General features: G+C 70.9%; 51 protein-coding genes (1 of these 51 running past the window's edge). 21 read left to right on the top strand and 30 right to left on the bottom strand.

Going from position 1 to position 57671, the window contains the following annotated elements; all coding sequences use genetic code 11:
• Positions 1-384: 384 nt before the first annotated feature.
• Positions 385-1911, top strand: coding sequence for a cysteine--tRNA ligase (gene cysS / locus C469_RS07360; RefSeq protein WP_008005239.1), 1527 nt, complete (start codon positions 385-387; stop codon positions 1909-1911).
• 22 nt (positions 1912-1933) lie between these two features.
• Here cysS and C469_RS07365 read toward each other — a convergent pair whose 3' ends face one another.
• The 3 genes from C469_RS07365 to C469_RS07375 all read right to left on the bottom strand — a co-directional run bounded on the left by C469_RS07365 (position 1934) and on the right by C469_RS07375 (position 3624).
• Positions 1934-2146: a hypothetical protein gene (locus C469_RS07365; RefSeq protein ID WP_008005240.1), complete on the bottom strand. Its 213-nt coding sequence runs from the start codon at positions 2144-2146 to the stop codon at positions 1934-1936.
• 73 nt (positions 2147-2219) lie between these two features.
• Positions 2220-3026 carry a prephenate dehydratase gene (gene pheA, locus C469_RS07370; RefSeq protein WP_008005241.1) on the bottom strand — a complete coding sequence of 269 codons (807 nt, stop codon included), beginning with the start codon at positions 3024-3026 and terminating at the stop codon, positions 2220-2222.
• A gap of 55 nt (positions 3027-3081) precedes the next feature.
• On the bottom strand, positions 3082-3624 hold the full coding sequence (locus C469_RS07375) for a DUF7523 family protein (protein ID WP_008005244.1): 543 nt from the start codon (positions 3622-3624) through the stop codon (positions 3082-3084).
• A gap of 127 nt (positions 3625-3751) precedes the next feature.
• Here C469_RS07375 and C469_RS07380 point away from each other — a divergent pair, with 127 nt between their 5' ends.
• From C469_RS07380 to C469_RS07395, 4 genes are all read left to right on the top strand, one after another.
• Entirely contained in the window at positions 3752-4621 is an 870-nt protein-coding gene (locus C469_RS07380) for a CbiX/SirB N-terminal domain-containing protein (RefSeq protein ID WP_008005245.1), read from the top strand.
• Between the two features lie 2 nt (positions 4622-4623).
• Positions 4624-5829: a DR2241 family protein gene (locus C469_RS07385; protein ID WP_008005247.1), complete on the top strand. Its 1206-nt coding sequence runs from the start codon at positions 4624-4626 to the stop codon at positions 5827-5829.
• Between the two features lie 784 nt (positions 5830-6613).
• The gene (locus C469_RS07390) at positions 6614-9211 is read left to right on the top strand and encodes a DNA topoisomerase I (RefSeq protein WP_008005249.1); all 2598 of its coding nucleotides are present in this window, start codon (positions 6614-6616) and stop codon (positions 9209-9211) included.
• Between the two features lie 84 nt (positions 9212-9295).
• The gene (locus C469_RS07395) at positions 9296-10714 is read left to right on the top strand and encodes a sensor histidine kinase (protein ID WP_049911124.1); all 1419 of its coding nucleotides are present in this window, start codon (positions 9296-9298) and stop codon (positions 10712-10714) included.
• Between the two features lie 31 nt (positions 10715-10745).
• Here C469_RS07395 and C469_RS07400 read toward each other — a convergent pair whose 3' ends face one another.
• From C469_RS07400 to C469_RS07440, 9 genes are all read right to left on the bottom strand, one after another.
• Entirely contained in the window at positions 10746-11108 is a 363-nt protein-coding gene (locus C469_RS07400; protein ID WP_049911126.1) for a DUF192 domain-containing protein, read from the bottom strand.
• 81 nt (positions 11109-11189) lie between these two features.
• Entirely contained in the window at positions 11190-11444 is a 255-nt protein-coding gene (locus C469_RS07405) for a glutathione S-transferase N-terminal domain-containing protein (protein ID WP_008005254.1), read from the bottom strand.
• 105 nt (positions 11445-11549) lie between these two features.
• Complete coding sequence (locus C469_RS07410; protein WP_008005256.1) at positions 11550-12929, bottom strand: NCS2 family permease; 1380 nt, start codon at positions 12927-12929, stop codon at positions 11550-11552.
• Positions 12930-13076: 147 nt separating this feature from the next.
• Positions 13077-13790, bottom strand: a complete 714-nt coding sequence (locus C469_RS07415) for a phosphoribosyltransferase family protein (protein ID WP_008005257.1) — start codon at positions 13788-13790, stop codon at positions 13077-13079.
• Positions 13791-13954: 164 nt separating this feature from the next.
• Positions 13955-14305, bottom strand: coding sequence for a DUF7268 family protein (locus tag C469_RS07420; protein ID WP_008005259.1), 351 nt, complete (start codon positions 14303-14305; stop codon positions 13955-13957).
• Positions 14306-14308: 3 nt separating this feature from the next.
• Positions 14309-15238: an ABC transporter permease gene (locus C469_RS07425; protein ID WP_008005261.1), complete on the bottom strand. Its 930-nt coding sequence runs from the start codon at positions 15236-15238 to the stop codon at positions 14309-14311.
• Positions 15235-16254: an ABC transporter permease gene (locus tag C469_RS07430; RefSeq protein ID WP_008005263.1), complete on the bottom strand. Its 1020-nt coding sequence runs from the start codon at positions 16252-16254 to the stop codon at positions 15235-15237. Before C469_RS07430 ends, C469_RS07425 begins: the two co-directional genes overlap by 4 nt.
• Before the next feature lie 24 nt (positions 16255-16278).
• Positions 16279-18006 (bottom strand): ABC transporter substrate-binding protein, encoded by a 1728-nt coding sequence (locus C469_RS07435; protein ID WP_049911127.1) that lies wholly within the window; start codon positions 18004-18006, stop codon positions 16279-16281.
• A 172-nt stretch (positions 18007-18178) separates the two neighbouring features.
• Entirely contained in the window at positions 18179-20890 is a 2712-nt protein-coding gene (locus C469_RS07440) for an ABC transporter ATP-binding protein (protein WP_082230118.1), read from the bottom strand.
• Between the two features lie 106 nt (positions 20891-20996).
• Between C469_RS07440 and C469_RS07445 the strand changes: the two genes are divergently transcribed.
• Positions 20997-21497, top strand: coding sequence for a DUF7529 family protein (locus tag C469_RS07445; protein ID WP_008005270.1), 501 nt, complete (start codon positions 20997-20999; stop codon positions 21495-21497).
• Between the two features lie 17 nt (positions 21498-21514).
• Here the strand turns inward: C469_RS07445 and C469_RS07450 are convergent, their stop codons facing one another.
• Together C469_RS07450 and npdG are read right to left on the bottom strand one after the other, a co-directional pair.
• Complete coding sequence (locus C469_RS07450; RefSeq protein WP_008005272.1) at positions 21515-22357, bottom strand: polyprenyl synthetase family protein; 843 nt, start codon at positions 22355-22357, stop codon at positions 21515-21517.
• Between the two features lie 58 nt (positions 22358-22415).
• Positions 22416-23084, bottom strand: coding sequence for an NADPH-dependent F420 reductase (gene npdG, locus C469_RS07455; RefSeq protein ID WP_008005274.1), 669 nt, complete (start codon positions 23082-23084; stop codon positions 22416-22418).
• A gap of 99 nt (positions 23085-23183) precedes the next feature.
• Between npdG and C469_RS17165 the strand changes: the two genes are divergently transcribed.
• A complete protein-coding gene (locus tag C469_RS17165; protein WP_169330829.1) occupies positions 23184-23354 on the top strand; it encodes a hypothetical protein in 171 nt (56 codons plus the stop codon).
• Between the two features lie 31 nt (positions 23355-23385).
• Here the strand turns inward: C469_RS17165 and C469_RS07460 are convergent, their stop codons facing one another.
• From C469_RS07460 to C469_RS07510, 11 genes are all read right to left on the bottom strand, one after another.
• Positions 23386-25140: a globin-coupled sensor protein gene (locus C469_RS07460; RefSeq protein ID WP_008005276.1), complete on the bottom strand. Its 1755-nt coding sequence runs from the start codon at positions 25138-25140 to the stop codon at positions 23386-23388.
• A gap of 108 nt (positions 25141-25248) precedes the next feature.
• Positions 25249-25728, bottom strand: coding sequence for a thioredoxin family protein (locus tag C469_RS07465; protein WP_008005278.1), 480 nt, complete (start codon positions 25726-25728; stop codon positions 25249-25251).
• 88 nt (positions 25729-25816) lie between these two features.
• Positions 25817-27421: a cobyric acid synthase gene (locus C469_RS07470; protein WP_008005279.1), complete on the bottom strand. Its 1605-nt coding sequence runs from the start codon at positions 27419-27421 to the stop codon at positions 25817-25819.
• Between the two features lie 4 nt (positions 27422-27425).
• A complete protein-coding gene (locus C469_RS07475) occupies positions 27426-28187 on the bottom strand; it encodes a cob(I)yrinic acid a,c-diamide adenosyltransferase (RefSeq protein WP_008005282.1) in 762 nt (253 codons plus the stop codon).
• Positions 28184-28921, bottom strand: a complete 738-nt coding sequence (locus C469_RS07480) for an adenosylcobinamide amidohydrolase (protein ID WP_008005284.1) — start codon at positions 28919-28921, stop codon at positions 28184-28186. The genes C469_RS07475 and C469_RS07480 overlap by 4 nt, the downstream gene beginning before the upstream one ends.
• On the bottom strand, positions 28914-30002 hold the full coding sequence (locus tag C469_RS07485; protein WP_008005287.1) for an aminotransferase class I/II-fold pyridoxal phosphate-dependent enzyme: 1089 nt from the start codon (positions 30000-30002) through the stop codon (positions 28914-28916). Before C469_RS07485 ends, C469_RS07480 begins: the two co-directional genes overlap by 8 nt.
• Entirely contained in the window at positions 29999-30628 is a 630-nt protein-coding gene (locus tag C469_RS07490) for a GTP--adenosylcobinamide-phosphate guanylyltransferase (RefSeq protein ID WP_008005289.1), read from the bottom strand. Before C469_RS07490 ends, C469_RS07485 begins: the two co-directional genes overlap by 4 nt.
• Positions 30628-31416 (bottom strand): adenosylcobinamide-GDP ribazoletransferase, encoded by a 789-nt coding sequence (gene cobS, locus C469_RS07495; protein WP_049911149.1) that lies wholly within the window; start codon positions 31414-31416, stop codon positions 30628-30630. Before cobS ends, C469_RS07490 begins: the two co-directional genes overlap by 1 nt.
• Positions 31407-32483 carry a CobD/CbiB family cobalamin biosynthesis protein gene (locus tag C469_RS07500; protein ID WP_049911128.1) on the bottom strand — a complete coding sequence of 359 codons (1077 nt, stop codon included), beginning with the start codon at positions 32481-32483 and terminating at the stop codon, positions 31407-31409. The genes cobS and C469_RS07500 overlap by 10 nt, the downstream gene beginning before the upstream one ends.
• 5 nt (positions 32484-32488) lie before the next feature.
• Positions 32489-33799, bottom strand: a complete 1311-nt coding sequence (locus C469_RS07505) for a cobyrinic acid a,c-diamide synthase (RefSeq protein ID WP_008005296.1) — start codon at positions 33797-33799, stop codon at positions 32489-32491.
• A complete protein-coding gene (locus C469_RS07510; protein WP_008005299.1) occupies positions 33796-34854 on the bottom strand; it encodes a nicotinate-nucleotide--dimethylbenzimidazole phosphoribosyltransferase in 1059 nt (352 codons plus the stop codon). Before C469_RS07510 ends, C469_RS07505 begins: the two co-directional genes overlap by 4 nt.
• Positions 34855-35301: 447 nt before the next feature.
• On the opposite strand from C469_RS07510, the gene C469_RS07515 reads away from it, so the two are divergent.
• Positions 35302-36093: an SDR family NAD(P)-dependent oxidoreductase gene (locus C469_RS07515; RefSeq protein ID WP_008005300.1), complete on the top strand. Its 792-nt coding sequence runs from the start codon at positions 35302-35304 to the stop codon at positions 36091-36093.
• 38 nt (positions 36094-36131) lie between these two features.
• Here C469_RS07515 and C469_RS07520 read toward each other — a convergent pair whose 3' ends face one another.
• Entirely contained in the window at positions 36132-38108 is a 1977-nt protein-coding gene (locus C469_RS07520) for a type II secretion system F family protein (RefSeq protein WP_008005302.1), read from the bottom strand.
• On the bottom strand, positions 38105-40429 hold the full coding sequence (locus C469_RS07525) for a type II/IV secretion system ATPase subunit (RefSeq protein ID WP_008005304.1): 2325 nt from the start codon (positions 40427-40429) through the stop codon (positions 38105-38107). The genes C469_RS07520 and C469_RS07525 overlap by 4 nt, the downstream gene beginning before the upstream one ends.
• A gap of 262 nt (positions 40430-40691) precedes the next feature.
• Between C469_RS07525 and C469_RS07530 the strand changes: the two genes are divergently transcribed.
• The 5 genes from C469_RS07530 (at position 40692) to C469_RS07545 (ending at position 44590) form a co-directional block, all read left to right on the top strand.
• Positions 40692-41678: a bile acid:sodium symporter family protein gene (locus C469_RS07530; RefSeq protein ID WP_049911129.1), complete on the top strand. Its 987-nt coding sequence runs from the start codon at positions 40692-40694 to the stop codon at positions 41676-41678.
• 51 nt (positions 41679-41729) lie between these two features.
• Positions 41730-42770 carry a zinc-dependent alcohol dehydrogenase family protein gene (locus C469_RS07535; RefSeq protein WP_008005308.1) on the top strand — a complete coding sequence of 347 codons (1041 nt, stop codon included), beginning with the start codon at positions 41730-41732 and terminating at the stop codon, positions 42768-42770.
• Positions 42771-42848: 78 nt separating this feature from the next.
• A complete protein-coding gene (locus C469_RS17170; RefSeq protein ID WP_169330830.1) occupies positions 42849-43022 on the top strand; it encodes a hypothetical protein in 174 nt (57 codons plus the stop codon).
• A 271-nt stretch (positions 43023-43293) separates the two neighbouring features.
• Positions 43294-43554, top strand: coding sequence for a hypothetical protein (locus C469_RS07540; protein WP_008005310.1), 261 nt, complete (start codon positions 43294-43296; stop codon positions 43552-43554).
• Between the two features lie 124 nt (positions 43555-43678).
• Positions 43679-44590 (top strand): HpcH/HpaI aldolase/citrate lyase family protein, encoded by a 912-nt coding sequence (locus C469_RS07545; protein WP_049911131.1) that lies wholly within the window; start codon positions 43679-43681, stop codon positions 44588-44590.
• Between the two features lie 737 nt (positions 44591-45327).
• Here C469_RS07545 and C469_RS07550 read toward each other — a convergent pair.
• Positions 45328-45696, bottom strand: a complete 369-nt coding sequence (locus tag C469_RS07550; protein ID WP_008005314.1) for a VOC family protein — start codon at positions 45694-45696, stop codon at positions 45328-45330.
• A 113-nt stretch (positions 45697-45809) separates the two neighbouring features.
• On the opposite strand from C469_RS07550, the gene C469_RS07555 reads away from it, so the two are divergent.
• Complete coding sequence (locus tag C469_RS07555; RefSeq protein ID WP_049911133.1) at positions 45810-48911, top strand: FAD-binding and (Fe-S)-binding domain-containing protein; 3102 nt, start codon at positions 45810-45812, stop codon at positions 48909-48911.
• A gap of 114 nt (positions 48912-49025) precedes the next feature.
• Here the strand turns inward: C469_RS07555 and C469_RS07560 are convergent, their stop codons facing one another.
• Positions 49026-50768: an L-lactate permease gene (locus tag C469_RS07560; RefSeq protein WP_008005318.1), complete on the bottom strand. Its 1743-nt coding sequence runs from the start codon at positions 50766-50768 to the stop codon at positions 49026-49028.
• Positions 50769-51078: 310 nt separating this feature from the next.
• Between C469_RS07560 and C469_RS07565 the strand changes: the two genes are divergently transcribed.
• Positions 51079-52179, top strand: a complete 1101-nt coding sequence (locus tag C469_RS07565) for an ABC transporter ATP-binding protein (protein ID WP_008005320.1) — start codon at positions 51079-51081, stop codon at positions 52177-52179.
• On the top strand, positions 52176-53027 hold the full coding sequence (locus C469_RS07570) for an ABC transporter permease (RefSeq protein ID WP_008005322.1): 852 nt from the start codon (positions 52176-52178) through the stop codon (positions 53025-53027). The genes C469_RS07565 and C469_RS07570 overlap by 4 nt, the downstream gene beginning before the upstream one ends.
• A 9-nt stretch (positions 53028-53036) precedes the next feature.
• Here C469_RS07570 and C469_RS07575 read toward each other — a convergent pair whose 3' ends face one another.
• Positions 53037-53486, bottom strand: coding sequence for an acyl-CoA thioesterase (locus C469_RS07575; RefSeq protein WP_008005324.1), 450 nt, complete (start codon positions 53484-53486; stop codon positions 53037-53039).
• Between the two features lie 165 nt (positions 53487-53651).
• Between C469_RS07575 and C469_RS07580 the strand changes: the two genes are divergently transcribed.
• The 5 genes from C469_RS07580 to C469_RS07595 form a co-directional block, all read left to right on the top strand.
• Entirely contained in the window at positions 53652-53834 is a 183-nt protein-coding gene (locus C469_RS07580) for an HVO_0416 family zinc finger protein (protein WP_049911135.1), read from the top strand.
• Positions 53835-53921: 87 nt separating this feature from the next.
• Positions 53922-54080 carry a DUF7563 family protein gene (locus C469_RS17175; RefSeq protein WP_008002314.1) on the top strand — a complete coding sequence of 53 codons (159 nt, stop codon included), beginning with the start codon at positions 53922-53924 and terminating at the stop codon, positions 54078-54080.
• Between the two features lie 129 nt (positions 54081-54209).
• Positions 54210-56054 carry a UvrD-helicase domain-containing protein gene (locus C469_RS07585; protein ID WP_008005336.1) on the top strand — a complete coding sequence of 615 codons (1845 nt, stop codon included), beginning with the start codon at positions 54210-54212 and terminating at the stop codon, positions 56052-56054.
• Positions 56051-57391, top strand: a complete 1341-nt coding sequence (locus C469_RS07590; RefSeq protein ID WP_008005337.1) for a M24 family metallopeptidase — start codon at positions 56051-56053, stop codon at positions 57389-57391. Before C469_RS07585 ends, C469_RS07590 begins: the two co-directional genes overlap by 4 nt.
• A 72-nt stretch (positions 57392-57463) precedes the next feature.
• Positions 57464-57671, top strand: partial view of a BGTF surface domain-containing protein gene (locus tag C469_RS07595; RefSeq protein WP_008005338.1) — the start only. It continues 809 nt past the right edge of the window; only the first 208 of its 1017 coding nucleotides appear in the window; it begins with the start codon at positions 57464-57466; its stop codon lies beyond the right edge, outside the window.

Genomic DNA, 57671 nt, shown 5'->3' on the forward strand with positions numbered 1-57671 from the left:
CGGTGCTGTGCGGTCGGGGTGGGACTCAAAGGGGCAGTCGCCGGCGCTACGCGCCGGCTGCCAGAGGCGCGAAGCGCCTCGCTGCCGCGCGGGCGCCGTAGGCGACGCAAGAAGCACTGGAACGAGGGAGCGAACGCAGTGAGCGACCGAGTGAAGCGCGCAGCGAGCGTACGGCGCCCGCGCGGCTGGGGCTTTGGCGGTGTTCACCGCTGATTCGCTGTCAGCTACGTATAAGCGAGCGGCTGGGGATTTGACGGTATTTGCCACTTATCCACGGTCGATGTCGGCTATGAACGCGTAAGCAGGCGAGTCGCCAGAATACAGGTCTTCGTCGTCTCGCCCGATCCGACGATTTAAAACGCTCACCTCGGCAACCACTCGGTAATGAGTCTCGTCGTTACCGACACCCTGGCAGACGAGCGCGTCGAGTTCACGGCCGACGGCGACGTCACGCTGTACGTCTGCGGCCTGACGGTGTCGGACGACCCCCACCTCGGACACGCCCGCCTGTGGTTCCACGCTGACGTGCTCCACCGGTGGCTGGAGCACGTCGGCTACGACGTGCGCCACGTCGAGAACGTCACCGACGTCAACGAGAAGATCACGGCCCGGATCGGCGAGCGCGACGAGTGGGCCGAAGAGCGCGACGTGGCCGAGTCGTTCACCGCGACCACCTTCGACGCGATGCGCGGGCTGAACCTCCTGCGCGCGGAGGTGTACCCCCGCGTCACCGAGCACGTCCCGGAGATCCGCGACCTCGTCGCCACCCTCGTCGAGAAGGGGTACGCCTACGAGTCGAACGGCTCGGTCTACTTCGACGTGACGAGCTTCGACGACTACGGGAAGCTCTCGAACCAGGACGTGGCGGAACTCGAAGCGCAGGGCGAGCCGGACGAGCGCTCGGAGAAGCGCAACCCGTCGGACTTCGCGCTGTGGAAGGCCGACGGCGTGAGCGAGGCCGCCGCGCGCGAGCACGCGAAACACGACCACGGCACCGAGACGCCGAGCGGCGAGACGTGGGAGTCGCCGTGGGGCGAGGGCCGCCCCGGGTGGCACGTCGAGTGCTCGGCGATGTCGACGACGCACCTCGGCGACACCCTCGACATCCACATGGGCGGACGCGATCTGGTCTTCCCGCACCACGAGAACGAGATCGCGCAGTCGGAGGCGGCCACCGGCGAGACGTTCGCGCGCCACTGGCTCCACGTCGGCCTGCTGGCGATGGAGGGCGAGAAGATGTCATCCTCGATCGGGAACTTCTGGACCGTGCCGGACGCCTTAGAGGAACTCGGCGTCAACGCCATCCGGACCTTCTACGCCGGGGCCGCCTACCGCTCCGAGCAGGCGCTCACCGAGGAGACGATCGCCGAGGCCGAGGAGCGCTGGGAGCGCCTCTCGCGCACCTACGACCGCGCGGTCGCGGCGCTCGACTCGACCGCGGCCCGCGCGAAGGCGGAAGACGAGGAGCTCCGCGAGGCCGTCGAAACCGCCCGAGACGACTTCGCGACCGCGATGAACGACGACCTGAACCTCCGGGAGGCGACCGCGGCGCTGTTGGACCTCACCGACGCCGTGAACCGCCACGTTGACGCGGTCGAGGACGGGGCGGGAGACGACGCCGGCGCGGGAGACGAAGCCGACGACGAGACCGCCTACGACTACCGCGCCCTCCGCGAGGCGGTCGAGGCGTTCGACGACCTCGCCGGCGGCGTGCTCGGCCTCCAGTTCGAGTCGACGACCGACGGCGACGTGGACCTGGCCGGCGAGCTGGTCGAACTCGTGTTGGACGTGCGCGAGGCCGAGCGCGAGGCCGGCAACTACGAGCGCGCCGACGAGCTTCGGGACGCGCTTCGCGACGTGGGCGTCGAGATCGAGGACGGGCCGGACGGCGCGACGTACCGGTTCGAGTAGCGCGCGGACAGCGGGCGCGGTGTCACTCGTTTCGCTCGTTTTCCAACTCCCCCTCCAGTTCGTTCACCCGCTGTTCGAGTTCGGCCACGCGCTGGCTGTCGTCTGGTTTGTCGTCCCAGAAGAACGCACCGACGAACAGGCCGACGATAAGTCCGAAGAGCGCTCCGGGCGGTCCGAACAGGGCACCGATCAACAGGCCGACCAAGCCGCTGACGACGAAGGAGGCACCGCTCATGTTCCCACGTTACCGAAGCTAATTGATAAATTCTGTCTCGTGTCGAATCCCGTCGGCCGCGTCAGGAGCGGCGTTACTCCAACACGTGCTCGGTGTCGTACGACCCGAGCACTTTGACCCAGCCGTTGTCGGCGATCGCCTCGATATCCTCGACCGCCTTCGCCATGTGGTCCTCGTAGAGGCCGGCGTCGACGTCGAAGTGGAACAGGTAGTCGCCGAGGCGCTCGCCGCTCGGGCGCGACTCGATCCGCGAGAGGTTGAGGTTGCGGTCGGCGAACGCCTCTAAGAGTTCCAAGAGGAGCCCGGGGTAGTTCGCGTTCGGGTAGACGATCAGGGTCGTCTTCCCGCCGGCGTCCGAGCGCGCGGACTCGGGCGCGACGACGAGGAAGCGGGTCGCGTTCGAGGTGCGGTCCTGGATGTCCTCGGCGAGGATCTCGAGGTCGTCGCCGGCGTTGTCCGGGTGGCCGATCCCGGCGACGCGACCGTCCTCGCGGGCGCGTTCGACCCCGCGGGCGGTGGAGGCGACCGCTTCGAGCCCCGCGTTCGGGTAGTTGGCCTCCAGCCAGTTGCGACACTGCGCGAGCGCCTGCGAGTGGCTGGCGACGACCTCGAACTCGGGCCCCTGCGCGAGGAGGGCGTGCCGGATCGGGGTGACGACCTCGCGGGTGACCGCCACGTCGTGGTCGGCCAGGGCGTCGAGGCTCTCGGTGACGGAGCCTTCGATGCTGTTCTCGATGGGGACGACCCCCCGCTCGAACTCGCCGGCCGCGACGGCGTCGACGATGCCGGTGACCGACTCTCGGAACGACACCTCGGCGGCGACGGCCCGCGCCGCACGGTGCGAGTACGTGCCGGCGGGACCGAGCGTGACGGCGTTCATCGCCCCTACCTATCAGACGGCGTTAGAAAAGCGTGCGGGTAGCGGGAGCGGCCCGTCACTCGCCGTCGGTCGGCACCGCCGCCAGCGCCGCCTCGGCGACCCGGACCGCGGTCGCGCCGTCGCGCCGCCCCACGACGACGACGAGCGTCTCCCCGGCGACGCCGGCCGCCTCGACCACGACGTCGGCGACCGCGAGCCGGCGGAGGACCGCCGCCAGCGCCGCGGCGTCGACCGCGCCGGTCGCGAGGATCGCGGTGTCGCGCCCCGCCGGCGTGACCGCCGCGCCCCCGACGCGGAGGAGAGGGTCGGCGTCGGATCCGTCGACGTCTCCACCGTCGTCGTCGACGACTCCTACCCCGCTCCGCATCGACACGCTGGCCGCGCGCTCGGCGGTTCCGTAGTCGGGGAGCTCCTCGCGGAACCGGCGGAGCGCGGTCGCGATCGCGTCGGTGTCGGCGTCGCCGTTACCGTCGCCGAGGTCGGCCTCGTCGGCCAGCCACGCGGCGGCGGCGCTGTGGTTGAGGACGCCGGCGCGGAGCGCGTCGAGGACGAACGGGCGGGCGCGGGCCGCTTCGCGGGTGTCGGCTGCCAGCGACATGGCCGGACCTGCGGCGCGGGGCGCCATGGCGATTTCGGTCGGCGGTCGGTGCGGGAGCGACGCGGTCGGCTTCCCGCGAACTCGCACGTGCCGAAGCCCCTATGAGCGACGCGCCCCCAGAACGGGTATGCAGTCGCTCGTCATCGTCGCACACGGCTCACACCTCAATCCGGGGTCGAGCGCGCCGACGTACGACCACGCCGACACCGTCCGCGCGACCGGCGCCTTCGACGAGGTGAAGACCGGCTTCTGGAAGGAGGAACCGCACTTCCGCGAGGTGCTCCGCACCGTCGAAGGCGACGAGATCTACGTCGTCCCGCTGTTCGTCTCCGAGGGCTACTTCACCGAGCAGGTGATCCCCCGCGAACTCCGACTGGAGGGGTGGGACGTGTCGGAGTGGGACTCCGACGGCCTCTCGGCCGATCAGGCGACGCTCGTCGCCGAGGACATCGACCGCGAGGTCCACTACTGCGGCCCGGTGGGGACCCACCGCGCGATGACCGACGTGATCGTCCGGCGCGCGGAGTCGGTCACCGACGACCCCGACGTGGGCGACGGCTTCGGCCTCGCCGTCGTCGGCCACGGCACCGAGCGCAACGAGAATTCGGCGAAGGCGATCGAGTACCACGCGGACCGGATCGCCGAGCGCGACCGCTTCGACGAGGTGAAGGCGCTGTACATGGACGAGGACCCCGAGGTCGACGACCTCCCGGAGTTCTTCGAGAGCGACGACGTCGTCTTGGTCCCCCTCTTCATCGCCGACGGCTACCACACCCAGGAGGACATCCCGGAGGACGTGGGGCTCTGCGAGGACCACACCGAGGGGTACGACGTGCCAACCGAGGTCGACGGTACCCGGATCTGGTACGCCGGGGCGGTCGGCACCGAGCCCCTGATGGCCGACGTGCTCTTGGAACGCGCGGCCGACGCCGGCGCCGACCTCGGGGGCGCGCTCGACGACGTGCGCGAGACGACCCGCGTCGCCACGGGGGACTGACCGTGGCCGAACCCGCCGCGGATTCGACGGACTCGGCCACCAACCCGGAGGTCCCCGACATCGACCTCCCGAGCGACGCCTTCGACGCGGTGCTCGACGCGCTCGCCGACCGCGACCCCGGTGATCCCCTCCGGTTCGAAGGGTTCAGCGTCGCGCAGGACGCCGAGGGGGGCGACGAGGACGCGACGGGCGCGTACCGCCTCGACCCCGTCGACGGTGACCCCCGGACCGCCCTGAGCGAGCGCGAGCTCCACGAGGCGCTGTCCGAGCGCGCCGCCGCCGTCACCGACTGGTACGCCTTCGAGCGCGTCGTCGGCGAGTTCGGCCCGCGTCGCGCGTTCCTGCGCTGGCTGGAGGACGCCGACGGCGCGACGGTGGCGACCCGGTACGCCGCGCTCGCGGAGGGGATCGAGCGCGCGTGGGGGGAACTGCGGATTACGGCCACGGTCACCGACCGCGGCGAGCGCCGGTACGACGTGCGCCACGCCGACGACGCCGGCGTTCCGGTCGACAATCTCGACAGGTACGACGACCCGCTCGACGCCCGCGATCTGGTGACGCTCGACGGGAAGGGGCGGTACCGCCCACTCAAGACCGCGCCGTCGCTGGCGGGCGGGTGGGCCTTCCCCGACCTCGGTCCGCGGGACGCGTACGAGGCCGTTGAGACGATCTACCCCGCGACGGTCGCCAACTGGCACCGCGAGCGCGAGGGCGAGCTCGACGTGACCCACTGGCGCGAGACGATGGAGCGCCAGTCCGGCATCTACGGCGTCGTGAAGACGTGGGACCGCGGCGAGGGTCACGAGCACGTCAACTGGGTCGCGGAGGCGTGCTGTGACGACTCGCAGTGTCTGAAGCGTCGGGAGTGGGGGTACGACGAGGAGACCGACCTCGACGTCGACGGCGGCGACGGCGTCTTCCCCTGCCGAGAGCCCTGCTCGGTCGTCGTCTCGGCCGCGCGCAAGTGGACCCGACTGGAGAGCGAGCAGCCGCGGACCTACGAGTTCGATCTGACCCCGAGCGAGAAAGAGCAGGTCGAAGACATCATCGACGCGGTCGCCGACGGCCGGATCGACGAGATCCGCGAGGCCGACACGAAGGAGGGAGCGAACCGCTACCGGACCCGATTCCTGCGCGCCAAGCTGTTCGACGGCGAGGGGAACCTCGGCGGGGTGCCGACCGAGCCGGACGAGGAAGACGAGGAGTAGCGCGGGCTACGACGAGACCTTTCGTACCGCGTCCCGTCGAATCACGCCGTATTCTGCGAGTTCTGCTTATAAAGAACAGTGATCGGGAGCGACAACTGTTTATAAATGAATGCGGTGGCGCGCCTCCGAGCGGCCGCCTCTCGCGGCCGCGAGGAGCCCGCGAGGGAGTCGGTGCGGCGCTTATAAGCGCCGCGCCGACGAGGCTGGGGAGGCGTGAGGTGCGGTCCCGTGAGCGACCGAAGGGAGCGACCGGGAGCACGGAAGTCGCAGCGCCGAGCGGTGCGAGACCGTCGGTCTCGCGGGCAGCCGGGCGAAGCCCGGCGACGAAGCGAGGCGACCGTCTTCCGGCGGTGCTGCGCGGTGCGGGGTGGGACTCAAAGGGGCAGTCGCGATTCCCGCGAGCAACGCGAGCGGGAAGACGGGAGACAACGTCTCCCGGAAGGACGANCGGTGCGGGGTGGGACTCAAAGGGGCAGTCGCGATTCCCGCGAGCAACGCGAGCGGGAAGACGGGAGACAACGTCTCCCGGAAGGACGACGCAGGTGACGTAAGCACCGCAGCGAGCAACGCGAGCGAGGAGCGCAGCGAACGTGCGCCGTCCTCGCGACTGGGGCTTTGGAGGTGTTCTCCGTCGATCCGCAGTCAATCACTTATAAACAAACCCACGCGACGACACGCGATCGCTCACTCGAACCAGAGACAACACACGCGTACAGCCGCGCAGGCGGGCGATCAAAAGCGTATCGCGAAACCTTTAGACGGGAGAGCGGCCTATCTCGGAGCAATGAGTCGCGGCCCCGAACTGATAATCACGGAGAAGGACAACGCTGCGCGTCGCATCGCCGACATCCTGAGCGGCGAGTCCGCGACGACGGAGCGGCAGAACGACGTGAACGTGTACAAGTGGGGCGGCAAGCGCTGTATCGGCCTCTCCGGGCACGTCGTCGGGGTCGACTTCCCCGCCGAGTACAACGACTGGCGCGACGTCGAGCCGGTCGAGCTCATCGATGCCCCCGTCACCAAGGAGCCGACCCAGGAGGGAATCGTCGCGGCCCTCCGCAAACTGGCCCGTAACGCCTCGCGAGTCGTCATCGCGACGGACTACGACCGCGAGGGCGAGCTGATCGGCAAGGAGGCGTACGAGCTGGTGCGCGAGGTGAACGAGGACGCCCCCATCGACCGCGTCCGCTTCTCCTCGATCACCGACAACGAGGTGAACGAGGCGTTCGCGAACCCCGACGAGCTCGACTTCGACCTGGCGGCCGCCGGGGAGGCGCGACAGGTGATCGACCTCACGTGGGGCGCGGCGCTCACCCGCTTTCTCTCGCTGTCGGCCCGGCAGCTCGGCGACGACTTCATCTCCGTCGGCCGGGTGCAGGGGCCGACGCTCAAGCTGATCGTCGACCGCGAGCGCGAGATCCAGGCGTTCGACCCCGAGGCCTACTGGGAGCTGTACGGGAACCTGACGAAGTCCGGCGGCGACCCCTTCGAGGCGCGCTACTTCTATTTAAACGACGATGGCAACGAGGCCGAGCGCGTGTGGGACGGCGACGTCGCCGAGGTCCTGACCGAGGCGCTCGCGGCGGCCGGCGAGGCCGTCGTCGACGACGTGCGCCGCCGCACCCGCACCGACGAGCCGCCGACCCCCTTCAACACCACGGCGTTCATCCGGGCCGCCGGCTCGCTCGGCTACTCCGCCCAGCGCGCGATGTCGCTCGCGGAGGACCTGTACACCGCCGGCTACGTCACCTATCCGCGGACGGACAACACGGTCTACCCCGAAGACCTGGACCCGCGCGAGCTGATCGAGGAGCTCTCTGCCGCCTCGACGTTCGGGAAAGACGCGAAGAGCCTGCTGGACGCGGACCGCGAGATCGAACCCACCGAGGGCGACGAGGAGACGACCGACCACCCGCCGATCCACCCGACCGGCGAGCTCCCCTCGGCGTCGGACCTCTCGGAGGACGAGTGGGAGGTGTACGAGCTGATCGTCCGGCGCTTCCTCGCGACCTGCGCCGAGCCCGCGACGTGGGAGCGGCTCCGCGTCGTCGCGCTCGCGAACGGCGAGGCGACCGCGATCGCCGAGCGCGCGGACGGGCTCGCCGCCCTCCGGAACCCGGACGAGGCCAGCGGCCCGGGCGACCTCGTCGCCGACGGTGGACTCCGGCTGAAGGCGAACGGGAAGCGCCTGTTGGAGGCCGGCTACCACGACGTCTACCCCTACCGCTCCAGCGACGAGCGGATCGTCCCGGACGTGGCGGTGGGGGAGACGCTCGCGCTCACCGACCGGCGGACGGACGCGAAGGAGACCCAGCCGCCCCGCCGGTACGGGCAGTCCCGGCTCATCGAGGAGATGGAGAAGCGCGGCGTCGGCACGAAGGCGACCCGCCACCGCACCTTAGAGAAGCTGTACGACCGCAACTACATCGAGAGCGACCCGCCGCGGCCGACCCGGCTCGCGGAGGCGGTCGTCGAGGCGGCCGAGGAGTTCGCCCAGCACGTCGTCAGCGAGGAGATGACCGCCCAGCTCGAGCGCGACATGCAGGCGATCGCCGCCGGCGAGAAGGGGTACGACGAGGTGACCGAGGCGTCCCGCGAGCTGCTCGACCGCGTGTTCGACGACCTCACCGAGTCGCGCGAGGCGGTCGGCGACCACCTCCAGAAGTCGCTGAAGGCGGACAAGACGCTCGGTCCATGTCCCGAGTGCGGCGAGGACCTCCTCGTCCGGAAGTCCCGGCAGGGGTCGTACTTCGTCGGCTGCGACGGCTACCCCGACTGCGAGCACACCCTGCCGCTCCCCTCGACGGGCAAACCGCTCATCCTCGACGAGACCTGCGAGGACCACGACCTCCGGCACGTGAAGATGCTCGCGGGCCGGAAGACGTTCGTCCACGGCTGCCCGCAGTGCAAGGCCGACGAGGCCGACGAGCAGGAGGACGAGGTTATCGGAGCGTGTCCCGAGTGTGGCGAAGAGCACGGGGGAGAATTGGCCATCAAGCGGCTCCGCTCCGGCTCCCGGCTCGTCGGCTGCACGCGCTACCCCGACTGCGACTACTCGCTGCCGCTCCCCCGCCGCGGCGAGATCGAGGTCACCGACGAGAGCTGCGAGGAGCACGACCTCCCGCACCTCCGCGTCCACTCCGGCGACGAGCCGTGGGAGCTCGGCTGTCCCATCTGCAACTACCGGGAGTTCACGGCGCGGCAGGAGGGCTCCGAGCTCCAGACCGTCGAGGGGATCGGCGAGAAGACCGCCGAGAAACTGCAGGACGCGGGCGTCGACGGCGTCGACGACCTCAAGTCGGTCGACCCCGACGACCTGGCCGCCGACGTGGACGGCGTGGGCGCGGACACGGTCCGCGACTGGCAGGCGAAGGCGGATTGAGTTCCCGACCGCCGAGGATAGCCGCCGCGGTCGGGGAACTCCCCTCGACGTTTATACGTGCAGAGGGCGTCAGGCGAGGTATGAATGGATCGTGACGGCGAGTCGACACCCCGTGTCGTGCGGTCGTTCGTCGAGGCGGTTCCGACTCCGGCGTTAGCCTGCGATCCCGAGTCTCACGCGATCCGGGCGGCGAACGCGCCGGCGGCCGCGCTGCTCGGGCAAGACCGCGGGACGCTGACGCTGATGGGGCTCGCCGACCTCGGCGAGACCGACGAGACCGTCGACGGCGAGCCGATCGGCACAGCGGTCGACGAGGCGGTCGACGGGGACGAGGTCACCGAGTTCGAGTGGGAGACCGGCGGAAAGCGGGGACGCCGCCGCCTCTCGCTGTCGCTCCGGGCGACGACGATGGCCGGCGAGCGGTGGCTGATCGTCGGGCTGACCGACGTGACCGATCGCGTCACCGCCGAGGAGGACCTCCGGTCGCAGCTGCGCGTCGTCGACGCGGTCGCCTCGACCGTGCCGGCCGCGCTGTTCCAGTGTGGCGCGGACGGGACGCTCGCGCGCTGGAACGACCGGCTCGCCGCCGAGGCCGGCCGGGGGAGCGAGGCGTTGTCCGGAACCGATCTGACGGCGCTGTTCGACGACGAGAGCCGCGACGCCGTCGCCGAAGCGCTCCGGCGGGTGTACCGCGAGCGCGAGCCGGCCGACTGCGAGGCGACGCTTCTGACGCGGTCCGGCGAGCGCGTTCCGTACCGGCTCGCGCTCGGGCCGATCATCGACGGTGACCGGGTGGTCGGCGCGATCGGCGTCGGCGAGGACCGCACGGAGGCGTCGCTCCGCGAAGAGCGGCTCGCCGTCCTGACGCGGGTGCTCCGGCACAACTTCCGGAACGACCTCAACGTGGTGACCGGGTTCACGGAGCGGGCCATCGAGACCGTCGACGACCCGGAGCTGGCGAGCGAGCTCGAACGCGTGGTCGACACCGCCGAGCGCCTGCTCCGCGTCGGCGAGACCTCTCGGCGGGTCGAGCGGCTACTCGCCGACCGACCGACTCCGGGGCGCCTCGATCTCGCCGACGCGGTCGACGAGGCGCTCGTCTCGCTCCCGTCGGAGCTCCGCGAGGGCGCCGACATCGAGGTCGACGTGCCCGAGGGGATCACGGTGTCGGCGATCGGCTACCTCGCCGAGGCGATCGCGGAGCTCGTCGACAACGCGGTCCGCCACAGCGAGGCCGAACGCCCGCGGGTCGAGATCTCGGCGGCCGAGCTCCCGAGCGAGTCGTGGGCGTCGCTCGTCGTCGCCGACGACGGACCGGGGATCCCCCCGGCCGAGCGGTCGGTGCTAACCGGGGAGGAGACGCCGCTGGAGCACGCGAGCGGGCTCGGCCTCTGGTACGTCAACTGGATCGTCAGCGCCGGCGGCGGGTCGTTCGACATCGGCTCCGCGTCGGCGGGCGGCACGCGGATCGAGATCGAGCTTCGGACGCCGAACGACGGGTGAGTCGGGCTGTCGGGCGGTGTCGGTCCAGGCGTCACTCGACGAGGCGAACCTCGTCGCCGACGGCGACCTCGTCGGCCGCGCCGGCGGGGAGTTCGACGACCGTGTCCGCGCGACCGCGACCCAGCCCGACGAACGGGGCGAGCCGCTTCGCCTTCCGGACCTCGCCGTCGACGAGCCACAGCGCGTCGATCGCGAAGGGAACGAACAGCATGTGGAGCCACTGCGTGTCCGGGGCGTCGAAAGGGAACACGAGCGCGTAGCCGTCGGGGATCGACCGCCGGAACATCAGCCCGCGGCCCTGTTCGAACGTCGAGCGCGCCACGTCGACGTCGCTCGCGAGGGACACCGGCGGCTGGTCGCTATCGGATGACGCGCTTCGGTGGACGAGTCGCACGCCGGCACGTGGCGGGCGTCGGATAAATAGCCCCGCGATCGGTCGGCGGCGCCGCGTCGGAAGCGGTTCCGGGCGAACCGCCTAGCTCGCGTTGCCGTACGTCTCTTCGAGGTACTCGACGATGTCGTCGCTCTCGGGCATCGCGTCGATTCCGTGTTCCTCGTCGACGAGGACGGGGACGCCGGTCTGCCCGGAAATCTCCTCCACCTCGGTGCGCTCGGAGTGCGAGCGCGGCACCATCACCGACTCGTACTCCAAGTCGAGGTCGGCGAGCTTGGTCTTCACTTTCGCGCAGTACGGGCAGCCTTCCAGTTCGTAGAGCGTCAGGTTCGTCATCGCTACCACGTAGGGCGTAGACGCGTAAAGAAGTACGGTGGGCGGTGCGCGCGGCGCGCACGGGCGGCGTCGACACTTAAAAACGGACCGCGCCGTCGACGCCCCTCACAGGATGACGCCGCGCGTCTGCAGCACGTAGTAGACCACGAGCAGCGCCGCGATGACGTACTGTCCGAGCGCGACCTCGTCGTACTCGCCGACGGCGACTTTGATCAGCGGGTAGGCGATGATACCGGCGGCGAGCCCGTCGGCGATCGAGTAGGCGAACGGCATCACGGTGACGGTGAGGCCGGCGGAGACGGCCCACGCGGGGTCGTTCCAGTCGACCTCGACGAGTCCCTGCAGCATCATCACGCCGACGACGATCAGCGCGATGAAGGAGGCGTACGCCGGGATGGCGGCGACGACGGGGATCACCACGAGCGACGCGAGGAACAGCAGCGCGACGGCCAACGCCGTCAGGCCGGTTCGGCCGCCCTCCTCGACGCCCGTCGACGACTCGATGTACGTCGTCACCGTGGAGGTGCCGAGCACCGCGCCGGCGGTCGTCCCCACCGCGTCCGCCATCAGCGGCTTGTCCATGTCGGGGAGGTCGCCGTCGTCGTCGAGGAAGTCACCGAACTGCGAGACGCCGATGAGCGTCCCGGCGGTATCGAAGAAGTCGACGAAGAAGAACGTGAACACGACCAAGACGAACGTGAGGGGGTCGATCTGTCCTAACCCGTCGACGAACGCGCCCGCGAGCGGCGAGATGTCGTACTGCGCGCTCGGGAGCGTCTCCGGCGTGATCGCGCCGCGCCCGAAGACGCCGGCGAGGGTGAGCCCCCAGCCGACGGCGGCGGTCGTCAGGATGCCGATCACGATCGAGCCCGTGATCCCGCGCGCCCAGAGACCGAAGGTGAACGCGAGCCCGAGCAGCCCTAAGATCGCCCACGGGTTCCCGAAGATCCCGCCGAGCGTCACGAGCGTCGCGTCGTCGGGGACGACGATCTGGAGCTCCTGAAAGCCGATGAACAGCAGAAAGAGACCGATACCGGCGCCGACCGAGCGCTTCACCGGCTCGGGGAACAGCCGGATGACGTACTCGCGCGCGCCGACCACGGTGAGCAGCATGAACAGGACCCCTTCGACGAACACCGCGGCGAGGGCCGTCTGCCACGGGACGCCGAGCCCGAGGACGACCGTGTACGCGAAGAAGGCGTTGAGCCCGAGGCCGGGCGCCAGCCCGAACGGGCGGTTCGCGTACAGCGCCATCACGGCCGTCGCGATCGCCGCCGAGAGGATCGTCGCGATGGCGATCATCTGGAACACCTCGCCCTGTCCGTACCCCTCGATCTGGATCGCCTCCGAGAGGATGGCAGGGTTCACCACGATGATGTACGACATCGCGAGGAAGGTGGTGAGCCCCGCGATCAGCTCCGTACGGACGTCGGAGTCGTGCCCCTCTACGTCGAACCGCGCAGCGAGCGTGTCTGTAAGCCCCATTGAACGGGTGAGTCTTCCCCGGGATCGAGTGATAAGCTTTGCTGAACGCTAGCGGGAGGTATGCAAGAACGTGGATATAAAAGCGGTTTAAAACGTTAGAGGGCCAAGAGAAATGCGCAAACGTGCCTACACGGAGCTCGGTCGCGCCTACTCGAAGGTCGTCAGCGCGCCCACGGGGGCGTCGGTGATCTCGCGCGCGCGCTCCATCCCCTCGTCGCCGACGGCGATAAGGGTGAAGACGCCGGTGACGTCGGCGTCGGCCTGCAGCGCGATGTCTAAGAGGAGCTCTTGGGTCTCGCCCGACCGAATCAGGTCGTCGACGACGAGGACCGTGTCGCCGGCGTCCACCGCGCTCGCGGGGAGGTAGTAGGTGAGTTCGATCCCGGAGGCGAGCCGCTGGCGCGACTCGATGAACTCCTCGACGGCGGTCTCCTTCGACTTCTTGGCGTACGCGAGCCGCGCGTCGAAGAAGGACGCCATCGCCGCGCCGAGGGTGATCCCGTCCGTGGCCGCGGTGAGCACCACGTCCGGCGACTCGAACTCGAACGTCTCCGCGGCGACGGGCGCGACCAGGTCGAGAAACGACTGGTCGAAGACGACCCCCGAGTTGTCGACGTACCCCTCGTCGTCGAACTCGACGCGAGCGAGCAGCTCGTCGGCGAGGGCGTCGCGGCCGACCGCCTCGACGACCTCGCTCGCGCGGTCGGTGCCGGGGAGCACGTGACCGTTGACGTACCGATTTAAGTCGCCCGCGGGCAGCCCCGTCACGTCCGACAGCTCCTCGTAGGTTCGCGTCTCCTTCAGCATCCGCAACACGGCGACCGCCTGCAGCTGGAGGGCCGCCTTCTCTGCTCGGTTCATGTAGATGATCGTGATCGCACAAGTATGAATACGTCGAAGTCGACGGACGAGTCGATCGCCACGAACGTGGTATTCAAACTCGACACACGCGGTGTGACCGGTCACGCCGCCGGATCGCCGCCTCGCCGGCCCTGGCGTCGAGGCCCGTCGGAGAACGGCCCGAATCAGCCGACCGCGGTTCCGACGACCGGCGCGACGAGCATCATGCCGGCGCCGAACCCGCCGATCCGCGCCATCGCGCGCCGAGACCGACGCTCGGTCCAGCCGGAGTCCGCGTCGAGGTGCTCTTGTGCGGCCTCGATCGCGCGGCCGGACGCGACGGACCCGGCCCATCCGAGGAGGGCGAGACCGAACCAGAGACCGCCGAACGCGAACGCCGTTTCAGCGGCGGCCAGCGGACCGAACCCGCCGAGCGCGACCAACCCGGCGACGAGGACCGGCGTCGCGACGGAGCCGACGACGGCACCGCCGGCGACGAGCCGCCCGCGTTCACGGACGGCCGGCGGCAGCGACATCGATCAGTCGACCGCTTCCCGCATCCGAGGGTCGAGCGCGTCGCGCATCCCGTCGCCGAGCAGGTTGAACCCGAGGACGGTCAGCGCGAGGAACAGGCCGGGGAAGAACGACCACCACCAGACGCCGGTGAGCAGCCCCTGACTCACGCCGTTCGAGAGCATGAGCCCCCACGAGGGCGTGCCGGCCGAGGCGCCGAACCCGAGGAACGACAGCGCGGCCAGGTCGATGATCGCCAGCCCGAAGTTCAGCGTCGACTGGACGGTGATCGGCGCGAGGCAGTTCGGCAGCACGTGCCTGACGAGCACCCGCGGGTCCGTGGCGCCGAGCGCGACGGTCGCGTCGATGTACTCGTTCTCCAGCACGGTGAGCGCGGCCCCGCGGACGACGCGGGCGAACCGGGGCGTGTAGACGAGCGTCAGGGCCGCGACCGCCCGCCAGAGCCCGAGCTCGTCCGGGAAGATGGAGACGAGCGCGAGCGCCAGGAGGAGCGAGGGGAACGCCAGCAGCACGTCCATCGTCCGCATGATCACGTTGTCGGTGATGTCGCCGTAGTAGGCGGCGATGATACCGAGGCCGACCCCGAGCACCGTCGACGCGCCGACGGTCACCGTGCCGAACAGCATCGCGTACCACGCGCCGTAGGCGACGCGGGGGACGAGGGCGCGCGCCTGCCCGTCGGTTCCGAACGGGTACTCCAGGCTCGGCGCGGCGCGGTTCGGGTTCGTCCCGAGCTGCGACCGGGAGATGACGTCCAGATCGAGCGTCAGGCGGGCGTACACCGCGATCACGAGCATCGCGACGATGATCGCGAGCCCGGCCAGCGCGAGTCGGTTCGACAGCAGCTGTGAGAGGAACGGCGAGGCGCGGACGCGGTCGACGAGCCCGCGGCTCGCCGTCCCGCCCTCGTCGTCGGTGAGTGTTTCGGTGCTCATTGTTGGATCCTCGGATCGAGGTAGGAGTAGGTGATGTCGACGACGAGGTTCACGAGCGTGAACAGGAACGCGAACGTCAGGACGGTCCCCTGAACGATCGGGTAGTCGCCGACCTCGATCGCCTCGACGAGCAGCGTCCCGATCCCGCCGATCGCGAACACGGTCTCGGTCAGCACCGCGCCGCCGAGCAGCCCGCCGAACTGGATCCCGATGATCGTGACGACGGGGATCAGCGCGTTACGGAACCCGTGTTTCAACACGGTGATCTTCGCGCCTTGCCCCTTCGCGCGGGCGGTGCGCATGTAGTCCTGTCTGACGACCTCGAGCATCGACGAGCGCATCATCCGCGAGATGAGCGCCATCGAGTAGACGCCGATGACGAGCGACGGCAGGAGCATGTGCCTGACCGCCGACTTGAACATGTCCCACTCGCCGGCGAGCAGGGTGTCGATCGTCACCATCCCGGTGACGCGAATCGGGGAGACGCTGAACGTCGACGAGATCCGCCCGCTGGTCGGGAGCACCCCGAGCACCTGCGCGAACAGCAGGATCAGCAGCGGTCCGCTCCAGAAAATCGGGACGCTGATCCCGGCGAGCGCGCCGACGCGCGTGGTGTGGTCGGTGAGCGTGTCCTGTTTCACCGCGCTCAACACGCCGAGCGGGATGCCGAACAGGATACCGAACAGCTGCCCGTACAGCGCCAGTTCGAGCGTGACGGGGAGCGTGTTCGCCATGATCTCCCGAACGGTCGTGTTCCGGTTGATGACGTACGACTCCCCGAAGTCGAACCGCACGACGTTACCGAGGAAGTCGACGTACTGGACCCAGATCGGGTCGTTGAGCCCGAGGTCGGCGCGGATGCGCTCGACGAACTCCTGGCTCGCGCGCTCCCCGGCGATCGTGAGCGCCGGGTCGCCCGGCGAGAGGTGGAGGATGGAGAAGACAAGCGTCGCCACTCCGATCAACACCGGGACGAGCAACAGCAGCCGCTTGAGTACAAATCGCTTTGGGAACATCGAAGGTGAGACTGAAGTGACCGACTACTCCAGCGAGACCAGGTTCAGGAACGGACCGCCGATAGCGGCGATCTGGAACCCGTTGACGCGGTCGGCGACGCCCCGAAGCTCTTCCGCGTAGTCCAGGTACACCCACGGGGCCTCATCGTGGGCAACCTGCATCGCCTCGTTGTACAGGCTCGCGCGCTCGCTCTCGTCGGTCGTCTGTTGACCCTGCTCGACGAGGTCCATGTACTCCTGGTTCGCCCACGCCGAGCGGTTACTGGTGTTGTACCCCTCGGCGTCGAAGCTCACCCAGTCCTGGTCCTCGGTGAGCTCGCCCTCGTCGACCTGCGGGTGAAGCAGTACGTACGCGAAGTTGTCCGGGTCGGCGTTGTCGGTGTACCAGCCGAGGAAACACGCGTCGTGGCGGCCCTGGGCCGTGTACTCGAGGAACGGCGAGAACGACTGCTGGTTGATCTCGACCTCGATCCCGATCTCGCCGAGGTTGGACGCGACCGTCTCGGCCGTCTGGATCGGCGAGGGATTGTACCCGCGGGGGTTCTGGAACGTCGCCAGCTCGAAGGAGAACCCGTCGCCGTAGCCGGCCTCCTCGAGGAGGCTCTGCGCCTCCTCGGGATCGTACGGGTACGGGTCGATGTCGTCGTTGTGCCCCATCACGTTCGGCGGCAGCGGCTGGCTGGCCTGCGTCGCGAAACCGGAGTAGAGCTGGTTGACGATCGCCTCGGTGTTGATCGCGTGGCTGACGGCCTGCCGGACGCGGCGGTCCTGGAACTCCTCGACCGCCGCGATGTTGAACGCCATGTAGCCGATGTTGATCCCCTCGGTACGGACGAGCTCGGCGCCGTCCGCGCCGTCGACCTGCTGGGAGGACTGCGCGCCGATGCCGTCGATGATGTCGAGCTCCCCGCTCGCGAGCGACTGCGCACGGGTGGAGTTCTCGCCGACCGTGACGAAGACGGCCTCGTCGACCTCCGGGCCGTCGCCCCAGTAGTCGTCGTACGCGATGAGACGGATCTGCTCGTTAGAGTCGTCGAGGGTGTCGAGCTCGAACGGCCCGGTCCCGACCGCGTTCTCCGAGAGGTCGGTGCCGTACTCCTCGATCGCGGCCTCGGAGTGGACGGAGGCTGCGAACATCGCCAGGTTGCGCAGGAACGGCGCGTACGTTTGCGTGAGCTGGATCGTCAGCTCGTAGTCCCCATCGACCTGGATCTCGTCGATCCAGTTGCCGAGCGTGAAGGGACCGTACGCGGAGACGTAGTCGTCGCCAGCGTAGTGCTCGTACTCCGAGTCGACGAAGCGGCGGTACGTCGCCACGAAGTCCTGTGCGGTGAACTCCTCGCCGTTGTGGAAGGTGACGCCCTCCTTCAGCGTGAGCGACGCCGTCTCGCCCTCGATCGAGTAGTCGGAGGCGAGCCCGTCGGTGAGCGTCGACTCGCCCGGCTCGAAGTTGATGAGCGTGTCGTAGATCTGCTCGGTGACCTTCGCGACCTCACCGCTCGTGCTGTTCTGGAAGTCCAGCGTCGACGAGTGGCTCCCCCGGCCGTACCGGAGGAGGCTGGTGTCGTCGTCGCCGTCGGAGCCGTCCGACCCGTCGGAGCCGTCCGACCCATCGGAACCGTCCGACCCGTCAGAGCCGTCCGACCCGTCGCCGCCATCGTCGGAACAGCCGGCGAGACCGACCGTCACTGCGGCGCCACCGGCGGCACCGAGGAACCTTCTCCGTGAAACGTTCGTGTCGCGGGATGACATGGATCGAATCTGAACAGTGGCCAGTATAAACCTACCGAACGAACCGGCGGAAATGTTCCGATTCGAATGGTTTCGAGCGGTGTGGTTTCGATCCGCACCCGACGCGCGCCGTCCGCCTCCTGGGTGCGTCGTCGCCGCCGTAGTCAGTCGAGAGAGTGGGTCACCGCCGTAGTCAGTCGAGCAGGTGACACGCGGCCGGGTGGTCGCCCTCGGGAAGCGCGGGCTCCTCGCGCTCGCAGACGCTCGCGAACGTCTCCTCCAGGACGGCGGCCGCCTCCTCCCACTCGCCGGCGATCACCAGCTCGATCGACCGATCGACGACCTCGCCGGCGCGCCCGTCCGGGTACCGATCGAACTGGGCGTCGCGGACCGCCTCGACCGCGTCGGACGGAGCCGCGTCTCCCCCGGACGGGCCGGCGGACGCGGTGCCGCCGTCGGCCGCGACCTGTCCGGCCGATTCGCCGGTCCCGTCGAGTATCGTCTCGACGTCGACCGCCTCCCGCTCGACGCGCTGCCGGTAGTCCATCACCTCGCGGTACGTCTCCTGTTCGATGTCGAGGTCGTCCGGCGGGATCACCGACGGACAGCGGGTCCGGAAGTGACACCCCGACGGCGGGTCGATCGGCGACGGCACGTCGCCTTCGAGGATGACCCGGTCGTCCGTGTCCGCGGTCGGGTCCGGCTCGGGGATCGCGGAGAGCAGCGCCTTGGTGTAGGGGTGTTGCGGGTCCGCGAACAGCTCGTCGGTGGTCGCGACCTCGACGATTTCCCCGAGGTACATGACGGCGACGCGGTCGGAGATGTGCCGCACCACCGACAGGTCGTGCGCGATGAACAGGTACGTCAGGTCGAACCGGTCCTGCAGGTCCTCCATCAGGTTGAGGATCTGCGCCTGCACGCTCACGTCGAGCGCGGAGACCGGCTCGTCGGCGACGATGAACTCCGGGTCGACCGCGAGTGCCCGCGCGATACCGACGCGCTGGCGCTGACCGCCGGACATCTCGTGCGGGTACCGGTCGTACTGGCCCGCTTCGAGCCCGACCGCCTCCAGCAGCTGGCGGACGCGACGCCGCCGACGGAGTCGATCGGTGTCGCCCGCCGAGACTGTCACCGAGACCCGGTCCACGTCGCCGGCGTCGGTGCGCTCGACGGTCCCCTCGACGCCGAGGTGTTCGCGCACGTCGACGTCGACCTCGCCGTCCGCGACCGTCACGTCGACGTGGGCGGTCGCCACGCCGCTCCCGGTGCCGACGACGGCGTCGATCTCGTCGTCGACGGTCACCTCGACCCGGTCGCGGGCGATCCCCGACACGGTCACCTCGACCTCGGCCGCCACGTCCGGGTCGCTCTCCGGGAGGTCGTGGATCGACAGCGGTTCCCGGACCGTCTGACCGATCGTCTGCCGCGGGTCGAGCGAGGAGAGCGGGTCCTGGAAGATCATCTGGAGGTTCTTCCGCTGCTCCCGCAGCGCCGACCCGTCGAGCCCGGTGAGGTCGGTCCCGGCGAACACCACCCGGCCGTCCGTCGGCTCGGTGAGGTGCAACAGCGCCCGCCCGGCGGTCGACTTCCCGCAGCCGGACTCCCCGACGAGCCCGAGCGTCTCACCGCGGTTGATCGTGAAGTCGATCCCGTCGACCGCCTTCACGCTCCGGTCGTCGGCACCGAGGAGCCGGTCGAGCGCGCCGTCGGTCTGGTCGTAGTACTTCCGGAGCCCGTCGATCTCGACGAGCGGCTCGCCGATCGACCGGTCGCGTCCGGGGGCGACTTCGTCGTCGCCGTACTCGTTCTTGTCGAACGACTCCATGACGCATTTCGATCGGTGGTCGACCTCCTCGGCGCCATGCTGGAGGTACGGGATCTCGCCGCTCGTGCACTCCTCGGTCGCCCACGGGCACCGCGGCGCGAAGTGGCACCCGGTCGGCATGTCGATGAGGTCGGGGACGTTCCCCTCGATCGGCGTGAGGCGCTCCTTCTCCTCGGTCGGGAGCGACTCGAGGAGGGTGTACGTGTACGGGTGCGACGGGTTCCCGAAGATCTCCTCGACGGGGCCCTCCTCGACGATCTCGCCGGCGTACATCACGGCGACGCGGTCGCAGGTCTCGGCCACGACGCCGAGGTCGTGGGTGATCATCAGCACCGACATCCCCAGGTCGGCCTGCAGGTCGTCGATCAGGTCGAGGATCTGCGCCTGAATGGTCACGTCCAGCGCGGTCGTCGGCTCGTCGGCGACGAGGAGGCCCGGCTGACAGGCCAACGCGATCGCGATGAGCACGCGCTGGCGCATCCCGCCGGAGAACTCGTGCGGGTACTCGTCGATCCGCGCCCCGGGCTCGGGGATGCCGACCTCCTCGAGCACCTCGATGGTCTCCTCGCGGACCGCCTCGTCCACGTCGCCGCTGATCTTCGGGAGAATCTCGCGCACGGCGTTGAACCACGAGTCCCGGCGGCGCCCGCCGTACTGGTGGAGCCTGAGGCTCTCGGCGACCTGCTCGCCGACCGTCACCGAGGGGTTCAGCGACGTCATCGGGTCTTGGAAGATCATGCTCACCTCTCGGCCGCGGACGAACCGGAGCGCCTCCTCGGGGGCGGCGGTGAGGTCGATCGTGTCGCCGTCGACGAACTCCGCGGTGTCGTACCGGTCGCGGAGCTCGTCGGCGACCCGGGCCTCTGTCAGCTCGACGGTCCCACCGACGATCTCGCCGGGGTCGTCGACGAGACCCATCGTCGACAGCGCCGTGACGCTTTTCCCGGATCCCGATTCGCCGACGAGACCGACGGTCTCGCCTTCGCGGATCTCGAGGTCGATCCCGTCGACAGCCTTCACCTGTCCCCGTTCCGTCGAGAACTGGGTCCGGAGATTCGAGAGCGAAAGTAGAGGAGGCATGTGGCGAGTTTCCGACCCTCTATGGATATACTTTTGCCTTCAGTCGTCCGTCGGTGACAGCGGACAGGAGGGAACCTTTACCCGCCGTCGGCCGCCTACGCCGTGTATGGACGTGGAAGAGCACCCGCTCGCGGACGACGACGACACGTGGACCACGGTCATCGAGGAGTGCCGTGCGACCGCCGAGGAGTACCGGGACCGCGGATGGACGGCGTTCGCGCCGGTCCCCGGCGACGTGGTGCCGGTCCCCGCGCCGGGCGACTCGGTCGACGAGAAGGTCGGGCTCGACGTGCTGCTGTCGGGCGAGGAGTTCGACCGGCTCACGGAGCTGGTCGAGGTGGACGAGTTCGACGAGTTCGAGGCGTTCCGCGCCCACGAGAACGGGATCGTCTACCTCACGCTGGTGTTCCGGGCGACGGCGAGCGAGACCGCGCTCTGCCTCCCGCTGTACTACCGGGTCGCCGAGGCCGACCGTATGCTCGGTCGCGTCCGGGCCGGCGACGCGATGACGACCTACGTCCACGCGCTCTCCGGAGACGAGCGGGTCGAGTTCGACCACGAGGACCCGACCCCGCTGTTCCCGCCGCAGGACACCGGAGACGCCTAGGCGGAGCGCTCGCTTTTTTATCGCTCTCTGACGACGACGAACTCCGCGAGGTCCCGGAGGTACTCGATCGCCTCCGTCTCCGGCGGGTCGGCGTCGTCGAGCGCGGCCAGCGCGAGCTCGGACTGCTCGCGGGCGCGCTCGTCGATCTCCTCGGGCGAGAGCGACGTGACCTGCAGGACCGAAGGGCGGTCCATCTCGGCGTCCTGCCCGGTCGGCTTCCCGAGGTCGTCGGCGTCGGCGGTCGCGTCGAGCACGTCGTCGCGCATCTGGAAGGCGACGCCGACGCGCTCGGCGTACTCGCCGAACGAGTCGACCGCCTCGGGCTCGGCGCCGCCGGCGATAGCTCCCAGCTCGGCGGCCGCCCGAAACAGCGCGCCGGTCTTCCGGCGGGCGAGCTCCATGTACTCGGCCTCGGTCGTGGGGCGGGCCGCCAGCTCGGTGGCCTCGCCCTCCCCGAGTTCGACGAGCGCCTCGGCGACGGTCCGCATCGCGCGGGGGTCGGCGGAGAAGAGCGCGAACGCCTCGCCCAACAGTCCGTCGCTAGCGACGATCGCCGGGCCGTAGCCGTACTCGGCCCACGCCGACGGCGTGCCGCGTCGCACCTCGGAGCGGTCGATGATGTCGTCGATCACGAGCGACGCGTTGTGGACGAACTCGATCCCGGCCGCGAAGTCGACGGCCGCGTCGGGGTCGCCGCCGAACGCCTCGCAGGCGAGGATCGTCACGGCGGGGCGGACTCGCTTGCCGCCGGCGAGGACGACGTGGCCGACCTCCTCGGACAGCTCGTCGGGCTCGACCTCGTCGATGACGGCCTCCAGCCGGTCCTCGACCAGCGCGACCCGGCGCTCCAGGTACTCCATCTATCGCCCGGAGGGGCCGGTCGCGCAAAGGCCTAACGGAACGGTCGCCGGCCTCGCTTCACTTAAATTCGATCCCGAGGTCGTTGAGCCCGCCGTTGTTCTGGGCGACGTTTATCAGAAGCGGCGTGAGCGCCTCTATCTCCGGCGCGTTGGCGACGCCGCCGGCGTCGAGCGCGCGCAGCCCCTCGATCCCCTCGGCGAGGTCCGCGACCGTCCGCTTGGCGTCCTCGTCGTCGCCGATCACGAGCGTGTCGACCCCGAGGTCGGCGTCGAGGTTCGCGAGCCGCGCGGCCGCGAGGTTGTGGAACGCCCCGACGACGTCGACGCCCTCGGGCGCGGCGTCCGCGACGATCCGCGTCACCGAGCCCGCGCCGGGCTTGTGGTAGTGGAACCCCTCGTCGTCGCGTTTCATCCCCGTGGCCGGCGAGACGAGCACGTCGCCGGGGTCGAGCGCGTCGGCGATCGCCTCGACGGTGTCGCCGACGTGATACGGCGGGACCGCGAGCACGACGACCCGGGCCGCGGCGGCGGCGGCCTCGTTCTCGGTCCCGGCCACCGCGGCGTCGAGGCCGCGGCTGTCGAGCTCGGTGGTGTACTCCTCGGCCTTGTTCTCCGCCTTCTCCGCGTCGCGCGAGCCGATCGTAATCTCGTGACGGGTGTCGGAAGCGAGCCGAAGCGCGAGCCCCTGTCCGATGTCTCCCGTGCCGCCGAGTATCGCGATTTTCATACGATCAGTCGCACCGCTCGCGTCTTAGGGGTTGCGCGACCGGCGGTCCTCGCCACCGTTCGGATCGGGGTTCAAGTGCGTCGACCGCCTACCTGGGTCATGACCGACACACCGGGGCTCGCGCTCCGCTATGTCGCCTGCGACGCCTGCGAGACGGTGTTCGCGCTCCCGGACGACCCCGCGGAGCCGGACGCGTGCGGACGGTGCGGCGCCCGGCCGCTTCGCGAACTCACCGGGATCCGAGGGCCGGACGCGTACTTCGCCCCGTAGCCGGCCCGCTGATCGGCTCAGACCGGACGACTCACAGCAGATCGTCCATCTCCAGCGCTCCGTCCGCGATCGCCCTGAGCTCCTCGTCGGAGAGCCGATCGATCACGAATTCCGGCATTCCCTCCGGGAGCCCCGCCGGAACCGACCGACTCGCGTCGGTCCCGCTCGTGCCTCTTCCGGCGTTCGTCTCCCTCGCGACGCGCCCGCCGTCCGTGCGAGACGCGCCGGCCGATCCGGCGTCGCCCGGGTCGCTCGCGGCCAGCCGGCGCACGGTCCGCTCCACCGCTTCCACCGCCTCGGACTGCCGCTCGCTCTCGGCCGCCAGCTCCTGCATCTCGTCAGTGATGCGGTTCGACTGCCGGACCACCTCGTCGATCGTGGCGGCGATCTCCTCGGCGGCGGCGGCCTGTTCGTCGGTCACGTCTGAGACCTCGTCGATGCCGTCCGCCGTCTCCGTCACGGCCTCGGCGATGGCGGTGAGGCTCTCCGTCGCGTCGCCGACGCGCTCGCTCCCTTCGTCGACCCGCTCGGTCGTCTCAGCGAGGCTCTCGACGGTGTCTTCGGTGTCGGTCCGGATCCCGTCGACCATCGACTCGATGTCGCTCGCGTGGCGCTGCGACTCCTCCGCGAGCGACTTGATCTCGTCGGCGACGACGCCGAACCCGGCGCCGGCGTCGCCCGCTCGCGCCGCCTCGATAGAGGCGTTCAGGGCGAGCAGGTTCGTCTGGTCGGCGATCCCGTTGATCGCGTCGACGAACTCGTCGATCTCCTCGACGCGCTGTTGGAGCGCCTCCACGTCGTCGGCCACCTCGTCGACGGCGACGCCGATGTCGTCCATGGCCGCAGCGGCGTCGTCGGCCGCCTCCCGCCCGTCGTCGGCCATCGCCTCCGCCCGGGCGCTCGTGCGCTCGACCTCGTCGGCGGTCGACGCCACCTCCTCGACGGTCGCCGAGAGGTTCGACACCTCCGAGGAGATCTCGGCGACCCGCTGCGACTGGTCATCGGTCGCCTCACCGACCGACGCGGCGCTGTCGGCGACGTCCGCCGCCGACTCCCGGAGGTCGCCGATCGGCTCCCGGACCTCGTCTTCCACCTCCGCCATCAGGCGCTTGTTCCGCTCGATCTCCTCGGAGAGCTTCTCGCTGTACGAGTGGATGTAGGTGTCCGTGACGACCTGCATGTCGAGGTTGACGATCCGAAGGACGGAGAGGAGGTCCTCGACGGCGTCGTCAACCTCCGCCTCGATCGCCGCCTCGGTCTCGGCGCCGACCGACTCGTCGGTCTCGTCGTCGGCCAGCCGGTCCGTGAGCGAGTCGACGAGTCGGTCGCCGATGAGCGGGAGGATGAGGTCGTAGTACACGCCGTACTGGCCGATGTAGTGTTTCATCGGCATCTCCAGCATGTCGTGGATCTTCCCGATCCGCGCCCGGTCCTCGAAGTACTCCGGCCCGTACGCGCCCTCCGCGAGGGTCACGAGGTACGCCGACTGCGTCCGCTTGAGCTGTTCGAGCCTCTTGTCGGACCGCCCGATCACGTCGACCGTCTGCTCGTGGCCGGTGAGGTTCTCGTAGAAGTCCTCCGCGATCCGGTCGGCGTTCTCCGCGAACGCCTCCTCGTACCGGCTCAGCCGTCGCTCGTCCTCCTCGTCGAACCCGACGAACTCCTTTCGCCACCGGATCTCTTCGGCGTCGAGGCCGATCTCCTCGACCAGCGATTCAACGTCGAGCGCGTCGTTCAGTCCGCCCTGCCCGAAGTCGTCGCGACCGTACTTACCAGACATCGCCATGTGGCGGCCTCTTCCTCGGGGTCATATAAGGGCTGAGACCCGTCTCTCACAGGTGATAGCGGACTACGCGCCGGTCGAGCGCCCCGTCGATCGAGACCGACCGCTCCGTCAGGCCGCGCGTTCGATCGCCGAGGCCAGCGTCGCGCGGTCCTGCGCGCCCGTGAACCGGTCGACCGGCTCGCTGTCGGCGTACACGAGGAGCGTGGGAATGCTCCGCGCGCCGAGCCGTTGGGCGATCTCCCGGTTGGCGTCGACGTCGACCTTCGCCACGGCGGCGTCGGTGTCGCTCGCGAGCGCCTCGATCGTCGGCTCCATCATCTGACAGGGGCCGCACCAGTCGGCGTAGCAGTCGACCAGCACCACGTCGTGCTCGTCGACGACGCGCCGGAACTCCTCGGGCCCGGCGACCTCGATCGGCTCGTCCGGGGTCGCTTCCGACTCCTCACCCGACTGCTCGTCCGGGTCGCCGCCAATCTCCCCGTCGCGTTCCAGTTCCTCCTGAAGCTCGCGGAGTTTGCGCTCGCGGATGCGCTCGCGCTCGCTTTTCGCCGATTCGCTTCCGTCGGTCGCGTCTGCGGCATCGCTCATACACCAGTATTGGGCATTGGAAACAATATACCTTCCGGCAGCAGTACGGGGCGTCCGGATCCCGATCCGGACCGTCGTGGAACTCCGCTCACCCCAGGTCGTCGAGTCCGACGACCGCGAGATCGACGTGGTCGGCAACGAGGTCGGCGGCGCGATCGTAAGGGGATCTCCCGTCGTCCGCGCCCTCAACAGAGCGCGGCCGTCCCGCGGGCCGCGACGCGTCGGCCGCCGCGAAGACGGTCGCCGCGAAGGCGTCGCGGACCGCCTCGTTCTCGAAGAGGCCGTGGAGGTAGGTCCCCAGGGCGCGGTCGGTCGCCGCGCTCTCCGGACCCAGCGGCCGGGCGGTCTCCCCGGTCGGCGACGACCGACCCATGTGGATCTCGTAGCCGGCCGCGGTCCCGGTCGCCCCCGCCAGCGGGCCGACGCCCTCGACGCGCCGCGTCACGCGCTCGACGCGCTTGTCCGGCGAGAAGTGGGTCTCGACCGGGAGCACCCCGACGCCCTCGACGGTCGACTGCGAGCCGGTGCCCTCGATCTCGGCGCCGGTGATCCGTTCGCCGAGGATCTGGTAGCCGCCGCAGATCCCGACGATCGGGCCCTCGAAGCGCCGGATCGCCTCGTCGAGGCCCGCCTCGCGCAGCGCGAGCAGGTCGTCGACCGTGTTCTTCGAGCCGGGGAGGACGACCGCGTCGGCGTCGGCGAGGGGGTCGTCGAGAGACGAATCGAGCGGGACGTACGCCACCCGAACGCCCGGCTCGCGCGCTAGCGGCTCGAGATCGGTGAAGTTCGAGATCCGCGGGAGCCGGGGGACCGCGATCCGGACCGCCGACTCCTCGGGAACCCCGTCGTCCGCGCCGAGGGTGGCCGCTCCGCCGACCCCCTCGCCGCCCCCGTCCCCGGCGTCTCCCGTGTCCGGCAGCGAGAGGCTGTCCTCCGCCGGGAGGCCGGGGTCGTCGTGGGGAACGACGCCGACGACCGGAACCCCGGTCCGCTCCTCGATCTCCGCGATACCGGGCTCCAAGAGGGAGGGGTCGCCGCGGAACTTGGTGATGACCGCGCCGGCGACGCGTTCGCGCACGTCGTCGGGGAGGAGTTCGAGGGTGCCGTAGAGGCTCGCGAACGCGCCGCCGCGCTCGATATCGACCGCGATCAGGATCGCGGCGTCGGCGAATCGGGCGCACTCCACGTTCGCGAGGTCGCGGTCGTGGAGGTTGATCTCGGCGATGCTCCCCGCGCCCTCGGCCACGACCACGTCGTGATCGGCCGCCAGCCGGCGGTGCGCCGCGACCGCCGCGTCTCGCGCCGCCTCCCAGTGGTCCGCGTAGTACTCGCCGGCCGCGAAGTGGTCGACCGCCTCGCCGTCGATCACCAGCTGGCTCTCGCCGTCGCCGCGGGGCTTGAGCAGGACGGGGTTCATGTCGGTCGTCGCCGGGACTCCGGCGGCCCGCGCCTGCACGTGCTGGGAGACGCCGATCTCGCCCCACTCGCCGTCGGGCGCGAGCGCGACGCGGGCGTTGTTGCTCATGTTCTGCGCCTTGAACGGCGCGACCGAGACGCCCCGGCGGGCGAGGAGCCGACAGAGCCCGGCCGCGAGCGTGCTCTTCCCCGCGTGGCTCGCCGTGCCGGCGATCAGGACGGTGTCCGCCGTCTCCCCGATGTCCGCCGTCTCCCCGGTGTCCCCCGTCTCGCTCACGGGCTCAGTACTCCGTCCCCCGCCGGGCGCGGTGACCCGCGTCGAACGGGTGGGCCTCCTTCCGGACGTTCGTGATCAGGTCGGCCACGCCGTCGAGGTAGTCGGGCTCGGCGTGGCTCCCCGTGAGGACGAGTTCGAGGTCGTCGGGCTTCGAGTCCGCGAGCGCGACGACGTCGTCGGGGTCGACGAGCCCGCGGTCGGCCGCGTACAACACCTCGTCCAAGATCAGCATGTGAACGCCCTCGTCGGCCTCGCCGTCGAGCGGGAGCGGGGCGGTCAGGTCCGCGTCGGCCGCGCCCTCGACGAGCGCCTCCGCGCGCTCGAACGCCGCGCTCGCCTTCGCCTCGTGGTCGTCGTCCGCGGAGCCGTCGAGGAGCCCGTGCCAGCCGTAGTGGCCGGCGTTCTCGTAAGTGAACCCCGGTATGGCCGCGATGGCGTTGTACTCCCCCCTGACGCCCTCGACGCTGTCGGCGCCGCCCTTCATGAACTGGAGCATGTGGACGCGGTAGCCGTGGCCCGCGGCCCGGAACCCCATCCCCATCGCGGCCGTCGTCTTCCCCTTGCCGTCGCCCCACCACGCCTGCACGAGCCCGAACTCCTCGGGCGCGGCGGGTTCGATCGGCTCCGGTTCGGGGGCCGTCCCGCCGCCGGGGGTCCGCGCGACGGGGTTCTCGTCGCTCCCGGTCGATTCGCCGTCGTTTGATTCGCCGTCGTTTGATTCGCCGTCTGTCGCTTCGTCGGTTTCGTCGAGTTCGTCGTGTGTCATGGTTTAAACACCTCTGTCCGTTCGTCGGCCACGACGCCGTGCTCGGCGTCGGCCGCCGGACCGGGAACGTCGCCGTCCGGGTACCGCGACCGCAGGCTGGCGCGGACCGCGTCCCGGACGCAGGCGCGGGCCGCCGCGCCGACCGGGGTGGCGCTGCCGGAGAACGCCGCCGGCTCCCCGGTCGGGTCGTCGCCGACGACGACCGCGTCGCTCGTCGTCCCCGGGACGCCCGCCGTCGCCAGCAGCGTCGCCGCCTTGGCCTCGGCCGCGACCGCGACGAGGTTCGCCGACGCGCCGGCCGCGAGCCGCCGCGTCGTCCCGACGATCAGGTTGACCGTACCGGGTCGCCGGGGCGATTTCTCGGCGTCGCCGTCGACGCTCCCGTCCGACCCGCTCGCCGGGTCCATCGGGAGCATCGCCGGGTTCGAGAGCCCGACCGTCGCGTACGCCACGACCGGCCCGAAGCGCGCGCCTCTGGCGTGCTCCATTGCGACGCCGGTGAACAGCGTCGGCGGGTCGCCGTCGCCTCCCGCGTCGCTTTCGCTTATAAACCCCGCCCGCGCCAGCCGCTCGTCGCGGTACGCGCCGAGGTCGGTCCGGTCGAACGCCTTCGGCACCGAGACGTTGTAGGCGGCGTCGCCCCGCGATCGGCCCCCGTCCCAGCCGGTCGAGAGCCAGCGCGTCTCCGGCCGGCGCAGGCGGAGCACGCCCTCGCGCACGGTCGCGTCAAACATCCGCGTCCCCCGCGTCGGTCGCCTCCGCGTCAGTCGGCTCCGTGTCGGCCCCCGCGCCGTCCCCGACGCCCAGCGCCGCCAGCAGGCGGTCGTTCTCGTCGGGGCGGCGCACCGCCACCCTGACGTGCGAGTCGAGCCCGCGGAAGGTGGTCGCGTCCCGGACCGCGACGCCGCGGTCGCGGGCGTCCGCGACGACCCGCTCGGCGGAGCGCCCGCTCCCCTCCTCCCCCACGTCGAGCAGCAGGAACGGCGCCTCGGAGGGGGTCACGTCGTACCGCTCCGCGAGCGCCGCGGCCAGCCGCGACCGCTCCGAACGAACGCGCTCGCGGGTGTCATTTATAAACCACTCCTGCCGCATGCAGTGCGCGCCGGTCGCGAGCGCCGGGACGCTCACGTTCCACGGTCGCCGGGCGCGCTCCAGCGCCGCGCCGAACTCGCCCGTGGCGACCGCGAACCCCGTCCGGATCCCGGGGAGCCCGAACAGCTTCGTCAGCGACCGGGCGACGACGACGCCCTCGACCCCAGCGAGCGAGGGGCGGTCGGTGAACCCGCGGAACGCCTCGTCGACGAGCAGGGGCGTGTCGGCTGCGCGACACCGCGCCGCGAACCCCTCCAACGCCTCGCGCTCGTAGTCGGTCCCCGTGGGGTTGTTCGGGGCGCAGACGACCGCGAGCGCGTGGCTCGCCGGGTCGGCGTCGAGGACCGCGTCGGCCGCGACGAAGGCCGGCTCGCCCCCCTGGAGGCGAACTTCCCGAGCGTACTCGCCGAAGCTCGGCGCCGGGAGCAGGGCGGTGTCGCCCGGGTCGACCGCGAGCGCGACCGTCGCCCGAATGGCGGCGAGTCCCCCCGGCGTCGGCACGACCGAATCCGGGTCGCAGTCGACGTAGTCGGCGGCGGCCTCGCGGAACGCCGCGGGCGGTTCGGCCGGGTACGACCGCGCGGCCGCGAACGCCTCGCGGTACGTCGCCTCGACGCCCGGCGGGACCTCGGGGTTGGTGTTCGCCGAGAAGTCCAGCAGGTCGGGGTCGTCGCTGCTGCCGTGCGGTTCGCGGTCGAGGCCGAGCGCGGTGTCGAGGTTCATCGGTCTGTGTGGTGGCGGCCGGAGTCGCGTTCCAGCAGTCGCTCTGCGATACGCACGTCCGACGGGTAGTTGACGTTGACGGCGACTCGGGCGTCGTCGGTGAGGTGGACGGCGCCGCCGTCGTCCCGTTCGCTTTCGCCGCTCCTGCCGACGACGTTGATCCCGGCCGGGACGACCTCGCGACCGTCGATCTCCGTCGTCGCGTCGGCGCTGACGCCCAGTTCCCGCTTGCGGGCCGCCGGCACGCAGACGGTGAGCGAGTCGCCGGCGGCGGCGCGAGCCGCGTCGAGGACCGCGTCCACCGCCGCGCCGTTTAAAAGCGGGAGGTCGGCGGCGGCGGTCAGGAGCGGCCCGCCGTCCGCGTCGGCCGCGTCCATCGCGTACCGCAGGTCGGCGACGTAGCCGTTTCCGGGCGCGTCGACGACCGACAGCGACGGGCGCTCGCTCGCCCGTTCAGCGAGGCGCTCCCGCGTCCGCGTCGCGTGCGGGGAGACGACCGCGTGGGTCGCCTCGACCCGGCTCTCGGCGAGCGCGTCCAGCACGCGGTCGACCATCGGCCGCCCCGCGACCTCGCGGAGCGGCTTCTCCGTCTCGCCGCCGAGGCGGGTGCCGCGGCCGCCGCACATCAGAAGCGCGTCCACGCGATCACCCCCGCGTGCAGCGCGGCGACCCGCGCGATCTCCGTCGTCGCGCCGAGCGCGTCGCCGGAGACGCCGCCGAGTCGCCGACGGACCCACCGGCGGACCAGCGCCGCCGTCGCCAGCGCGGCGAGGAGCGCCGCGAGGCCCGGCAGGAGCCGCGGCCACGCGAGCAGGGCGGCGGGCGCCGCCAGCGCGAGGACCGGGAGCGCCGCCCGAGGCGACGACTCGCCGGTGAGCGCGGAGCCGAGCCCCTCGTGGGGCGCGTCGCCGACGCAGACCAGCGTCGCGGTCGCGGTCTTCGCGCCGACCTCCGCGGCGACGACGACCCCGAGCGCGGCGACGGGGACTCCCACATCCCCCGTGCCCGCCCCGACCTCGACCAGCCCGAGCGCGGCGGTCGCCAGCCCGAACACGACCAGGGCGAGCGCGACCGTCCCGCCGACGCCGAGTTCGGAGTCTTTCAGCACGCGTCGGCGCTCCTCGCGGTCGCCGTGGACGACAGCCGCGTCGCCGAGGTCGGCCACGCCGTCGAGGTGACCGATCCCGGTGACGGCGTAGACGGCGAGGACGAACGCGAGCGCGACCGTGGGGGCGGGGACCGACGCGGGGGGCGCGGCGAGCAGCAGCGGGGCCGCGACGAGCGCGCCGACGGGGTACCCGACGACGGGGAACGTCCACGGCGACCGCGCGAACGCCCCCCACGCGGCCTCGTCGCGACCGACCGGGATCCGGGTGAGGAAGCCGAGCGCCCCCCGGAGCGCGGTCAGAGCCATCCGACCACCCCCGCGGTCGCCGGGAGCCGTCCCGCCGCGAGCGGCCACGTCGCCGTCACCCATCCGACCGCCGCCAGCCACCCCGCCGCGAGGGCGACCGCGACCCCGGCGGCGACGCCGACGAGCCGGACCGCCCGCTCCGCGTCGACGACGCCCGGCGGGCCCGCGTCCGGGTTGAGGACGTAGTGACCGGGCTTCTCCAGTCGCGCGTCGAGCGCGGCCGCGGCGGTCGCCATCGGCCACCCGGAGTTCGGCGATTCCGGCACCCTAGCCCACGAGGCGGCTCGGCGGAGCGCGTCGAGGGACCCGGCCGCGACCGCGAGACAGCCCGCGGTCGCGCGGGCCGGGAGGAACATCGCCGCGTCGTCGAGCCGGGCGCTCGCCCACCCGACCGGCTTCGAGCGGTAGCCGAGCATCGAGTCGAGCGTGTTGACGGCCTTGACCCAGACCGCGCCGGCGACTCCCGCGGCGAGCGGGAGCGCGGTTTCGGCCCCCGCGACTCCGACCGTCGGGGCGGCAGCCAGCCCGACCGTCGCCCCCAGCGCGAACCCGGAGAGCGGCGCGACGAACCCGTCGGCGAGGTTCTCGGCCGCGCTCTCGACCGCCGCGCTCCGGAGGTCGGCCGGCGAGAGTTCGGTCGCGTCCCGGCCGGCGAGCGCGCGAACCGACCGCCGAGCCGCGTCCGGGTCGGTCTCGGTCAGCGCGACGACCTCGGCGGTCGTCGCCAGCAGCATCCGGAGGCTGACCGCCGTGAAGAGGAGCGCGCCGGCCAGGAGGACGGGGAGAACGGGAGAGGCGGTCGGGACGGCCGCGACCGCGACGATCCCGCCCGCAATCGCCGCGGCGCCGAGCGGGAGCCCGACCGCGACCGCGACGCCGACGGATCGGGGGTGCGACCACGACCGGTCGAACCGCCCCACGATCGACCCGAACAGCGCGACGGGGTGGACTCTGGCCGGCGGCTCCGCGAGCGCGAGGTCGAGCGCGACCGCGATCGCCAGCGCGGCGAGGGGGGCGAGCGCGGGGCGGAAGGCGGAAGCGGGGCCGAGCAGCGAGGCGGTCGCCATCGCGGTCACAGCCCGTCGAGGAACGCGTCGAACGCCCCGCTCTCCGGGTGGACGTGACAGTACGTTCCGAGCGTTCGGTGTTCGATCAGCCCGTCGTGTTCGCCGTCGACACCGGTGCCGCGCTCCACGTCGAAGGCGAACCGGGCGTCGCCCGCGGCCTCGGCGTCCGAGTAGTGGAACTCGTGGCCCCGAAGGCTCTCGCCAGCCGACGCCGTCGGCGCGTCCCGCGTCGCCCGCAGCTCGACGTGGTCGAGCGCCCGATACCGGTCGCGCATGCGCACGTCGGCCGGGAGGACGCCGGCCATCGCGTGCGTCTCGCCCCCGGCGGTCGTCAGCGACTCGGCGAGCGCCATCAGTCCGCCGCACTCGCCGAGCACGGGCGTCCCCTCGGCGGCCGCGCTCGCGACGTCGTCGAGCGCCGGGCTCTCGGCCAGCTCCGCGGCGTGGAGCTCCGGGTAGCCGCCGGGGAGGTAGACGCCGTCGCAGGGCGGGAGGGGGTCGCCCGCGGTCGGCGCGAAGGACTCGACGGTCGCCCGCTCGCGCAGGCGTTCGATCGTCGCCGGATACGCGAACCGGAAGGCGTCGTCGCGGGCGACCGCGACGCGGGGGCGGTCGCCGTCGGCCGTCTCGGCCGGACCGTTCGGTTCGGGCAGGTCGGCCGGCTCCCGCGCGATATCGGCGAGCCGCTCGGTCCGGAGCCCCTCGGCGGCCGCGTCGAGCGCGTCGTCGGGCACGGGCGACTCGTCGCCCATGTGCAGGCCGAGGTGGCGGTCCGGCACTTCGAGGTCGTCGTCCGGCGGGACCCGGCCGAGGTAGCTCATCCCCTCCGGGAGCGCCTCGCGGATCCCCTCGGCGTGGCGCCCGCCGTGCGCGCGCTGGGCGATGACGCCGACCACGTCGACGTCGCGGCCGGTCCGGTCGGCATACGTTCGAAAACCGAGCGCGGTCGCCGCGACGCTCTCCATCCCCGCGCTGGCGTCGACCACGAGCGCGACGGGGAGGTCGAGCGCCTCGGCGACCGCGGCGGTGCTCGACTTGTCGCCGTCGTACAGCCCCATGACGCCCTCGACGACGCAGACGTCGCCCTCGCCGCGGGCGTAGTTCCGGCGGAGCCCGTCCTCGCCCTGGAGCCACGGGTCGAGCGTGCGCGAGGGGCGCCCCGCCACGCGCTCGTGGTGACTCGGGTCGATGAAGTCGGGCCCGGCCTTCGCCGGCTGGACCGCGTGACCCGCGTCGTCCAGCGCCCGGATCGCCGCGAGCGTCGCGACCGTCTTGCCGACGCCGGAGGCGGTGCCGCCGAAGACGATACCCCTCATGGCGAGTTCGCTCTGTCGGCCAGCAGGCGGTCGGTGATCGAGGCCACGCGGTCGCGCACGTCGCCGGCGGGGACGCCGGCGCGCTCGGAGAGGGCCAACGCGCCGCCCATCCCGACGCCCTCCTTCGCCTCCCCGCGGGCGTACGCCGCCATCGACGGGTGGTCGCTCTCGCCGAACGCCGGGTCGGTCGCGGAGAGCGTCAACTCGAGGTCGTCCGCGAGCGCGCCCACGTCGGCGGAGGGGTCGTCGGCGACGAACGAGGTCGTCGCGAGCGGGAGCGGGCGCTCGACGCCCGCGTGTCGCGCGAGCGCGGCGACCGCCGCCATCTGGGTCCCGCCGGCGAGCGTGACCGGCACGCCGCGCTCGACCGCGCCGACGACGAGGCCGGCCGCCGCGGCGAGCACGGGGTCGCCCATCAGCCGGACCGCGTCGAGCGGGTCGCCGGCCGCGTCGCCGGCGGCGAGCCCGCTGGCGTCCAGTCCCTCGTCGACGACCGCGCGCTTGGTCCCGAGGGGGTTCGCCGGCAGCGACGAGGAGACGGCGGGGCGCTCGTCGAGCGCGGTGAGGACGCCGAGCGCGGTCGTCGTGCCGCCGGGGATCGTTTCGGCGACGAGGAGTTCGGTATCGGCGTCGCTCGCCTCGATATTCGGTTCGGTCCCCGCGACCACTTCCGGCACCAGTCCGCGCGCCCGCTTAAAAATCGCCGCCGCGTCCGGCACGGGCTCCGGGTCGCGCACGTCGCCGCCGGGCGCGGCGCCCGCGTCGAGGAGCGTCGCGTCCGTGGGGTCCGTCGGGACCGCGAGCCCCGCGTCGACGCCGACGAAGTCGAACCCGACGATCTCGCGCACGGCGCGGGTGACGACCGCCGGGGTCGGACAGCCCGCGGGGCTGACCGGAACGGCCGAGTCGGGGGCGGGCCGCCCGTCGGCGACGATCTCGAGGTCGGCGCTCGGGGTGTGTCTCCGCAGCTCCGGGTCGGCGCCCGCGGCGCTGATCCCGTCGATCGCGGCGGTCGCGGTCGTCCCCGCGACGACCGCGAGGGTCACGTCGGTCACGCGGTCCCTCCCGCTCGTCGCCTCGAGGGATCGAGTGGTTTGGCCGGTCGATGGCGCCCGTCGCCCGCTCGGTCGATAACAACCACTAGCGGTTGATTAGCACAAGTCGACTTTAATCGATCGGGGATCGGGCTCCCCGAACGGTGACGCCCCCGGCGGTGCAGTCGCGACGCGACCGGTCGGCTACCGACAGTCGCGGACGGACGAGTGTGCGAATGATCTCCACACATATAAGACGGGTATTCGCTAATGAGTATTAATAATGGTAACTGAAACATCGGGGACGAGAAACAGGGAGCACAGAGCCGGAGGCGTCGAGGCGAGGTGGGAAAACCGCTCGCCGGTCAGCGCTCCGAGGGCGACGACGGACCGGCGGCGACTGCCAGACCGGCGGCGACTGCCAGACCGGCGGCGACACCCGTGCGGGTCCGGAGAACGGGGCGATACATGACCGGCGACGCCTCCCTGACGCCGGACGACGCCCTCCCGGACCTCGCCGGGCGGGTCGCGGTCGTCACCGGCGGCGGCCGGGGGATCGGGCGGGCGATCGCGCTCGGAATGGCCGCCGCGGGGGCGACGGTCGTCCCCTCGGCGCGGACCGCGGCGGAGGTCGAGGCCGTCGCCGCCGAGGCCCGGGACCTCGGGGTCGAGGCGCGCGGGATCACCGCCGACGTGACCGACGACGGCGAGGTGGACGCGTTGGTCGAGGAGACCGTCGACGCGTTCGGCTCGCTGGACGTGTTGGTCAACAACGCGGGATTCAACCCCGGCGACGCGCTCGGCGACCCGGCGGAGATCGAGAGCGACGCCGTCGACTCGGTCCTGGACGTGAACCTTCGAGGGGCGTTCCGGACGCTTCGGGCCGCCGGCCCGTATTTAAAAGAGGCGGGCGGCAGCGTCGTCAACGTCGCCAGCGTGGCGGGCGAGGTCGGGCTGCCGAAACAGCACCCGTACGTCGCCTCGAAACACGGCCTCGTCGGGCTCACGAAGAGCGCGGCGGTGGACTGGGCGCCGGACGTGCGGGTGAACGCGGTCGCGCCCGGCTACGTCGCGACCGACCTCACGGAGACGCTGCAGGAGAACGAGCGGCTCCGGCGGTCGATCCTCGACCGGACGCCGCAGGAGCGGTTCGCCGACCCGATGGAGATCGCGGGCCCGGTCGCCTTCCTCGCGAGCGGCGCGGCGAGCTTCGTCACCGGCGAGACGCTCGCCGCCGACGGCGGCTGGACGGCGCGGTGAGCCGAGCGGGGAACGCGTACGGCGATCGCGGCCGGGCGTCAAACCAGCCCGCCCGCGGTGAACACCGCGTAGCAGATCGCCACTAACAGTCCGGAGTGGAACAGCGCCGCGTAGCGCCCGCGGGAGGCGGTGCCGGCGAACCACCCCGACGCGAGCATCGTCGCCTGCGTGACGACGTACAGCCGGAAGCGTTCCAGCTCCGGAAGCACCGTCTCCGGCTCGGTCACGAGGTCGGTGGCGCCGGCGAGGTCGGCGAGCCGGGCGGCGTCGATCACCTGCGTGTTGACGACGGCGACGACCGCCGCGACCAGCGCGGCCGCCGCCCAGCCGACCGCGACGTACGGGTGCATCGACGAGCGGAGCGCCCGCTGCTCGCTGTAGAGCCGCCCCACCTCGATCCGGAGCGTCTCGAAGACGGCGTCGGCGTCGCTCCCGGCGTCGAGGGCGTCGGTGACCAGCCCGAGCGTCCCCTCCGCCAGCGGGGTCCCGACGCGTTCGACGAACCGCTCGATCGCGGCCGCGCGGACGTCGGTCGCGGTCGTCGACTCGCCCGTGGTCCCCGCGCCCTCCGTGCGCCCCGTCGCGGTCGTCGACCGGAGCGCGAACGCGAGGTCGGCCACGTCGTCGTCGAGGACGCCGAGGTCCGCGTCGCGCGCGACCGCCTCGACCGCCGCGGGGAACGGCCGCCCCCGCGCGACGTGGCCCGAGACGGCGTGAACGAAGTCCGCCAGCTCGCGGTCCTTCGCGTCGTCGATCCGGGTGCGTCTCCCCGCGGCGACGCCGACGGGGACGGCGAACGCCGCGTACGAGAGCAGCCCGACGTTGACGAGGGTGTAGCCGGCGAGGGCGAGGGCGACCGCGAGCAGGGCCGCGGGCGGCGCGCAGACGACCGCCGCGCTGGCCGGGTTGCGCCCGACCGAGGCGAAGACGCCGCGGGGCGCCGCCGGCAGGTCGTAGCTCGCGCGCTGGTTCGGCGGGCGGAGCGTGCCGACCGCGACCGCGCCGGCGAGGCCGATGGCGACGAGGAAGGCGACGGCGCCGTAGAGGACGACCGCCCGCGTCGGCACCACCCCGACCGGCGTGTCGACCGGGGGGAGCAGCTCCGGCACGACGACGGTGAGCGCGGTCGCCGCGATGACGAGCAGCGCCGGCAACACCAACACGAGGACGAACAGCTCCGTGAGCAGCTCCAGGAACCGGCGGGCGCGCTTCCGGGCCCGGTCCTGCCGGTGCGCGAGCATCCGACGCTCCGTCCGGAGGTACTCCGCGAGCGCCGCGTCGCCGGTCGCCGCGTGCTTGCGGAACTCGAGGAGGAACGGCGCGAGCAGCTCCCGCGAGGGGGTGTCGCGGGCGACCCGGCGTAACCCCTCGTCGAGGCTCCCGGCGAGTTGCGCGGCGTTGAGCGCCTTCCGCAGCGAGGTCGCCGTCCCGCCGTAGGCGTCGTTCGCGGCGGCCTTCTCGACCATCTCGCGGGGCCCGTCGCTCCCGGCCGCGAGCAGTTCGAGGTAGCGGACCGCGGGCGGGAGCGTCCGCTCGATGTCGGTCCGGCGCGTCGCCGTGAGCCACCGGAGGCGGAGCCCGCCGAGCCGCACCGTCGCGCGCTTCGCGAGGAACCCGGCGAGCCCCGCGACGACGACCGCGACCGAGTCGGCCGACAGCGACGCGATCGGAATCGGGGAGCCCGCGCCGACTCGGGCGTCGACCGCCGCGAGCAGCCCCGGTGCGGTCGACGCGGCGACGAGCAGCGCCGGGACGATGACCGCGACGCAGGCGACCCACGAGAGGCCGTACACCCGCGACAGATGCGTCTCGAACCCCGTGTCGAGCGCGGTCCCGCGGTACCGCTTCCGGTCGGCGTCGTGCCGGCGGTCGCTCGCGTGGCGCGCGAACAGGGCGTACAGCACGCGGTCGATCACCGAGGACCCGCCGGCCCGCGTGAAGCCGTCGGCCTCGGCGGCGTCGAGGGCGCGGCGGCCCCCCGGAGCGTCGGTTCCCGTCTGTGGCTCCCCGCTCACGGCCGTCCCTCCCCGTCCGCGGTGCGGGCGGCGCGCTCGACGGTCGCGGCCTCGTCGGTCCGGAGGTCCGCGAGGAACTCGAACAGCGCGTCGAAGTCGTCGACCCCCTCGCGGACGAGGTACTCGACGTACCGGCGCTTGGACGCGAACTCCGACTCGACGGCGTCGACGTCGCGGTCGGTGTGGTCGGCGACGCGACCGAGCGCGTGGAGGCGGCGTTCGTCACCGGGCGCGGTCGGCGCGCCGCGCTCGGGGGCGCCCGGGAACCGGAACTCGCCGTCGGCGTCTCGCCACGCGACCGTGTTGTAGTACACTTCCTCCGCTCCCTTGTCGATGACGCCGGCACCGCCGTGTTTGGGGTTTCCCGTCGGGCTTCGCTTCGCCTCGGAGTCGAGGGCCGCGTACTCCGCCTCGGAGAGCAGCTCGACCGCTCGCGAGACGTAGCGCTCGCCGTCGACCTGCCGCGGGAAGACGACCAGGTCGACCTCGCGGAGGAGGTAAGCGGGGAGCCCGCGCTCGATCACGCGGTTGACGAGCGCCTCCACGTCCTCGGCGTGAGTGGTGCCGATCACGCCGTGGCCCGTGTTCAGGGTCTCGGCGAACGTCTCGAAGCTCGCGGGCGTGTTGATCTCGGCGATCACCTCCACGTCCGGGTTCAGGTAGTTCGCTTCGGCCATCAGCTCCGACATGCTCACGGCCTTGTACGCGTCCTCGTGGTCGCGCGTCGTGAGCGACACCCCGGTCTCGTGCGGGAGCCGGACCTCGCGGGACCCCTCGTCGATCGACACCGGCCGGTCGTCGAACGGGATGAAGGGGGTGTGGGCGTTCATGAGCGTCGTCTTCCCCACCCCGGTCGGCCCGGCGAAGAGGACGGTCCCCCGGTGTTCGTACAGCAGCCACAGCAGGGTGACCAGGTCGGGCGAGAGCGTCCCGTGGTCGACCAGATCGACCGGCGTCAGGGCGTCAGCGCTCTGCTTGCGGATCGAGACGTGCGGGCCGCCCTCGGAGATGACCGGGAGCGCCACCGCGCACCGAACCGTCTCGTCGACCCCCTCGACGTCGAGGTTCACCTTCGCCGACGGCGTCGACGCGTTGAGCTCGGTGCCGTCGCGGGCCGCCAGCCCGGTGACGACGTTGACGAACGCGGTCTCGTCGTCGAACGCGAGGTTCGTCGGGACGCGTCGCCCGGCCTCTGCGGTGCCGCCGAGGTCGTCGGCGTCGCCGGCGGCACCCGCCTCCGTCCCCTCCAGGATCGAGGTCCGCGGGACCACCTTCACGCGCTCGCCGACGCGGTTCGCCTCCACGTCCTCCAGGTTCGGGTCGCGGATCGGTATCGTGAGGATGCCCTCGCCGACGAAGTCGCGCAGCACGTAGTACGCCAGGTCGTCGAGCCGGTCGTGGGCGTACCGGGAGTCGACCGGCGGCACCGCGAGCCCGCGGTCGGCCAGCGCGGAGCGGACGCGGTGGGCCGCCGCGCCGAGCCACGCGCGGGTGTTGCGCGCGGTGAGCCGCCGCGAGAGGAACCGCCGGGCGTGCTCGGCGACGAACGCCTCGCGGTCGTCGACGACGCCGTTGACGGTCGTCTCCCAGACGCGCTCCTTGCACTCCTCGATCAGCGCCTCGTCGCCCGGGAGGAGGTCGGGCTCGCGGACGGCGTACTTCGTCTCGAACGCGTCGGAGCCGAGCAGTCGCTCGCGGGCGACCACCACCTCGACGGAGAGCCCGGCGAAGCCGACCGCGTACCGGGCGAGCCGCTCGGCGGCGACGCGCTCGACGTACGCCGCGTCGGCGTCGATGCCGGTCTCCAGGGGCGCGAACGTCTCGGTGTGGACGACCAGCTCGCGCTCGTCGCCCACGTCGGCCACCTCGATCCGGTCGTCTAAGGCGAGCGGCGTCACGTCGCCGAGGAGCCGGAGGTCGCGCAGCGCGTGGTAGTCGATCCGACGGCGCGCCGCCGCGCTCGCGTCGAGCAGCCGGTCGAGCGCGCGCTCGTACTTCGGCTCGAACCCCGCCTCGGCCCGCTCGTTCACGCCGACCCGCGTGAGCGGGCGCCGGTGGCGCACCCCGGAGAAGTGGTCGCGGACGCGGTCGAGCGCGCGCTCGTCGGCCGCCGACAGCGGCGGCTCGCGCACGTCGTAGCCGAACCGGCCGCCGTCGCGCTCGCGGACGGTCGCGACGACCCCCGGCTCCGGCTCGTACTGCGCCCGCACGTCGGGGGCGTACCACGCCTCGGGATCGTCCGGCGGCACCGGCGCGGGCACCGCGCCGCCCGGGTCGTCGTCGGCGTCGTCGACGATCCGGAGCGTCGGGCCGTCGCTCACGGCTCGGCTCCCCGCGTCGGTCGGTGCCTCGCGGAACCGGCGTCGCGTCTCCGCGTCATCGTTCGATCCGCGGGTGGTGGATGGGCCGATTTAAGCGTTATTTTCTGTTAGCAAAATATAATTTCAATCTGAATAAACGTCTTGGCGGAACACCGGGCCACGGCAGCTCCCGGGGGTGACAGCGCGGCGCGAAGTGGCGAACAGACGGAGAGCCTTGCCCGAACTGTAGCCCCTTTTACCCGTTCGGGTGAACCCCGACGAGATGACTGCACTGGACCGCCTCGAACGGCTGGGTGAGTTCACGAGCAAGTACTTCGTCCTCTGGGTCCTCGTCGCCTCCGGGGCCGCGCTGTACGCGCCGTCGGCGTTCACGCCGATCGCCGACTACATCACGCCGCTGCTCGGGGTGATCATGCTCGGGATGGGGCTGACGCTCACGCCCGACGACTTCAAGCGCATCGTCGAGCGCCCGCGCGACGTGCTGATCGGCGCGGCGGCGCAGTGGCTCGTGATGCCGACGCTCGCGTACGCGCTCGTCGTCGCCCTCGGGCTCCCGTGGGAGGTCGGCATCGGGCTGATCCTCGTCGGCGCGGCGCCGGGCGGGACCGCCTCGAACGTGATGACGTACCTCGGCCGCGGCGACGTCGCGCTGTCGGTGACGATCACGACGGTGACGACGATCGCCGCCCCGCTCGTGATGCCGGCGTGGATCGTCGCGCTCGCCGGCGAGCAGATTTCGGTGACCTTCGCGCAGCTCTCCGAAACGATCATCTGGGTCGTGCTCGTTCCGGTCGTGGCCGGACTCGCGCTCCGGCTCCTCCTCGATCGCTACGCGCCGACCGCGGCGAAGGTCGGTCTCTCCGTGTTCCCCGCGATCAGCGTCGTCGCCATCGTCGCCATCGTGGCCGCGGTCGTCGGCCTCAACGTCGAGAACATCCTCACCGCGAGCGCGCTGGTCGCTGTGGCCGTCGTCCTCCACAACGGGCTCGGCCTCGGCGCCGGCTACGGGGTCGGGAAGCTGACCGGGATGGCAGAGGACCGGGCCCGGGCGTGCGCGTTCGAGGTCGGGCTCCAGAACAGCGGCCTCGCCGTCGCGCTCGCGACCGCGTTCTTCGACCCCATCGCGGCGCTGATCCCGGCGCTGTTCAGCGTCTGGCACAACGTGAGCGGCCCGGCGCTGGCGACGCTGTTCACCCGGATCGACGGCGAACCGGTCTCCGAGTACGAGCCGTCGGTCGGCGCGGACTGACCTGGCCGACCCGACCCGCGCCCTTTTCTGACGCGCGCCGGTAGCGTACCCATGCGCGCAGCCATTTTCAACGGCCCCGGCGACATCGGCGTCGAGGAGCGCCCTCGCCCCGATATCGAAGCGCCGACGGACGCGATCATTCGGGTAACCCACACCGCGGTCTGCGGCTCCGACCTGTGGTTCTACCGCGGCGACAGCGACCGCGACGAGGGCTCTCCGGTCGGTCACGAGCCGATGGGGATCGTCGAGGCGGTCGGCGACGACGTGACCTCGGTCGCGCCCGGCGACCGCGTGCTCGCGCCCTTCACTATCTCCTGCGGCGAGTGCGAGTTCTGTCGGAAGGGGCTCCACACCTCCTGCGAGAACGGCGACTCGTGGGGCGGCGACAACGGCGGCGGGCAGGGCGAGTACGTCCGGTCGACCCGCGCCGACGGCACGCTCGTCCGCGTTCCCGACCGGTTCGCCGACGACGAGGACACCCTCCGGTCGCTGCTCCCGCTGACCGACGTGATGGGCACCGGCCACCACGCGGCCGTCAGCGCGGGCGTCGAGGCCGGCGCGACGGTCGTCGTCATCGGCGACGGCGCGGTCGGGCTCTGCGGCGTGCTCGCGGCCCGCCGGCTCGGCGCCGAGCGGATCGTCGCGGTGGGCCACCACGAGGACCGGCTCGAACTCGCCGCGGAGTTCGGCGCCACCGAGACCGTCTCCGAGCGCGGCGAGGCCGCGGTCGAACGCGTCCGCGAACTCACTCACGGCGGCCCGAACCACGTGATGGAGTGCGTCGGCGCCGCGAGCGCGATGAACACCGCCATCGACATCGTCCGCCCCGGCGGCACGATCGGGTACGTCGGGGTCCCGTACGGCGTCGAGGAGGAGGGGCTCGACGTGTTCGGCATGTTCGGGCGGAACGTGACGCTCGCGGGCGGCGTCGCCCCCGTCCGCGCGTACGCCGAGGAGCTGATGGCCGACGTGTTACAGGGCACCCTCGACCCCGCCCCGATATTCACCGAGACGGTCGGCCTCGACGAAGTCGACGAGGGGTACCGCATGATGGACGAGCGCGAGGCGATCAAGGTGCTCGTAAAGCCGTAGAAACGACCGCGTGAGCCGCCTCTGCGACCATATCGGCGCAATAGTTATCAGTAGCGATCTCTTGATAATAGTTGACACATGTCACAATTACGTCGAGACGCGATCGAGGAGATCCGAGAACGTCACCGGTCCGAAGAGGCGGACAAACGGCTCGACGAGACGGACGAGCGGCTCGACGAGACCCCCGCCGCGGACGAGCCGGCGGAGCCCGAGGAGCCGCCGGCCGAGCCGAACACCCCGGCCGACGACTGACGCGGTCGGGGGCGACTTCGCCTCGAACCCCGACGATTTTCGCGGTCGCCGTCGCGGCGAGCGTCGCGTCCGTCTCCCGGACCACACCGGCTCGCACCGCGTTTCAGGCTCTCCCTGACGATGTTTCAGCGGGCGGAAACGACGGTTCTGGCGGCGAAATACTACACCGGTGCCACGGCTAGGTCGAGACGGCTCCGCGACGGAGTCCCGCGACTATGTACACGCCAATCGACGGGTCACGCGAGACGGGGCAGCGACCGGTGGTCAGCGGATGACACGCGTGCGGATCCGCGAGATCGTCCTCGTCGCGATGATCGCGGTGCTCTCCGCGGTCATCGTGGGGCTCTCCGAGGGCGTGGTAACGGGGGCTGGTGCGGCGGGGGCGGCGGGCGCGGCAGGGGCGGTGGAGGCGACGGGAGGCGCTCCGGTCGCGGAGCCCGGACTCGTCTCGCCGACCGCGCTCGGCGGGGTCGTCGGGGCGCTCGCGCTCGCGCTGCTGATCGCGGCCGCGGTCCGACGCGCGGACCGCTGAGCCGCCCCGACGCGGTCGGATCCCGCCGACCGGTTCGCCCGTACCACTCGCTTCCGAATCGGTGAAAATACCCCCGCGTGAGGTATCTTTATTTTCATGGAAAAGCGTGATAGACTCGCTATACATGACTGACGTTACCCTTCGTCGGACGCAGCTTGCGACGCCCGCGAGCGACGAGAAGATGATGCACTCGGCGGCCGACAGCGACGCCGACGAGGTGTTCCTCGACCTGGAGGACTCCGTGGCGCCGAACGCGAAGCCGGACGCGCGCGAGCCCCTCATCAAGGCCGCTCGCGAGGAGGACTGGAGCGACAAGGTCCTCAGCTTCCGGATGAACGGCATCGACACCAAGTGGTGGTACGACGACCTGATCACGGTCGTCGGCGAGGCCGGCGAGCACATCGACGACATCATCGTGCCGAAGGTCAAGTCCGCCAGCGACATCCACACCGTCGAGAACCTGCTCCACCAGGTCGAGGTGAACAACGACCTGGAGGTCGGTGGTATCGGCCTCGAACCGCAGATCGAGGACGGCGAGGGGATCCACAACGTCCACGACATCGCGCACGCCTCCGACCGGCTCTCGTCGATCATCTTCGGACCGGGCGACTACTCCGCGGCGATGGGCACGCCCGGACTCGACATCGGACAGTTCCCGGAGTACCCGGGCCACTACTGGCACCACGCGCTCTCCGAGTGTAACTCCGCGGCGAAGTCGGCCGGCCTGCCGTGTCTCGACGGCCCGTACGCCGACATCGAGGACGCCGACGGGTTCCGCGAGTCCGCCGAGAACGCCAACATGATCGGCTGCGACGGCAAGTGGGCGATCCACCCGTCGCAGATCGAGATCGGCAACGAAGTGTTCGCGCCGGACCCGGAGACCGCTGAGCGCGCCAAGCGCATCGTCGACGCCTACGCCGAGGCGATGGAGGAGGGCAAGGGCGCCGTGAGCGTCGACGGCCAGATGGTCGACGAGGCGACCAACAAGATGGCCCAGGACATCGTCGAGACGGCCGAGGCCGCCGGAATCCTCTAAGGCCGAGTCCGACCTCGACTCGCGGACCGCCGACACACCGATTTTTGGCGTCGATCGCGTCTCAGAGCGACAGTGGTCGCTGGCGGGGGTGAGTGAAGTAGATCGGTCGCAGCGATGCAGTATATAAACAGTCGTGAGCGACTGCGACGATAGTTTATAAATGAACGAGGCGGTGGCGCGCGCCTCCGAGCGGTCGCCGTCGGCGACCGCGAGGAGCGCCGCGCGAGGTCGCCGTCGGCGACCGCGAGGAGCGCCGCGCGAGGTCGCCGGCGCTGCGCGCCGGCTGCCAGAGGGACCTCTGGTCCCTCGCTGGAGTCGGGCGGCCGGAGCGAAGCGGAGGCCGGCCGACGAGGCTGGGGAGGCGTGAGGTGCGGTTGCGGTCCCGCGAACGCAGTGAGCGGGAGCACGGAAGTCGCAGCCCGCGCAGCGAAGCGAGCAGGAACGTCTTCCGGTGGTGCTGTGAGGGGAGGGACTCAAAGGGGCAGTCGCGAGGGCGCCGCAGGCGACGCTAGCACTGGAGGGAGCGAGCAACGCGAGCGACTGAAGCGCACAGCGAGCGTGCGGCGGCCTCGTGGCTGGGGCTTTGGAGGTGTTCACCGCCGACCCGCGATCGACTGCTTAGAAGCGAGCGGCTGGGGCTTTCGAAGGAGTTCACCGCGCCGTCGACGGCGTATGTACGGCCGCCTGCAACGCTCCGGGTTCAGTGAGAAACGCGCTCCCCCGATCACCGACCCGATTTATAAGGGTTCGATCAGTTCGACGGCGTGTCCGTCGGGGTCCTTCACGAACGCGGTGCGCGCGCCGGCCTCCGGCTGGTCGCCCGGCTCCTTCACGACGCCGTGGTGGTCGATCGCCTCGAACGTCGCGTCGACGTCGTCGACGCCGACGGCGACGTGGTCGTAGCGGTCGCCGTCGTCGCTCGGCTCCTCGCCCTCGGTGTCGGACAGCTGGAACTCGACGCCGGCGTCGTCGGCGACGTACACGTTGCGCGTGTCGCCGTCGGCGGTCGTGAACTCCCAGGAGCGCTCGAACCCGAGCTGCTCGACGTACCAGTCGGCGGTGCGGTCGGCGTCGGCCACGTTGAGACACGCGTGGAGTATCTCCATGGAGTCGGGGTGTCGCGGCGGGATAATAAATCCCGGCGAGCGGGCGGCTCGCGGTCGCCCGCGGAACTGTCATGAACAAAGGTTTTATTCGGTGTTCTCCCCCGGGTATTAGCATGGCAAGCGAGCCCACGCGGGGAGGGAACACGCCCGACTTGGACACGTCGGCGGCCGCGCTCGGCCACGACCGACCGGACGTGCCCGCCTATCGGGCGCTCGCGGAGGACCTCCGCGAGCGCGTCGCCGGCGAGGTCCAGTTCGACGAGTACGCGCAGGTGCTGTACGCGACCGACGGCAGCATCTATCAGGCGCGGCCGGCCGGCGTCGTGACGCCGCGCTCGGTCGAGGACGTGCAGGCGACGATGCGGGTCGCGGCCGACCACGAGGTCCCCGTCATCCCGCGAGGCGCCGGCTCCTCGCTGGGCGGGCAGACCGTCGGCCCGGGCTGTGTCGTCCTCGACTTCTCGACGCACATGGACGATATCGTGGAGGTCCGCCCCGACGACCGCCGGGCCGTGGTCCAGCCCGGGGTCGTCCAGGACCACCTCGACGACCGGCTGGCCGAGGACGGGCTGAAGTTCGCGCCCGACCCGGCCTCCTCGGCGCGCGCGACCGTCGTCGGCGGCATCGGCAACAACTCCACCGGCGCGCACTCGGTGCGGTACGGGATCACCGACGCGTACACCGAGGAGCTGACGGTCGTGCTCGCGGACGGGTCGCTCATCGAGACCCGCGAGGTCGTCCTCGACTCGCCGGAGTACGAGGCGATCGTCGACGGCGACGACCGGGAGGCCGCGCTGTACGAGACCACCCGCGCGCTCGTCGAGGACAACCGGGAAGCGATCGACGAGAAGTACCCGAACCTCAAGCGCTCCGTCTCCGGGTACAACCTCCACAAGGTGATCTACGAGAACGACGCGGGCGAGGAGGTGATCAACCTCTCGAAGCTGTTCGTCGGCGCCGAGGGGACGCTCGGCACGATCGTCGAGGCCGAGGTGTCGCTCGTCACCCGTCCCGAGGAGACGGCGCTCGCGCTGTACACCTTCGACTCGCTGGTCGACGCGATGAAGGCGGTCCCCGAGGCGCTGGAGTTCCCGGTGAGCGCGGTCGAGCTGATGGACGACGAGGTGTTCTCGCTCGCCGCGGGCTCACAGGAGTTCGCGCAGTACGCCGAGCCGATCCCGGACCGAGCCACCGCGGCGCTCATGCTGGAGTGGGACTCCGAGCTCGTCGACGACTTCGAGGCGGCGATCGCCGACACGAACGCGCACTTCGTCGACGAGGGCGACGCCTTCGACGTGTTGGAAGCGTACACCGACGAGGACCAGGAGGACCTCTGGAAGCTCCGGAAGGCGGCCATCCCCCTGCTGATGAGCATGCAGGGCGACCCGAAGCCGTACCCGTTCATCGAGGACGCGACGGTGCCGCCGGAGGAGCTCGCGGAGTACGTCGGGCAGTTCGAGGACGTGCTCACCGACCACGACACCTCGGCGGCGTACTTCGCGCACGCCGGGTCCGGCACCCTCCACATCCGCCCCATCCTCTCGCTGAAGGAGGAGGAGGGCGTCGAGAAGATGCACTCCATCTCCGAGGACGTCACCGACCTCGTCTTGGAACACCACGGCGCCTTCTCCGGGGAGCACGGCGACGGCCTCGCGCGCACCGAGTTCAACCCGAAGATGTACGGCGAGGCCCTCTGGAGCGCGTTCCAGGAGCTCAAGTCGACGTTCGACCCCGAGTGGCGGATGAACCCCGGGAAGGTGGTGTACGTCGACGGCGACACCGCCGCCGAGCGGGGCTACCCCGACAGCGCCGCCGACACCGACATGCGTGAAAACCTCAGGTACGGCCCCACGTACCAATCGATCGAGCCGCAGACCGAGCTCGACTTCTCCGACGAGGGCGGCTTCTCGCACCTCGTCGAGCTGTGTAACGGCTGCGGCACCTGCCGGGAGACCGACTCCGGCGTGATGTGCCCGACCTACCGCGCCTCCGAGGAGGAGATCCAGGCCACCCGCGGCCGCGCGAACATGCTCCGGGCGGCCATCAGCGGGGAGCTCGACGAGGACGAGATCCACTCCGACCGGTTCCAGGAGGAGGTGCTCGGGCTCTGCGTCGGCTGTAAAGGCTGTAAGAGTGACTGTCCGACCGGCGTCGACCTCGCGAAGCTCAAGGCCGAGGTGAAACACGATCACCACGAGAAGGAGGGGTCCGGCTTCCGCGAGCGGATCTTCCGCGACATCGACCGCTTCTCGGCGCTCGGGAGCGCGCTCGCGCCGGTGTCGAACGCGGCGACGAAGATCCCCGGCGCCCGCGCCGTGATGGACGCGGTCGCGGGGATCGCCCCGGACCGGGAGCTGCCGACGTTCCGCTCCGAGAGCTTCGAGGAGTGGTTCGCGTCTCGCGGCGGCTCGACCGTCGACCCCGGCGAGGCGGTCGACACGGTCGCGCTGTTCCCCGACACGTACACCAACTACAGCTACCCGGCCGCGGGCAAGGCCGCGGTCGAAGTGCTGGAGGCGGCGGGCGTCCGCGTGGAGGTGCCGGACGACCTCGCTGCGTCGGGCCGCGCGGCGTTCTCGACCGGCTTCCTCGACGAGGCCCGCGAGCGCGCCGAGGCCAACGTCGCTGCGCTCGCGCCCCGCGTCCGCGACGGGCAGTCGGTCGTCTTCGTCGAGCCCTCGGACGCGGTGATGTTCCAGGACGAGTACCTCGACCTGCTCGACGGCGAGGCGGTCGAGGCCGTCTCGGCCGCCGCGTACGGCGTCCTGGAGTACCTCGACGCCGGCCGCGTCGACGAGCGGTTGGCGTTCGACGCGCCGAGCGAGTCGCTCACCTACCACGGCCACTGCAACCAGAAGGCGACGAACAAGGACCACCACGCGGTCGGCGTGCTCCGCCGCGCCGGCTACGACGTGGACCCGCTCGACTCCTCCTGCTGCGGGATGGCGGGCTCGTTCGGCTACGAGTCGGAGCACTACGACCTCTCGAAGGCCATCGGCCGGATCCTCTTCGACCAGGTCGACGAGAGCGACGGCGAGACGGTGACCGCTCCGGGCGCCTCCTGCCGCTCGCAGCTCGGCGACCGCGACGCCGACGCCGAGAACCCGCCACACCCGATCGAGAAGGTCGCCGAGGCGGTGACCGGTCCGGCCCCCGACGCCGTCGCCGACGCGGGCGCCGCCGGCGCGACGAGCCCGTCGCCGGCCGGCGACTGAGGCCGCTCGCCGACCGCACCGCTTTTTGATTCCGTACTCTCGTCGGTCCGGGATGCCGCTGCTCGCGATCGCTTTTATAAATAAAAGAGCCGCACCGCCGCACTGGTCCCGCGTTCAGAACACGTTGGGGAACAGCACGTAGCTGAAGAGCAGACACAGCAGCCCGACGCCCGTCGCGTAGTACAGCAGCGGGATCATGTTCAGCCGCATCACCCGCCCCTCCTGCCCGAGGAGGCCGACCGTCGCCAGCGCGGCGACGAGGTTGTGGATCGCGACGAGGTTCCCGATGGCGCCGCCGACGGCCTGCGCGCCGACGATGATCGTCCGCGGGAGCCCGAGCTGCGTCGCCGCCTCGAACTGGAACGCGCCGAACGTGATGTTCGAGACGGTGTTCGACCCGGCCATCGCGGCGCCGAGCGCGCCGATGAGCGACGCGAACGCCGGGTAGGCGGGACCGAGGATGTCGGCGGTCGTCTGCGCGAGCAGGACGATCATGCTGCCGACCTCGGGCGCGCCCGGATGCGCGCCGGACTGGAGCATCACCTGCACCATCGCGATGACGAACACCAAAGCGATGAACGGCGAGACGATCTTCCGAGCGGCCTCCTTCCAGGCGTCACCGACTTCCTGACCGGACATACCGAAGATCGGGATCGCGAGCACGGCGCTCACGAGCAGCCAGAAGCCCGGCACGTTCATCCACGCGACGGCCCCGCCGAGGCTGGTCCCGAATATCTGGTCGACGGTGACGACGAAGCTGTCCCGGTTGATGAAATTCGAGATCGGATCGACTGCGCGCGTCACGACCAGCAGGACCACGAGCAGGACGTACGGCGACCACGCCTTCAGCAGCGACATGTCCTCGCCGCCGCTGAGGTCGGCCGCCTCGGCCTCGGGGCTGTCGGCGCCGCCGCCGTTCGACTGTCCCGGCTCGATCGAGCCGACCCAGTGGTCGGCCCACCGCTCCCGCTCCGGGAACTCCCACTCGTCGTCGGGCAGGAGGTATCCCGCGCGCAGGATGCTCAAGACGATCGCACCGCCGACCATCGACCCGATGAGCGACGGGAACTCCGCCGTGAGGAACCACGCCGAGATCCAGTAGGGGACCGCGAAGGCGATCCCCGAGACCAGACACAGCGGCGCGACCTCCCAGGCCGGCGCCAGCGAGCGGTCGTCCGGGTCGCCGAAGAAGTAGACGACCATCCCGACCGCGAACAGCGGCATCACGAATCCGACCAAGGCGTGATACGTCGCCGCCCACGCCGCCACCTCGACCGAGAACTCGCGGACGGTCATCCCGCCCTCCTCGATCGCGGTGCGGGTGAACTCGACGCTCTCCATCGGACTCTGGATCCCGACCACGATCGGCGTCCCCACCGCGCCGTACGTGACGGCGATGATGTGTCCGATGATCCCGGCGACGACCGCCGCGAGCGCCGGGAAGCCGAGACCCAACAGGAGCGGCGCGACGACCGCCGCGGGCGTCCCGAAGCCGGCAGCGCCCTCGATGAACGTCGCCATGAAGAAGGCGATCAACACGATCTGCACGCGCCGGTCGTCGCTGACCGTCGCGAACCCGCGGTTGATCCGGTCGAACGCGCCGGCCTCCATCAGGGTGTACAGGAGTACGAGCGCGCCGAAGACGATCCACAGGATCTCGATCGCGGTCAGCACTCCGACGCCGGACGCCGCGAACAACCAGTTCGCCGGCATGTTCCACGCGAAGTACCCGACCGCCAGGGCCGCGACCCACGCCACCGGCATGGCGCGCGTCGCCGGCCAGAGGAACCCGACCAGCAGGATCCCCGCGAGAAGCAGAGGGATCGCGGCCACGGCGACGTCGATTCCGGTCGTCATGGATTCCCTCCTCGGCCGCTCTCATTCACTCGATTCCGTCGACGACTCATGTGACAATTTACCACCCACATACGACGCGAGGTACATCACATTCATTAATTATAAAAGATGAGTTTTCGGACCACTGGAAGCGGGCGGTTCACCCCCGCTCGCGTCGCGAAAATTACGGTTACCGATTTCTTTATTATCTGTCTTTTTGATATGAGCACTCTTCTGCCGCCAGCACCGTCCGCGGCGAACCGGTCGAGGGACGCGTCCGTGGGGGACTGCCGGACGCGGATATATCCGGGCTCGGCACGTATCGACCCCAATGGCACGCAGTGCGGCGAGCGAACGCGGCGGTCCCCGCGAGCGCGACGCTTCCGAGCGCGACAATTCCGAGCACGACGCCTCAGAGCACGATGCCTCCGAGCGCGACGGATCGCGGCGCGCCGATCCGGCCGAGTCGCCTCCGGCGGCCCTGGAGATCGACGGCGTCTCGAAGCGATTCGGCGACGGCGACGAGTCGGTGCTCGCGGTCGACGACGTGACCCTGACCGTCGATCGGGGGTCGGTCGTCGGGCTGCTCGGGCCGAACGGCGCCGGCAAGACGACGCTCATCAAGTGCGCGCTGGGGATCGTTCTCCCCGACGCGGGGTCAGTCCGGGTGTTCGGGACGGACGTGGGCGACGGGAGACGGGCCGCGTACGCCGACGTGGACGCGATGTTGGAGGGCGCGCGAAATGACTACTGGCGGCTCACGGTCCGCGAGAACCTCCGGTACTTCGCGACGATCAGCGGCGTCGACCCGGACTCGGTGGCGAGCCGCCACGACCGGCTGCTCGACCGACTCGACCTCGCCGACAAGGCGGACACGCCGGTCCGAGACCTCTCGCGCGGCATGAAACAGAAGGTGTCGCTGGCGAGCGTGCTCGCGGGCGGCGCGGAGCTGGTCTTCCTCGACGAGCCGACGCTCGGGCTCGACGTCGAGAGCGCGCGGACGCTCCGGGCGGAGCTGCGCCGGCTCGCGGCCGAGGAGGGGCTCACGATCGTCGTCAGCAGCCACGACATGACGACGATCGAGGCGGTGTGCGACCGCGTCGTGATGATGGCGAACGGGCGGATCGTCGCGGACGACACCGTCGAGGCGCTGCTCGGCGGGGCCGACCGCGACGTCGTCCGCGTGGCGAGCCCGGACCTCGACGACGCGGTCGTCGCGGGGCTCCGAGAGCGGTTCGAGGTCGTCGGCTTCGACCCCGACGCGCGCCCGCCCGCCGTGGAGGTCGTGGCCGGGGGCGACCGGCTGTACGACCTGACGGACGCGCTGCGTGAGGCCGGCGTCACGCCCGCTGCGGTCCGGACGCTTCAGCCCGACCTGGAGGACGTGTTCCTCGACCGCACCGGCACCGCTCCCGGGGGCGAGTCGCGGTGAGCGCCGCCGAGCGCGGGGAGAGAGACGGCGAGCGCCGCCGCGACGGCGACCACCCCGCCGAAGACGAGCCACGACCGGCCACCTACTACCACCTGGCGCGGGCGGTGCTCTACCGCGAGTACCTGATCTTCGTGCGGTATCCGGCCAACGCGATCGGGGGGATCGTGGTCTCGCTGTTCTTCTTCGCCGCGCTGTTCTTCGGCGGGCGACTCCTCGCGGGACAGGCCCTGACGGACTCGATCGAGGGGATCGTCGTCGGCTACTTCCTGTGGACGCTGTCGGTGGGCGCGTACTCGTCGGTGTCGAACGATATCGGCAGCGAGGTGCAGTGGGGGACCTTGGAGCGACACATCACCACTCCCTTCGGCTTCGCGCCGGTCGCGCTGTTGAAGGGCGTCGCCAAGGTGGTCCGGACGTTCCTCACGAGCGCGGTCATCCTCGCGGTGATGCTCCTCGTCACGGGGACGCGGCTCAGCCTCGCGCCGGTGACGGTGGTCGCCGTCGCGGGGCTCGCGATCACCTCGGTGCTCGGACTGGGATTCGCCGCGGGCGGGGTCACGGTCCTCTACAAGCGGATCGGCAACTGGCTGAACCTGCTGCAGTTCGGCTTCGTCGCGCTGATCTCGGCGCCCGTCTTCGACCTGCCGTGGACGCGCGTCCTCCCGCTTGCGCACGGCAGCGCCATGCTCCAGCGCGCGATGGTCGACGGGGTCCGACTCTGGGAGTTCCCGCTCGCCGACCTGGCGCTGCTCGTCGCCGTCGCCGTCGGCTACCTGTTCGGCGGCTACCTCGTCTTCCACTACGCGACGCGGCGGGCGCGCCGGCTCGGTGTCCTGGGGGACTACTGAGCCCCCGCGTCACCGGCCCTCGTCCGGTTCGGCCGCGAGCGCGGCGTCGCGGAGCTCGCGGCAGCGGTCTCCCTCCACCGTCAGCTCAGGAACCGGCGTCGGCTTCCCGTCGGCGTCGACAGCGACGAAGACGAAGTACGACTCCGTCGTCAGCTCGCGCTCGCCCGTTCGCGGCGACTCGCGGTACGCGCGGATCCGCGTGCGGAGGCTGGTTCGCCCGACCGCGTACACGTACGACTCGACGATGCAGGTGTCGCCCTGCGGCACCGGTCGCTTGAAGTCGAGCCCGTTGATCTTGGCCGTGACGCAGGTCTCGCCGGCGGCGCGCATCGCCGACATCGCGCCGATCTCGTCCATCCACTTGACGACGTTGCCCCCGTGGGCCGACTCGTAGTTGTTGGTGTGGGTCGGCTGGACCCGCTGGCGGTTCTCGATGTAGGTCTCGCTGACGGTCGGCATGCCGGACCCCACACGTCCGGCGGAGAAAGGGGCGTCGACAGAGGCGGGTGGTCTCGGATCGGTTCGGACAGTTCGATCGGTGAAACCCGATCGTTCGTTGTCGTTTTCGCAGGGTGAGAGAGTCACAACAAGATATTTATACTCGCGTGGCATTCACTAGCACGCATGTCTAGTAGTGCACCCAGCGCGGACGACGACGTGTTCGACGAGTTCCTGTCCGACCGCGGCCACGAGACGGAGATCGTACGCTGGGAGCGATCGTATAACAAGCTCCAGTGTCCGGAGTGCGGTGCGCTACACCCCGAGGGAACCGCGCGGTGTGACGTCTGCGACTGGCGCCCGACCTAACCCGACGGCGTCGTACGGCGGATGAGCGGTTTTCTTTCGACCGGAGTCGGCGGCAGTATTATGTGGTATCAATCGATAGTTGCGATCATGCCGACCTGCCAGAACTGCGGTTCGTTCGTCACGACCGACTACGTTCGGGTGTTCACGCCGAACGAGGTCGATCGTCCCCGCGTCTGCCCCGCCTGCGAGGACCTCGTCCGCGACGGCGCCGACGTGCGCGAAGCGCGGGCGACGAGAAGCAACTGAGCGCGGCGCCAACCCGACAGTGACCATGTCGACGACCCGACTGCGGAGACGGAAACGCCCCGACGCGGCGTTCGCTCGGGGACGGCCCGAGCCACCGCGTTTAAGAAGAGTGGGGAACAGGAGTAGACAATGACCGATCCCACGGTGACGCGACTGTTCGGCGGTCCGGGCAGCGGGAAGACCACGGCGCTCCTGGACCGCGTCGAGGGGATCCTCGACGACGGGGACGCCGACGTTCGCGACGTGCTCGTCGTCTCGTACACGCGGGCGGCCGCCGCCGAGATCCGCGAGCGACTCGCCGAGCGCCTCGACATCTCCCCGCGAAGCCTCCAGGGGAACGTCTGTACCATGCACGCGAAAGCGTACGAGCTGCTCGACCTGTCGCGCGGCGACGTGGTCGGCGAGGACGACAAGGAGGCGTTCTGCGAGGAGTACGGCGTCGAGTTCGAGGACCAGCACGGCGGCGCCGGCCGCCGGACCGCGCGGTCGACGACGATCGGCAACAAGATCATCGCCACCTCGCAGTGGCTCCAGCGCACCGAGCGCGACGTGGCCGACTGGTACGACGTGCCCTTCCAGTGGAACGTCGAGGAGGTCCGGCTTCCGCCCGAGGAGGACCCCAACGCCCAGGAGGGGAACAAGTACACCCCGACGTGGCCCTCCGACGACGAACGGATCGACATCCCCGAGACGATCCGCGCGTGGCGCGGCTACAAGGGCGACCACGACCTCGTCGGCTTCGCGGACATGCTCGAACGCGTCGCGCAGCGCTCGCTCGTCCCGAACGTCGACTACCTGATCATCGACGAGTTCCAGGACATCACGACGCTGCAGTACAACGTCTTCGAGGAGTGGCGCCCGCACATGCGGAAGGTGCTCATCGCCGGCGACGACGACCAGGTCGTCTACGCGTGGCAGGGCGCCGACCCCGACCTCCTCCTCGACACCGAGGTCGACGAGGACGTGGTCCTCCCGAACTCCTACCGGCTCCCCTCCGAGATCCTCAACGTCGTCAACGCCGAGATCCGCCACATCGACAAGCGACAGGAGAAGGACCTCCACCCGCGCAAGGAGGGCGGCACCGTCGAGGCGATCGAGTCGCCGTCGATGCTCGAACTGGTGCGGAACGTCCGGTACACCGTCGACGACGACGAAGGCAGCGTGATGTGTCTGTTCCGCGCGCGCTACCAGATGTTCGACTTTATCGACGAGTTCATCGACCACGGGATCCCGTTCACGATGCTGACCGACGGCCGGATGTGGACGGACCGGGTGCGGGACTACGTCAGCGCCATCGAGAAGTCCGACGCGGGCGATCCCGTGAACGGGCTCGAGGCCCGGCGGCTCGCCGACATGCTGCAGGACTCGGCGTTCGGCACCCACGACCGCGACGAGTTCTACGACTTCCTCGACGACCGCGAGGAGGCGGCCGACGCCGACGACATCGCCCAGATCGAGGTGATACCCGACGAGCTCGACGAGTTCATCCCCTTTATGCCGGACAGCTCGAGCGCCGACGACATGGTCCGGAAGGTGACGAGCTTCCAGCGGAAGTCGATGGGCGCGTACTTCGACGGCGACTACGAGGGGATGGACCCGACCCGCGTCCGCGTCGGCACCATCCACTCCGCGAAGGGCCGCGAGGCCGACCACGTGTTCGTCGCGACCGACCTCACCGAGAAGGTGGTCGAGCAGATGGCCGCCTCCATCGACGACCCGACCGACGTGGACGGCGTCGAGGAGTTCACGAAGACCACGAGCCCGGTCCCCGTCCTCACCGACAACGAGCGCCGCGTGTTCTACGTCGGGATGTCCCGCGCCCGCGAGCGGCTCGTGATCATGGAGAGCCTCATCAGCGGGGCGCCGACGCTCCCGATCAGCGTCCTGCTCTTCAACGAGCTCCGCGACGAGCCCGCACAGGAGCTCATCGAGGAGGTGCAGGCGGAGCTGGCCGTTCCCGAACCCGAGCCGTGAGCGGCGGGAGCGACGCCGCCGAGTCGCGCGACCGTTCCCCGCTGCGTACCGACCTCACACCGATCGTCGACGCGGTCGCGGACGCTGACGCCGACGCCTTCGTCGCGGTCGGCGACCGGTTCGACGACGACCTCCGGTATCTCACGCGCTTCGCCGGACCGGACCGACCGTCCGCGCTGGTGGTCGTTCCGGTCGACGGCGCCGCGGACCGCGCCGTCTGCTGTGCCCCCTCGCTGTTCCGCGAACAGGCCGAACGGGAGTTCGTCGCGAGCGCGCGCGAGCGAGGCAGCGACGGTCGCGCCGACAGGTTCCACGACGGCGTCGCCCGCGAGGTGCGCACCGAGCGCGTCGGCGACCACGCGGGCGAGCGCGCCGCGGGACTCGTGCGTGACCTGATCGGCGCCGGCGACGACGGACCGGAGACCGAATCCGACGGCGACCGCACCCTCCTCGTTCCCCCGTCGATCCCGCACGACGCGGCGGTGTACCTCGAACGCGCCGGGAACGCGCTCGCGTCGACCGATGCGGTCGCGACCGCTCGGGCGCGGAAGACCGACGCCGAGCTCGACCGACTGCGCAGCGTCCAGCGCGCGGCGACCGCGGGGATGGCGCGCGCCGAGACCGTGTTGGCCGAGAGCGAGGTCGGCGATTCGGCCGACGAGAGCGTGGGAGAAGCCCGAACCGAGGACCGCCGCAGGCCGCCCCTGCGCTGGGAGGGCGCCCCCCTGACGACCGAGCGGCTCCGCCGCGAGGTGAACGCGGTCCTCGCCGCTCGCGGCGTCCGCGACGCCGGCGACACCGCGATCGGTGCCGGCCCGTCCGCCGCGGACCTCCACTTCGTCGGCGACGACCCGATACGGCCGGGCGAAACGGTGCTGATCGACGTCTCCCCGCGCGGCCCCGACGGCTACCGCGGCGACCTGGCTCGGACGTTCGTCGTCGACGGCGACGGCGGCTGGGAGCGGCGGGCGTACCTCGCGGTCGAGTCGGCCCGCGAGGTCGCGCTCGGCGAGATCGAGCCGGGCGCGACCGCCGCGAGCGTCCACGGCGAGGCGGCCGCCGAGCTCGGCGCGTACGGGTTCGACCCGAACGCGGGGGAGGGGGAGGCGGGGTTCACCCACGACACCGGTCACGGCGTGGGCGTGAGCCTCCACGAGTCGCCGTCGCTGTCGAGCGGAACGGAACTGCGGCCGGGCCACGTCGTCGCGGTCGAGCCCGGCGTCTACGACCCGGACGTGGGCGGCGTCCGGCTGGAGGACGTCGTCGTCGTCACCGAGGACGGGTGCGAGCTACTCGCGGAGTACTCGTTCGGGATCGTGCCGCGAGAGCGCGAGTGACCGGCAGATAGCTACGACCGCTCTTTGCGCTACCGAGGGGCATTTTTGAGCGGCCGCCGAAGGCCGATCTGCATGCGATCCGATCCCTCCACTGCGGTCGGCGATAGCGACGAGCGCGAACCGATCGGACCTATCGTAACGAAGAGACACCCGGCCGCCGCCGCGCTCCTCGTGGCCGCGACGGCGGTCCTCGGCGTCTCGGTCTCCGGGATCGCTCTCGTCGGAACCGGTACCGTCGCCGCCCACGGGAGCGCCGAGTTCGACACGGGACTCAGCAAGG

The sequence above is a fragment of the Halorubrum lipolyticum DSM 21995 genome (assembly GCF_000337375.1).
GTDB lineage: Archaea > Halobacteriota > Halobacteria > Halobacteriales > Haloferacaceae > Halorubrum > Halorubrum lipolyticum.

Bases quoted from the DNA above. Each gene is read 5' to 3' on its own strand.
- cysS (WP_008005239.1), top strand. From the start codon at position 385: ATGAGTCTCGTCGTTACCGACACCCTGGCAGACGAGCGCGTCGAGTTC.
- C469_RS07365 (WP_008005240.1), bottom strand. From the start codon at position 2,146: ATGAGCGGTGCCTCCTTCGTCGTCAGCGGCTTGGTCGGCCTGTTGATC.
- pheA (WP_008005241.1), bottom strand. From the start codon at position 3,026: ATGAACGCCGTCACGCTCGGTCCCGCCGGCACGTACTCGCACCGTGCG.
- C469_RS07375 (WP_008005244.1), bottom strand. From the start codon at position 3,624: ATGTCGCTGGCAGCCGACACCCGCGAAGCGGCCCGCGCCCGCCCGTTC.
- C469_RS07380 (WP_008005245.1), top strand. From the start codon at position 3,752: ATGCAGTCGCTCGTCATCGTCGCACACGGCTCACACCTCAATCCGGGG.
- C469_RS07390 (WP_008005249.1), top strand. From the start codon at position 6,614: ATGAGTCGCGGCCCCGAACTGATAATCACGGAGAAGGACAACGCTGCG.
- C469_RS07395 (WP_049911124.1), top strand. From the start codon at position 9,296: ATGGATCGTGACGGCGAGTCGACACCCCGTGTCGTGCGGTCGTTCGTC.
- C469_RS07405 (WP_008005254.1), bottom strand. From the start codon at position 11,444: ATGACGAACCTGACGCTCTACGAACTGGAAGGCTGCCCGTACTGCGCG.
- C469_RS07410 (WP_008005256.1), bottom strand. From the start codon at position 12,929: ATGGGGCTTACAGACACGCTCGCTGCGCGGTTCGACGTAGAGGGGCAC.
- C469_RS07415 (WP_008005257.1), bottom strand. From the start codon at position 13,790: ATGAACCGAGCAGAGAAGGCGGCCCTCCAGCTGCAGGCGGTCGCCGTG.
- C469_RS07420 (WP_008005259.1), bottom strand. From the start codon at position 14,305: ATGTCGCTGCCGCCGGCCGTCCGTGAACGCGGGCGGCTCGTCGCCGGC.
- C469_RS07425 (WP_008005261.1), bottom strand. From the start codon at position 15,238: ATGAGCACCGAAACACTCACCGACGACGAGGGCGGGACGGCGAGCCGC.
- C469_RS07430 (WP_008005263.1), bottom strand. From the start codon at position 16,254: ATGTTCCCAAAGCGATTTGTACTCAAGCGGCTGCTGTTGCTCGTCCCG.
- C469_RS07435 (WP_049911127.1), bottom strand. From the start codon at position 18,006: ATGTCATCCCGCGACACGAACGTTTCACGGAGAAGGTTCCTCGGTGCC.
- C469_RS07440 (WP_082230118.1), bottom strand. From the start codon at position 20,890: ATGCCTCCTCTACTTTCGCTCTCGAATCTCCGGACCCAGTTCTCGACG.
- C469_RS07445 (WP_008005270.1), top strand. From the start codon at position 20,997: ATGGACGTGGAAGAGCACCCGCTCGCGGACGACGACGACACGTGGACC.
- C469_RS07450 (WP_008005272.1), bottom strand. From the start codon at position 22,357: ATGGAGTACCTGGAGCGCCGGGTCGCGCTGGTCGAGGACCGGCTGGAG.
- npdG (WP_008005274.1), bottom strand. From the start codon at position 23,084: ATGAAAATCGCGATACTCGGCGGCACGGGAGACATCGGACAGGGGCTC.
- C469_RS17165 (WP_169330829.1), top strand. From the start codon at position 23,184: ATGACCGACACACCGGGGCTCGCGCTCCGCTATGTCGCCTGCGACGCC.
- C469_RS07460 (WP_008005276.1), bottom strand. From the start codon at position 25,140: ATGGCGATGTCTGGTAAGTACGGTCGCGACGACTTCGGGCAGGGCGGA.
- C469_RS07465 (WP_008005278.1), bottom strand. From the start codon at position 25,728: ATGAGCGATGCCGCAGACGCGACCGACGGAAGCGAATCGGCGAAAAGC.
- C469_RS07475 (WP_008005282.1), bottom strand. From the start codon at position 28,187: ATGACACACGACGAACTCGACGAAACCGACGAAGCGACAGACGGCGAA.
- C469_RS07480 (WP_008005284.1), bottom strand. From the start codon at position 28,921: ATGTTTGACGCGACCGTGCGCGAGGGCGTGCTCCGCCTGCGCCGGCCG.
- C469_RS07485 (WP_008005287.1), bottom strand. From the start codon at position 30,002: ATGAACCTCGACACCGCGCTCGGCCTCGACCGCGAACCGCACGGCAGC.
- C469_RS07490 (WP_008005289.1), bottom strand. From the start codon at position 30,628: ATGTGCGGCGGCCGCGGCACCCGCCTCGGCGGCGAGACGGAGAAGCCG.
- cobS (WP_049911149.1), bottom strand. From the start codon at position 31,416: ATGGCTCTGACCGCGCTCCGGGGGGCGCTCGGCTTCCTCACCCGGATC.
- C469_RS07500 (WP_049911128.1), bottom strand. From the start codon at position 32,483: ATGGCGACCGCCTCGCTGCTCGGCCCCGCTTCCGCCTTCCGCCCCGCG.
- C469_RS07505 (WP_008005296.1), bottom strand. From the start codon at position 33,799: ATGAGGGGTATCGTCTTCGGCGGCACCGCCTCCGGCGTCGGCAAGACG.
- C469_RS07515 (WP_008005300.1), top strand. From the start codon at position 35,302: ATGACCGGCGACGCCTCCCTGACGCCGGACGACGCCCTCCCGGACCTC.
- C469_RS07530 (WP_049911129.1), top strand. From the start codon at position 40,692: ATGACTGCACTGGACCGCCTCGAACGGCTGGGTGAGTTCACGAGCAAG.
- C469_RS07535 (WP_008005308.1), top strand. From the start codon at position 41,730: ATGCGCGCAGCCATTTTCAACGGCCCCGGCGACATCGGCGTCGAGGAG.
- C469_RS17170 (WP_169330830.1), top strand. From the start codon at position 42,849: ATGTCACAATTACGTCGAGACGCGATCGAGGAGATCCGAGAACGTCAC.
- C469_RS07540 (WP_008005310.1), top strand. From the start codon at position 43,294: ATGACACGCGTGCGGATCCGCGAGATCGTCCTCGTCGCGATGATCGCG.
- C469_RS07545 (WP_049911131.1), top strand. From the start codon at position 43,679: ATGACTGACGTTACCCTTCGTCGGACGCAGCTTGCGACGCCCGCGAGC.
- C469_RS07550 (WP_008005314.1), bottom strand. From the start codon at position 45,696: ATGGAGATACTCCACGCGTGTCTCAACGTGGCCGACGCCGACCGCACC.
- C469_RS07555 (WP_049911133.1), top strand. From the start codon at position 45,810: ATGGCAAGCGAGCCCACGCGGGGAGGGAACACGCCCGACTTGGACACG.
- C469_RS07560 (WP_008005318.1), bottom strand. From the start codon at position 50,768: ATGACGACCGGAATCGACGTCGCCGTGGCCGCGATCCCTCTGCTTCTC.
- C469_RS07565 (WP_008005320.1), top strand. From the start codon at position 51,079: ATGGCACGCAGTGCGGCGAGCGAACGCGGCGGTCCCCGCGAGCGCGAC.
- C469_RS07575 (WP_008005324.1), bottom strand. From the start codon at position 53,486: ATGCCGACCGTCAGCGAGACCTACATCGAGAACCGCCAGCGGGTCCAG.
- C469_RS07580 (WP_049911135.1), top strand. From the start codon at position 53,652: ATGTCTAGTAGTGCACCCAGCGCGGACGACGACGTGTTCGACGAGTTC.
- C469_RS17175 (WP_008002314.1), top strand. From the start codon at position 53,922: ATGCCGACCTGCCAGAACTGCGGTTCGTTCGTCACGACCGACTACGTT.
- C469_RS07585 (WP_008005336.1), top strand. From the start codon at position 54,210: ATGACCGATCCCACGGTGACGCGACTGTTCGGCGGTCCGGGCAGCGGG.